This window comes from Advenella sp. (genome assembly GCF_052108595.1).
Lineage (GTDB): Bacteria > Pseudomonadota > Gammaproteobacteria > Burkholderiales > Burkholderiaceae_B > Advenella.
This window is the reverse complement of the sequence record NZ_JBQEAU010000010.1, coordinates 3,256-60,110: the sequence shown is the minus strand read 5'-3', so window position 1 is coordinate 60,110 and position 56,855 is coordinate 3,256. Positions and strand designations below refer to the sequence as shown.

The following is a 56,855-nucleotide window of genomic DNA, read 5'->3' as shown; positions in this document are numbered from 1 at the left end:
ACGATGGCCAGTTCAGGCTTTAGCTGCTGCGCCACCAGATACTGTCCGACAAGTTCGGCTTCACGGTATCCACGTTCGGCAAGGGGGCGCTGCAAGTCTGCAACACCAGGAATCGAGTTGGATTTTGCGTGACGAAGCAACATGAGTCTGAGCATAAACGACCTTTGTATGGCTGGTGCCCCGGCTGGCACACTTTTTTCTGTCCAGTGAAGAATCTATCATATGATACCGCCGTGCGCGGCGGTATGACAAAATCACTGCAAGATCGTTGCGTTAATCAGGCGGCGGAGCCGCCCATCTCGGCCCCTGCTTCTTCGGTGGTCAGCAAGTAACCCTGTCCCCGCAGATTTCGAATAAGAAGCGTGGAGCTTTGTGTACTGGCCCCCAGCTTTCTGCGCAGGCTGCTGATATGCGTGTCTATGCTGCGGTCATAAGACGAAGGGATGCGGCCCAGCGCGAATGCACCGATATTGTGCCGCTGAACCACGCGACCGGCAGAGCGCATCAATACCTCAAGAATGCGTTGTTCCGCGCCGGTCAAAACTATCGCGCTGCCATGCAGCGTGGTCGCACCGGTGGCCGGATTAAGCGAAATCGGACCGGCGACAAGCACACCGCCGGCCTCTGCGGCGGCTGATCCGATCGTGACGGGTTCATCAAACCGTGAGCCGCGATACGAAACACTCCTATAGCATGCGGCGCGATATGAACCGCTATGCTGGTAGTGGTGCAATGGCGGTGGCGGCGGCCGTACCTCATCAGTTCCGTGACGTCTTAACAGGGCATGCATGCGCGCCTTCAATTCGGCCATGCGCAGCGGTTTGGCCAGGCAATCATCGGCACCCGAGTCCAGGCCGATCACGCAATCGGTATCCGGGCCGGTCAGCAAAATCAAAGGATTGTTCGATTGCTGGCGATATCCCTTGAGCCACTCCAAACTGGCAACATCCTGTATATCTGCGTCCAGCACTGCAAGGTGATGGTGGCGCCGCCGCATCAACCTGTCGGCCTGGTAGGCCGAATGCGCCAGTAGAACGCAATATCCCTGGGATTCCAGATATTCACAAAGCATTTTGGACAGCGCCACGTCGTTTTCAATCAAGAGAACTCGCAGCGCATTCGGCTTTTCAGTGCGCATGTTAGGTGTAAGTGCCCCTTCTCTCATCACATATGGCATGCCCGGCAGGCAAAGTGTATGTCAAGAAGTGCAAAGATATCAAAAGTTATGGAAAGAACATTGCTGAAAAACAGCTGACAATATCTAATAGCTAATAATTCTCATTTAGAACTTCATATAGAGAATACGTCTCATTCTATCATTCCAGAGAGGAAATTTTCTGATGTTGCCTGTTACTCCGGTATCAAAACGAGAACCGGCTCGTAATACCCCTGCTCGCCAGATTGCTGCATTATGTGCACTTAATCTGGGCGCTACCCTGTTTCAAGTGGCCTACGCACAGGCGACGAGCGACGACACAGGCGTTGCGTCACTGAATCCCATTGTGGTTACAGCCAGTGGTTTTGAACAGGACATCATTGATGCCCCGGCCTCTATCAGCGTAATTCCACGCGAAAAGCTGGAAAAAGGCGCCTATCGCGACCTGACCGATGCGCTGCGCGACGTTCCTGGTGTCATCATGACGCCCTCGGACAACAACACATCTGACATAACCCTGCGTGGCATGAGCGCCAACTACACCTTGCTTCTGGTCGATGGCAAGCGCATGAGCACCCGCGAAACCCAAACCAATGGCAGTACCGGTACCGACCAGAGCTGGGTTCCGCCGTTGGAGGCCATCGAGCGTATCGAAGTGGTGCGTGGCCCCATGTCCTCGCTTTATGGCTCGGACGCGATGGGCGGTGTGGTGAACGTGATTACGCGCAAGATCCCAAAAAAATGGGGGGGCTCGGTCCGGCTCGATTCCACCCTGCAGCAGCATTCGGCCTCTGGCAACAATTTCCAGGGTAATTTTTATATTGCCGGCCCTATCAAAGAGGACCTGCTCGGCTTCAGTCTTTATGGCATCTACTCGCATCGCAGCGAGGACGACATCGAAGAGGGCTATAACCGCCACACCAATCGCGGTGTGACAGCCAAACTGGCCCTGACGCCCAATCGCGATCACGATATTGTGCTCGAAGCGGGTGCCTCCAGGCAGGATTATCGTTCAACGCCGGGCAAAACACTGGCGGCTGCCGAAGAGGAAAGCCGCCGCCGATTCGACCGCAAGCATTTTTCTTTAACCCATGACGGACGCTGGTCTTTTGGCACCTCGAATACCTATATTCAGCGCGAAGAAACCGAGAATCTGGCTCGGGAGATGACCATCCGCAACACAACAGCCAGCACCAAATGGAGCATGCCGCTGTTTGAGCGTCACATCGCCACGGTCGGCGCCTTCTATAGCCTGGAAGATCTCAAAGACACGACCACCAACAAAATGTCCGACCGGTCTACCGTAGACCGCTGGCAATATGCCTTTTTTGTGGAAGATGAATGGCAGATCACCGACTCGTTTGCCCTGACTGGCGGGCTGCGTATGGACAACGAGAAAACTTCCGGAACCCACTGGAGCCCCAGGCTGTATGGCGTTTGGCATCTGAACGACAACTGGACGGTCAAGGGCGGCGTTTCCACAGGCTTTCGTGCGCCATCTCTACGGCAAACATTGCCAGACTGGGGCGCTTCCAGCCGTGGCGGCAATATGTATGGCAATCCTGACCTGAAACCGGAAAAAACACTGACCAAAGAGATTGGGCTGATCTATAACGATGATAGCGGCCTGATGGCGGGCATCACCCTGTTCGACAACGAGTTCACCGACAAAATCACCCGCGTGCCCTGCCCGGAGTGCGGACCGGTAAATGCACAGGGACGCTCGGCCACCACCTATGTGAACGTGGACGATGCCATCACCCGTGGGGTGGAGGCAACCCTGACAGCACCGCTGAGCGAGAAGTTGTCACTGACTTCCAGCTACACCTATACCTATTCCAAGCAGAAAAGCGGCCAGTACGCCGGCAACCCACTGAACCAAATGCCCGAGCATATGTTCAATCTCGGGCTGGACTGGAAACCGACAGACCAACTCAACGGCTGGATGAAAGTGACTTACCGTGGCAAGGAAAGCGATCCGACCCAGGGCATCTCTGCCAGTGCGACCATGGCGCCGTCCGCGACTTACGTGGACCTGGGCGGCTCTTATGACGTCAATAAAAACGTCACCGTGTATGCAGGCATCTACAACATCTTCGACAAGCAGGTTCGCTATGACGATTATGGTTACGTGGAAGATGGCCGCCGCTACTGGCTTGGCATGAACGTCAAATTCTGATTGACATAACAACCGCGGCGCTGCCGTTGCGGCTCATCATAACAAAGGCATCACAAATGAAAACTACGCGACAATCAAAAAAATGGTTGGCCATGGTGCAAACAGCACTGGCTATTGGTGTGACTTCATTGGCAGGCCAGGCCATGGCTCAGACTGACCCGGTAACGGTGCAACATGCAAAAGGACAGGCCACAGTCAAATTGCAACCGGCAAAAACAGTCGTATTCGATCTGCCTACGCTGGACATCATGCAGGTATTGGGCGTGCAGGCTGCAGGCGTTCCCAAATCCCGCTTCCCGGATTCACTTTCTGCATATAACGCTGACAGCATGCCCAAGGTGGGTACGCTGTTTGAACCCGACCAGGACGCCGTTAACAAGGTATCGCCGGATCTGATCATCGTCGGCGGTCGCTCGCGTGCCAAATTTGATGATATGTCCAAACTTGCACCAACGCTGGACTTGAGCGTGGATACGCAGGCGCCTCTCAAGAGCATCGAACGCAATACACAGACGCTGGCTGCCATTTACAAAAAAGAACCCGAAGCCCAGGCTGCCTTGAAAAAACTCAATAAGGCTGTTGCGGGCCTGCAAGGCAAGGCGGCGACAGCGGGTAACGCCATGCTCATTCTTGCGGTTGGCGAAAAAACAAGCGCATTTGGCCCAGGCTCTCGCTTTGGCATGATCTATGACGTTTTCGGTTTTGCTCCCAACGACGCAGTGAAGAACCTCTCGGCAAAAGATCGTCACCCGGTCAAACTGGACGACATTGCCAATGCCAATCCAGACTGGCTATTCGTGATTGATCGCAATGCGGCCACCGGCAAGCAGAGTAAGCCAGCCCGCGAGGTGCTGGAAAATTCCGTTATTCGTGACACCGCAGCCGCGAAAAACAACCGCATCGTCTATCTGGATCCATACAACTGGTACATCATGGGCAGCGCCGGCCTGACATCCATGCAACAGAATATTGATCAGATTGCTGCAGCATTAAATGCAAAATAATTTATAGAATAAGCAATATTCGAATTTTGATATCCATTCGGGAAGACGATGCACTGGCGTCTCTTCCCGAATTTTTTACCATTATTACAGAAGAGTTCTGCAACTGGCTAGTCGGCTAATTTGCATACGCCGTCATCTGCACTATTGCTCTGCGGCCTGTGCAAATAAAGCGCCAGTCCTCCGCCCCGCGACGACGCCTGCTGCGAAGCGCCACCCCGATCATCTTATGCGGGCAGGCACCCCTCAAGTGCTTGGGGCAGTCACCGTTGCTCACCATCGGCTTTGACAAAATCAATGAATGCACGAAGCGGAGCGGGCACCAGCCTGCGTCCCGGATAGTACAGAAATGGCCCCGAAAAGCTCACCCACCACGACTTGAGTACCGGCACCAGCGCACCACTTTGCAGATGTGGTCGCAACCAGTCTTCGAAAAGAAAAACAATCCCGCTACCGGCGATCGCGGCATCCACGGCCAGATCCGTGCCGCCACCTGCCTGTACGATGAGCGGTCCGGTTGGATCCACCCGCAACTTCTCACCCTCACGTTCGAATTCCCATGGCGGCATTGAACCGCTGGAAAACCGCATGCGCAAGCAAGCGTGGTTAAGCAAATCACGAGGATGCTTCGGGCGGCCACAGCGCTCAAGATAAGCGGGCGCGGCGGCGGCAGCGAAACGCTGAGTTCGCGGCCCGATAGGCACCGCAATCATATCCTGCTCCAGACGCTCCTCATAGCGAATGCCCGCATCGCATCCGGCTGCGATCACATCGACAAAGCTTTCCTCTGAGAATATTTCCAGTTGAATATCCGGATAAGCCGCCAGAAAGCCCGGTACGATATCAGCCAATACCAACCGCGAAGCGCTTACCGGCACATTGAGTCGAAGCGTACCGGCAGGTCGCTCCCGATATACATTGACGACATCCAGCGCCGCTTCCATTTCAGCCAGGACTGGGCCAAGTCGGGCAAGCAGGCTCTGGCCTGCTTCGGTTGGCACCACACTGCGTGTCGTTCGATTAAGCAGTCTGACCCCAAGCTGCGTCTCCAGGCGACGCACCGCTTCGCTGTATGCCGAGGCGCTGGTGCCGCTTTTGCGTGCGCCACTGCGAAACCCCTTGGCCCGCGCCACCGCGACAAATGCATGCAAATCTCCAGGATCAACCTTCATCACGCCTCCGCATTGTGCGAAAATCCGCACACGTCGTATTGATTACACCCGATTATCATAACAATATTAAAAGCTTAATATGCGACGTATCGGCATCGATTATGCTAACTGTCATTAAAGGAACCTTCATGACTTTTCCTGAACAATCAAACACGTCCTCGCTGGGCAAGCTCAAGGTGAACCGGCTTGGCTACGGCGCCATGCAACTGGCCGGGCCCGGCGTATTCGGCCCGCCCAAAGATCACCAGGCAGCCATTGCCGTGTTGCAACACGCCGTGGCAAGCGGCGTCAATCATATAGACACCAGTGACTTCTATGGCCCACACGTCACCAATCAGCTTATTCGCGAAGCATTATCCCCCTATCAGGACGATCTGGTCATTGTGACAAAAGTCGGGGCCGTTCGCGGTGACGATGCCTCATGGAATCCGGCCATATCGCGCGAAGCCCTGACGCAGGCCGTTCATGATAATTTGCGTAATCTCGGTCTGGATATACTGGATGTGGTCAACTTTCGCTGCATGATCTCACCACACGGCCCGGCCGAAGGGTCAATCGAAGCGCCATTAACGGCCCTGGCCGAACTGCAACAGCAAGGACTGGTGCGCCACATAGGCCTGAGTAACGTGACGCCAACCCAGATTGCCGAAGGACGCAAGATGTGCGACATCGTGTGCGTGCAGAATCACTACAACCTGGCGCATCGTGACGACGACGCTCTCATTGACGATCTGGCTCAGGCCAATATTGCCTACGTCCCCTATTTCCCGCTGGGCGGTTTCTCCCCTTTGCAGTCTGCAACGCTTTCTGAGGTCGCGGCGCGCCTGAACGCGACCCCCATGCAGGTGGCGCTCGCCTGGTTGCTGCAACGATCGCCCAATATCCTGCTTATTCCTGGCACCTCATCGATCGCGCATTTACAGGAAAATCTCACCGCCGGCCAGCTTGCTCTTCCGGAAGAGGCAATCAGGGAACTGGGCAAAATAGCGGGCGACTGATAACTGTATGTCGGCAATGAGTGCTTTTCAAAAATACCCATATTGGGTATAATAATGCCCAATATGGGTATTCCAACATCATCGTCTCGACCGTCAGTCAGTCTGGCGAATGCATTGTTTTCCAGCACCAAGCAACAGGTGCTGCGAATCCTGTTTGGCCAGCCGGACCGTAGCTTTTATGCCAATGAAATCATCAACCTGGCCAGCAGCGGCTCCGGTGCCGTACAGCGCGAATTGGCCACACTGGCTGACAGCGGGCTGGTCACGGCCACACGCAGAGGCAATCAGAAACACTATCAGGCAAACCAGCATTCGCCCATTTTTGGCGAACTGCGCGCCATCGTACAAAAAACCATCGGGGTGGCCGAACCCATCCGCAACGCACTCGCTCCGCTGGCGCCACACATTGCGGCAGCATTTATATATGGCTCAATAGCCAAGAAAACCGACACGGCGACCAGCGATGTCGATCTCATGCTGCTTTCCGATTCAATCAGCTATGGCCAGGCCTACGCCGCACTTGAAGAGGCCAGCCACGCAATCGGCCGCCCCGTCAATCCAACGATTCTGACGCAGGCTGAATTTGCAAAAAGAATGGCCGCAAAAGAGTCCTTTCTTACCCGCGTCCTGGCTCAGCCCAAAATCTGGATTATCGGAGACGATGATGCTCTCCCCGTTTAACAAACTTACCGGTCCGGGCAAGGTACTCAAGGCTGAACCGCCAGACCGTCGGGAGTTCGAAGGCCTTAAGCGCTCGGGCCACGCACGCCTGCGCGACGCGCAAAACACATCCCTGTCGATAGAAAGCCGCTTTGACCTGGCCTACAACGCCGCACACTCCCTGTGCCTGGCAGCTTTACGCTGGCATGGCTACAGACCGGAACATCGATATATCGTATTCCAGCTACTACCGCACACATTGGGCTTGGGGCCCGAAGTCTGGCGGGTACTGGACAAGTGTCATGGCATTCGTAACCTGGGTGAATATGAAGGTGATTTGAACATAGACGACCGGATTGTCACCGATCTCATTGCGTCGGCTCACGCGGTAGCAGAAAAAGTGGACGAACTGGCAGCGATCGAATAGCGAAAGCGCGCCTGGATCCGTCCAGAATTATCTGCCATCCACCCATGCAGGAACCGCGCCGCAGCCTGCCCACTGCCGCGACACATATCAGCAAAGCTCTTTCATCATTATTTGCGGATGGCTCGTAGCGGCATTTCAGGTACGCTGCCCAAGCGTGCTGACTTCTCATCCAATACCTCTGCCACAATCTTCAAAAACCGCGTCGTAACAGCCGACTCCACACGCGACTTCACTGTCACCAGATTCAATTGGCTGGTCAGTTTCGGCTGCAGCAATTCAATGAATTTCACACGGTGGCCGGTAAAGACTTTTTCAAACATTTTTGGCGCAAAACCAATGCCAATGCCGCGCTCAATCATCATCAACATGGGCAAGGTCTCATTTCCAGAATAGACAATCTTTGGATTGAAACCCACTGTGCTGCAAGCTTCAAGAATATGCTCGCGTATGCCATTGCTATCGGTGCTCGAGTGCAAAAGGAAGTTCTCCTGCGCCAGATCCACGAGCGTCACGTCCTGCCGGGCTGCTAAGGGATGATCTTGTGCAACCGTGAGCATCAGCGGTTCTGTAATCAGGGTACGCACCACCAGATCCTCTGACTGAAAACGGGTCCTGATAATTCCTACATCAAGCTCATTGCGGCGTATGCCATTCAAAATATAGGAGCTTTCACCTTCCCGAACATTCACCGTGATATTGAGCCGTTCCTGTTGGATGCGCTGCATCACAAGTGGCAGGATGAAAAGACTTGCCGCCGTTGAGCAGCCGATGGATACGTTGCCTTCTGTACCCGCGGCATTATTCTTTACGTCATGCCGCAATGTTTTGAAGGAGGCCAGAATGTCTTTGGCCCTGATATAAAAAAGCCTGCCCGGCTCACTCAATACGAGCCGGTTCTTCTGCCGGTTAAACAGCGCGACGTCCAGAGACTGCTCTAGCTTCTGGATCAATATGCTCAGCGGCGGTTGAGTCATGTTCAAAAGCCTGGCGGCCTTAGACAGGTTGCCGGTTTCTACCACCGTCACAAAACAGCGCAACTGATGCTCGTCCATGATTACCATATTTAAAATAAATGGATGTTAGATAAATTATATATTAGACATATCTAAATGGTGAATTTAAACTACAAATTCCAGTTTATTAAATAATTCGTTCCACAAATGGAGACATAATGAAAATTATGAAATCATTGCTTTGCGCATCGGTGACCCTCGTCGCGCTAACCAGCGTACCGGCCCACGCGGCCGATTCAGACTGGCCAAATGCCAAACCATTTCGCGTCGTTGTTCCTTATCCGGCCGGCGGCTCGGCCGACATTCTTGGGCGCCTGGTTGCCAAGAAACTGTCTGAAAACCTGGGCAACAACGCTGTCGTGGAAAATATCGCAGGTGGTGGCACGATTCCGGCCGCGCTGTCAGTCATGAAGGATAAGGCCGACGGTTACACCTTGTTCGTGGCCAGCGACAACACATTGAATATCAATAACTTTCTATTGAAGGAGCCACGCTATGACGGCGACAAGGACTTCACCAGCGTTACCGTGCTCAATACCTACGCTCACTGGCTTATCGTAAACAAAGACAGCCCGTTCAATTCCATGCAAGAGCTGAAAAAGTTCATGATTGACAATCCGAACAAGGCTTCCATCAGCGTGAACACCATTGGCGGCTCGGCTTATCTGGCGCTGGATAAATGGAAAAAAGAAAACAAGCTTGATTTTGAAATTATTCCATACCGCGGCTCGCCACCGGCTGTCTCCGATCTGATCGGCGGTGTCACTACGGCTCATATCGATGTCGCAGGCTCTTCCATGTCCTATTACGAGGGTGGCAAAGTCAAGCCGCTGGCAGTGCTGCAGTCGCAGCCGTTGAAGAAAATCCCCTCCATTCAGACACAATCCTATGACGATCCCAAAGCGCTGACCGTCAAATCGAATCTTTCGGTAGTAGTAAAAAACGGCACGCCGCCCCAGATTATCGAAAAGCTGTATCAGGCAATAAAAAAAGGCGAGCACGACAAGGACTTTACAGATGCATTGAATCTGTTTGCCTATGAACCCGTATTGACGCCGCCGGCCGAAAGCCGCAAGTTCATTCTCGAAGAAACCCAGCGGTACAAAAAACTGGTCGAAGCCTCCGGCCTGGAAAAACAGTAACAACCTCACGTAACAGGGTAACAGCATGAAAGTGGTCGTAGCATTGGTCCGACACGAGACAAATACTTTTTCGCCGATCCAGACGCAACTGCACTCGTTCTGTCGCGGAACCAAAACAGATGGCCCGGCCTATGGCCAACAGGCAATACAATTGTGTGAGAACACCAATAGCGCGGCCGCCGCCTATATGGATCTGGCCGCCTCACTCGACGCCGAAGTGGCCTTCTCCATCCTTGCCAACTCAGTACCCAGCGGCACCGTACAGAAAGCCGCGTTTGAACATATTGCCGATACCGTCATCGCTACTGTAAAACAAGGTTGTGATGCCGTATTGCTGGATCTGCACGGCGCCATGGTGGCCGAAGGGTACCCCGATGCCGAAGGTGAATTGCTGCGCCGTATCAGGCAGGTGGTGCCGGAACAGGTACCGGTCGTTGTTGCCCTGGACTTTCATGCCAACTTCAGTGAGGCGCTCATTCGTAATGCAACTGTGATTACGGGTTATTGCACCTATCCTCATGTAGACATCTATGAGACCGGCGCAAGAGCCGGGCGCACGCTCAAAAGAATCCTGTCTGAGCAATTGGAAACTACCATTCTCTGGCGCCGTCTGCCAATGCTGACACACATGCTCAAACAAACGCCGTCGGGTCAACCCATGAAAGACATCATGGACCGGGCCATGCAGGCCGAGGCTGATGGCGTCGTGCTGAATGCGTCTGTTTTCGGTGGATTCCCGCTGGCCGATATCCCCCATGTGGGCCTATCAGTGGTGATCGTTGCCGAAAAAAACAAAACTGCTCAGGCGCAGCTGTTGCTCGATGAATTGTGCAATATGGCATGGTCCAGGAAACAGAATTTTGTCTATGACGTAGAGCCCCTGTCAACATCCATTGCCAAGGCAAAGCAGCTGGGAGAAGGCCCGATCATTCTTGTCGATCATGGCGACAACTGTGGTGCAGGCGGTGTCACAGATGTCATGGCCGTTCTGGAAGAAGTCATGAAACAGGAATTGACTGATGTGGTTGCTGGACCGATCTGGGATCCGCAGGCGGTGGATACGCTCATCAAGTCGGGAATTGGGGAAACAGTAACGATCGATCTGGGCGGAAAAACGGATATGCCCGAACTCGAACTCAAAGGTCAGCCACTTCGGATTACCGGCAAAATCGTCAATATTACAGATGGCAATTTTCAGATTACCGGTCCCATGTTTACCGGGATGTGGCTCAGCCTGGGCCGCACCGTGGTTCTGGAGAGCAACGGCGTGACCATATTTGTATCGGAAAAGCCCCAGGAACCCTATGATGTGGGCGTATTTACCCACGCCGGCATTGACCCTTTCAGCAAGAAATATGTGCTGATTAAATCGCGCCAGCATTTCAGAGCAGGATTTGAACAAGACGCCAAACATATCGTCCTGATTGCCGGCCCGGGCGTTTGCAGCTCAGACTATGACATTTTCCCGTTCCGGCATCTGTCCCGCCCCATTTACCCCCTGGACAGCGGGGCCACCTTGGCGCATGCCGAAGGCATACAGTAGTCGTATACCGGCGGTTTTATTACGCATATCAGGCCGTAAAATCGGTGATCGGTCCAGGAACGGCAACTGTCCTTCCTGGCCTATGGGCCGCGACGATGGGGCTTTGTTTGAGGGCCTTAGTTATAGGGCTTTGGTTATGCCAAACGGCATATGCGCCGATAGATCATCAAAGCGCGCCCGGGTGACTTTAATATCATAAGTCATTCGCACTCATTCAGATCAAACCTGACAGTTACTTGACCCGGGATCGGTGACTATCAGATCAAAACCAGCGCACAATGATGCTCATACGAACTGTTTAAGCGATGCCTCAATTTCAACTGCAATTTCCAATAGTTTTTGATCAGAATTGGGTGAGCCCATCAATTGATAACCTATGGGCAAGCCCTCAACCGGCAATGGCATAGATATTGCACACAATCCCAGGTAATTTGCTGGCTGGGTATTCTGAGTCATACCTAGCGCTAGCCGCAATCCTTGTTGCGGATCATCAAGATCCGACACCAACGGAGGAAAATCTGTTGTCGTTGGGCTGACCCAGGCATCGAAGCCGCTAAGCTGTTCAGCAACTGACTCCCTGCTTTTGGTTCTTTTATCCTCTAAAGCAAGAAACTCATACGCTCTGGACTCCAACCCCGACTCTACTCGTTGCGCGATCACCGGATCCATCAGCTGTTTCTGCGCCAGAAAATTATCCTTACCCAACACCGATAGCAAAGCGGCCGGCATGGAAATAGGGAAATAACCGGCACGTTCAGGTGCCTCAGGTACGGTAACGCTTTCCAACAAGCAACCTTCGGACGCTAAATGCTGATTTACTCTCCGGAAGGCCAAATCGATTTCCGGATTAACATTATCACTGAAATGATTTTCGGGTACACCAAGACATAAACGGTTCAATCTGGCACCGGAGCGACGCGGTTTAAACGTATATCCAAATAAAATGGATGAAATCGTATTAAAAGCCAGTAACGCATCCTTTGCCGATCTGGTCAGCAATCCAATAGAGTCAACGCGGGGCTCCAGTGGAAATGCACCATCCACCGGCCATAAACCGGCCGTCGTCTTCAGACCAAAGACACCATTGAAAGCTGCCGGCACCCGAACTGATCCACCAGAGTCAGTCCCGATGGCAAATGCACACAGGCCGGCCGACATTGCCACGCCGGATCCTGAACTGGAGCCACCTGGTGCACGATGATTTTCCATGTCAGATGGATTCCATGGCGTACCTAGCGGTGCCGAATGACCCGTAATCCCCAAACAAAGCTCTACTGCCTTTGCTTGCCCCAAAAACACACAACCTGCCTTACGTAATGCTTGAATAAATGTTCCCTCGTCAGAACCCAGGATGTCCGGCATTTTCATCCGTGTACCCACTTTTGGCCCAGGCATTTTTGCAATAACAAAGACATCCTTGATCGCAATCGGCACCCCCATCAAAGGGCCCAGGTCTGTCCCAGACTGAATCAGGATATCCATCGCTCTTGCTGTTGCAAGCGCGTCATCAAACGCCACCGTTTCGTAGGCGCCCAGTTTGGGATCAAGTTTTTTAATGCGTTCTATATAAGCTTGCGTGACCGCCTCCGATGTGATCTTTCCGGCGCGGAAATTTTTTGCAAAACCTTCCAACCCACTTTCACTAAATGGGTCCAACGGCAAATCGTTCATTACTTCTTCCTCCAAAAAACGATCAAATCATGCGAGTAGAGATCTACAAGCCTAGATATGCTTTTCTTATCAAGGGGTGTCCCGATAATTCTGAAGATTGTCCCTCCAGAACCAAGCGCCCATTTTCCAGAACATACGTACGATGACTAAACTGCAATACCTGTTTAATATTCTGCTCTACCAATAAAACCGGGAACCCCAGATCGGCAATTTGACGAATTGCCTGCATAACCTGTTTCACGTATAACGGCGACAAGCCAAGGCTTGGCTCATCCATGATTAGCAAATCCGGCTCCAGCATCAACGCGCGACCAATAGCGACCATTTGTTGTTGCCCGCCCGACAATGAGCCTGCTGCTACATTGGCGAAATTCTTTACGTCAGGGAACAATGAAAAGACTTTTTCAAGATTCTTTTCCCTATTTTCCCGAAGACGGGGTAGATAACTACCCAGCAAAATATTGTCTTTGACAGTCAGATTTGGAAAAAGCTGACGCCCCATTGGCACATGCGCCAGCCCCCGCTCTGCCATTTGATGAGGCTCGAGTCCAGATATCTCTTCACCTTTGAACGAAATACTTCCCTTCCAGGGCTTGATCATGCCGGAGACTGCTCGAAGGATGGTTGATTTACCGCTACCATTTCCTCCAACCAGTCCTACAAGCTCGCCTTTTTTTACCTCCAGGGAAACATCAAAGACAACTTGAAGTGTGCTATAGCCGAGATCCACGCCTTGAGCTTTCAACACACATTTGTCAACATCATTCTTCTGCATCAGTCCGTCCCCAGATAAGCCTCGATAACTTTCTCATCATTAATTACATCACGAGCAGATCCTTCCGCTATCTTGTTCCCGCCGGCAAGAACGACGACATGATCCGCAAGTTGAATGATCGCCTCCATAATATGTTCGACCATGACGATCGACATACCCGTTGCAGTAAGCGTACGAACAAACGTAATCATCTCTTTTAGTGCTGGCGGATTCAATCCCGCCATAATTTCGTCCAGAAACAGAACTTGAGGCTCAAGCGCCAAAGCTTTGGCCAACTCCAGCCGTCGTAATCTGGCTAAATTCAAATCTGATGACAATTGGTTTGCTCGATCCAGCAAACCGACCTTTTCCAGGGAAGACAAGGCAACCCTTTCTGCATCCTTACGTTTTGGGTTTTTTAGAAATGCTGCAACCAGCACATTTTCCAATACGGTCAAATCCTCATAAGGCCGCTCTGTCTGGAAAGTTCGTCCCATCCCATTTCGTGTTCTTACGTATGGAGGCAGTCTGGTCACATCCTTATCGAGAAAAGTAACTTTCCCCGAAGCAACAGGAGTGAATCCGGTGATCGCATTGAACAACGTCGATTTTCCGGCACCGTTGGGTCCGATTAAACCCAGCACCTGTCCTTTTGTCAGTGATAGCGACACATCATTCACAGCAATAAGACCACCATACTGCACCTTGATATTGTCAGCCTTAAGTACGGTCTGCATATTTCCTCCTCACTAATTTATGCACATACTCTCCGACAATCCCTCTTGGCAGAATAAGAATTACGATCAATATCAGTGCGCCATACAGCAACATATTCGCCTGTGCAAATGTCGTCCGGAATACCTCGCCTGATACAACCAACAGAAACGCTCCGACTGATGGTCCCCAAACTGTGCCTCGCCCGCCAATAATCACGGTCAATGCAATTTGTATGGAAAACAGCAAATTAAAAATAATGTGAGGCTCGATAAACGATAAAAATATGCCATAGATCCCACCGCCCAGCGCCGTGAGCACTCCAGACAGCACAAAGGCCTTCAACTTGATCACGCTGGGATTGATCCCTGCAGCCATTGCTGCTTCTTCATTGTCTCTGACTGCTTTTAATTCGTATCCGAATTTTCGGGTGGAAATAAATATGGTAATAGCGATTGTGATCGCGGCATAAATCAGCGCCAGATAGTACTGTGTCGTTTTATCAAACAGGTCAATTCCCAACGGTTCAGGCAGTGTTTCTATGAATACGCCAGACGCGCCGCCGGTCAACCAACCTTCATTGATCGCCACTAATCTGAGAATTTCAGCGATCGCTATGGTCGATAGGGAAAAGTAGGGACCGCGCAGACCGAATGTGAGCTTTCCCCAAATAAAAGCCATCACAACGGCCACGGCCATAGCGATCAGGATCGACCACCAGGGCGCCAATTCAAACTGTGACGCGCCAATTGCGACGAAATAGGCTCCCAGCCCCACAAAACTTGCATGCCCCAGACTAAGCTGACCGGCCCAACCACCCAATAGATTCCAGGACGTGGCCCAACCGGAAAACAACAATACTGAAATTCCAACCGTAATATATGCTGACGACGCGATTGGATATAACGCAGCAACCACAATCAAGCCAACAAGAAACAGGATTTGTTTGTTCATACTCTTTTCACCGATTTTCCAAAGAGCCCCTCTGGCTTGATCAATAAAACAACGATAAATACCAACAGTCCATATGCGTCGCGATAGGCCGAATCAAGATAAGAGGCCCCCATAACTTCAACAAGACCAAGAAGCAGTCCGCCAATAATGGCTGCCCCAATATTTCCCAACCCGCCTAATACGGTGACCACGAAAGCCTTGAGCGTAAATAACGCCCCTGTAGTAACGGGAGATGCAAAAAGTAATGGAATTAAGCTAACTCCGGCGGTGACCGCGAGTGCCATGCCCAGCCCGAAAACGATGGCCTGAATTTTCTTTGTATTAACACCCACCAGTTCCGCCCCAAGCCTATTTTCAGCAGTCGCCCGGATCGCCCTTCCTACTTCGGTCTTGTTCAACAGCAAATACAGTGCGCTAATGACTGCAAGTGTTGCCAGTCCTGCAAAAAGAAGGACAACAGAAATCTTCATTTCTCCCAGAGAAATCGTGCTGGAAGCGTACGTAACATTCACTGATTTCGGCTCTCCACCAAATATCAGCAGCAAAAGATTGGAAATCACCAAAGAAATGCCCAACGTAGCCAGCATCATGGTCTCTGGTTTGGCGTCTATAACACGCGTCAGTATGGTCTTCTGGATTAGCGCCCCCATTAAAAACCCTAGGGGAATGGCCAGAATCAGGGTTAGATAAGGGTCCCACCCAAATATGCTATTGAAAACAACAGCAAAGTACATACCCAGAACCACAAAGTCGCCGTGAGCGAAATTGATGGTTCGCATTACGCCGAATACCAGCGTAAGACCTACACCAATCAATGCATAAACGGCTCCGATCAGAATCCCGTTGGAAAGATTCTGAAAAAACGAAACATAGTCGATCATAAAAGACCCTTGGCGATCTGATTAATTCAGCAGAAGAAAAGTCGGTAAGTAGAAAATCGAGTATTGCCACATGCCAGGCTGACATGTGGCGTTTATTATTTTTTCTATTTACTCGTTAGAAAATTTTGCTTTTTGGGAAGCGAGATTCTCAGGAAAAACAGTTACATGTTTGCCATCCTGAATTTGAATAATGACGCTTTTGATTGGATTTTGGCCCTGAAAACCGTCGTAATTTTTAAACGTGACATCAGTAACAGGCGTTTTTAAATCCGTTTTTTCCAAAGCCTCACGAACCGCTTCGCGATCAAGCGATTTCGCACGTCGCAACGCATCCGCGGCAACAGTCAGAGCGAGATACCCCTCTGCCTCATAGAAAGATGGCTCTTCTTTCGCCTTTTCCTTTAAGCGCTTATATAGATCCGGAGTACCTTCGTACTTAACATCCGGACTCCAGCTCACTGCCGAAACAATGTTTTCTGATTGCTTGCCTACCTGTTCGATAAAACTAATCATTGACGACGCAGTATCGATCGCGACAACCTTTGCATCGAGTCCAACTTCCTTGATTTGCCGAGCAATGGCGATGCCGTCATCTGCGTAAGAGCTCGTCAGAAGAATATCCGGATTTGCAGCACGGAATTTGTTCAGAATTGGTCGAAAATCAGTCGTGCCCTGATCATAGGCCTGTTTACCAATGACTTCATAGCCTCTTTTTTCGGCCTGGCGCGCACCCTCTTCACTCACTGAAGTAGGCCATGCACCATTGCCATACATAATTGCGATTTTCTTCAGATCTGCATTGCTTTTACGAAGATTATCGAAGTAATCAAAGTACACATTCGCGACAATTGTTGAATTGTGCTTCGCACGAAAGACCCATTTAGAGCCAGGCTTTGTAATTGAGTCATCTGCGCTGCCCAGCACTATCAAGGGGATTTTCTGGCGAGAGGCAACTTTTGATACTGGACCTGTGATGCCCGAAGCATAAGAGCCAATAATCAGCGGTACCTCTTGTTTATTCAAAGACTCCACGGCCGCCAAAGCGCTTTGCGCATCAGAGCGATCGTCCTGTGCAATCAATTCGAGTTTCTCGCCGTTAATACCACCATTGGCATTAACTTCGTCTAAAGCGACCTGCATACCTGTCTTGTATCGTTCGCCAAAAGCCGCGAAGTTACCGGACAAGCTATTGATTACCCCCACCTTAACCTGTGCAATAGCCGGCACGGAAAACGCTGAAGCGCTCAACGCAGCCAGCAAACCTGCTTTTAAGTATTTCGTTCGATTTTTCACTTTTGTCCCCCAATAATCATATAAAAATTATGTATACAGCACGATATTTACGATATGAACTATTTATTTAATTCCCTCCTCTTGTTCCGGCGCCCGAAGACGCAGAGAATTAAATGATTTGTATTGATTCATGAAATTACGAATTGTTATTAGATAGTATATCTGCAATTTCATTCCATTTTCCAAACTTAAATAGGAGCAAATTCCGAATGACGGAACTAGAGTCCAGTTTCTCATCTGCCAATGTTGTCGCGCTCGCCCGGGGGCTTGAGGTTCTAAGATGTTTTTCAGCGCGCGAGCCCAGCCTTTCCAATAGCGAACTGGCAACATATACAGGGTTTCCTAAATCCACGGTATCACGATTAACAAATACATTAGTCGAGCTTGGATACTTGCGACACGACACAAAAAAAAGGCGGTATCTCGTGGGGCCATCAGTGCTCGCCCTGGGTTACGCTGCCTTGTCAAATTTGCGAATCGCAGATATTGCACGCCCTCATATGCAAGCACTGGCAGATGCCACCGGTGCGCTCATTTCACTGGCGACACGGGATCGTCTTTCAATGCTATATCTGGAAGCCTGTTCAAGCGATACCACGATGACGTTAAAAATGGGAAGAGGAGTACGCATGCCAATAATCAACACATCCATTGGCAGAGCATTTCTAGCTGCGTTACCGGAGCAAGAGCGAAACTATTTATTTTCGGCACTGCAATTGAAGAATGATCCCATAATGGACGAAAGACAGCTTGCTTCTTTTAACAGGGAGTTCAAGCGGTTCAATAACGAAGGCTATTGTCTCTCCATTGGGGAATGGAATACCGATGTCAACGCAGCGGCGACCTCCATTTCATGGAATGGCGGAACAGATTTGATTGTGATTTCCATCAGTGGGCCGTCGTTTATGGTTACCAAAAATTTATTAAATGATGAATTAGTTCCTCGACTGATGGGTCTTTCGTTGCATATCGCGAAACAGCTTGCCTGATCGTTCCCGAAGTGGTTCGCTCAATACCGTTTTTTTGGAGGACATGCGAAGGTCCCCCAGAAACCGAAGAGGTTTCCGGAGCAATGTACTTAACAGTTAATTGACCATATCCAAAGCTTGGCCGCCTTTTTCCGATTGCCTGTTGCTGTCACAGCGACAAATCAATCTCCCGGAAAATTCTTATCGCTCGTGTCCTCAGGTACACCGACAACGGCCTTGTTGGTTATGCCAAATGGAATATGCACCGACGGAACAAGCGAGCTGGTCAGCTCCAGATGCGCCGATTGATCATCAAAGAAGATATGTGGTTTAAGGACACCCAGCACGTGTTTTTTCGCAATGCCGCCAAGAAAAAATGCATCATTGGTCATCACGCCCCAGGTTTTCAGCGTATTGAGCGCCCGTTCGTGCGACGGCGCATTTCTGGCGGTAACCAGCGATACTCTTAGCCGGTTCTCGTAGTCGGGGTTCTGCTTTTTGAATTGCTCTTCAATGGATTGAATCTTTGCGATCCGAATCAGAAACTGCTGTAACGGACCGGGGCCGTGCGAATTCATGACGTTTGCCACTTCATGGGCATGAAAATCGCTCAATCCAGAGGTTTGCATAATGCTTTCAGACTCATCGCTGGCCAACACGCCGTCAAAGTCAAATGCGATGCGCAAGGCGTGATCCTGTTCGTCATCGTCAAATTCTGAATCCAGAACATGTCCGGCAGGATAGCCCGCGCGAATGGCCGCGTCTACATCAGACTTGTTGCCGGATAAAAACAACGAGATGTTCAGCGCAGGAATATACTCATAGGGCGAGCGTCCCTGCATGAAAATGGCACGCGTGATACCAAGCCCATAGTGTTCGATCGTCTTCATCACTCGCAATCCCGTATCCGGATCGTTTCGTGACAGCAATATCACTTCGACCAGCGGATCTTCAGGATCGGGCCGCATATGATTAAGCGAAAGCAGCCTTTTTACAAAAGGAAAAGCAATCCCCTTGGGTAGCGGATTATTAAGATTGTGCTCCTGGAATTTGCGATAGGCTTCCTCGCCCTCGCGTTTGAAGACCGAATCAGAATCGCTCAGGTCAAATACGGCGCTGGAGGCCACGCCAATCACCAGGCGATTTTCTAGATCGTAGGGCATGACGTCCTTTGCGTGTCACGTCCCAGGGGAGCAGTATTTATTGGATTGTATAGTACTGTCATTGTCGGTATCTTAGAACCAGAGGCAACGTAATGCCCTGTATTTTATAGAATAACTGGGTTTGTTTCTCTGCTTATGCCCCGGTATTGAAATGGTCGCGAGCCTCAGGCAGCCAACGCGCCTGACTTACACGGCCTCCTTTGCGCGCCAGGTATTTGAGCAGGCGGTTATGTGAAGGAGCCGGATATGACGATTTTTTGTCCTTGGCCGTTTAAAAACCGCATGCCCTGCGGCTCAAAGCAAATATTCTGGTGGCAACGCCAGTGTCGGTTGCGGTTCGACCCGGGAAGATGCCATACGGGGCCGTAGCCAATGCGGCATACAAGCGGTCATCGCATCCAGCTTTGCAGGTGTTGTATCGGTAAAGCATTCAAGATCCAGATCAAACACTCCTTTGAACAGGCGTCGTAAAATAAATAACGAACTGCGTCAGCATCGTGCCCAACGTTAAATATTTAAAGCATCAAAGGCTTTGTCGTGAAAACATACGAAACCAAAGAAGCGTTTAAAAATGAGCTCATCAAGCGTGCCTTTTTATTCGTTTCGGAGTTTGATGATATTGCGGAATCTGAGCGCAATTTATTGAAAGGCGGGGTAGATCGCAGCCCGGCGCAGATGCTTGCTTATCAGCTTGGATGGATGGACCTGTTGCTTGGCTGGGAACGAGACGAACAAAACGGCATAAAGGTGACTACACCAGCGCCAGGTTTCCAGTGGAACAAACTTGGCCGGCTATATGAAACGTTCTATCGGCAATGGGAGGGGGTTTCAATACAGCAATTGCAGGCTGAGTTCACTCAACGCGTCACTGCAATAATCGGTTTGGTGGATTCTTTCACTGACCAGGCGTTCTTCGAATCCGGTCACAGGCAGTGGGCCTCGTCGACCAAGTCAGCCTGGCCCGTATACAAATGGGTGCATATCAATACGGTTGCGCCGTTCACGACGTTTCGCACCAAGATCCGCAAATGGAAACGAGGGTCGCCGCATGCGGGAGAGCCACCATAATAGCCCAGACAAATCCGCGTTGCTCAACACCTGCCCTTGTCTACCCCTGCCTACATTACATCCAGAATTCGCTTGATAAAATCCCGAAGCCTCTTGAAAGCACGCCTGAGCGACCGGCCGCCCTTTCAATCAATCAACGCCCCATTGTCATGAAACGGATAAGGCCCTTCAAACTGCCCGGATGCGGCCAGGTGAGTGACCAGCCTGTTATTGACGTCGTCCCAGGCATGTACCCGAAATCCTGGCGGCTCCAGCATCCATGATGATTCGGCGTCAACATCCAGATCCAGCGTAACTTGATGGGCTGGCGCCGGAGCGGTAGAGGCGATTGTTCCGCCAAAACGGACATCGATTGCCCGGTGCAGGTGCCCGCAAATAATACGTTCGATATTGTCGTACCGGGAAATAATGTCCCGCAAGGCTTGCTCACCTGCCTGCAGCCCGATCTCGTCCATATGTCCGATCAGGGTTCGGAATGGCGGATGGTGCATGGCAATAACCACCGGGCGTCCCTGGCTATCGGCCAAGGTCTCACGCAACCATTGCAGCCGCAAGTCACACAACTGCCCCCCGCTTTGCCCGGGAATCATGGTGTCCAGCGCAATAAGCCGCAGCGGCCCGATATCCACCACATACTGGATGAACTCACCTTGCGCCATGTAGCTATGTTCGGGGAAGGCCGCACGCAAATTGGTCCGATCATCATGGTTGCCCGGCAGCAGGTAAAGTGGCATATCCAGCGGCGCAAGCAGTTGGCGCAAATGCGCGTACTCGGCCGGTCTGCCAAAATCGGTCAGATCGCCTGTAAGCACGACAGCGTCCGGCTTCTGGCGCAGCCTGAGCACAGATTGAACACAGGTGCGCAAATACGGCGCAGTGTCCAGGCGACCGTAGGCCAGTTTGTTGGGTTCCCTAATATGCAGGTCGGTCAGTTGTACAAGAATTGTCATGGTTTCAGTTGTCATAAGCAGGAAGGAAGCGCGCTGTGTCGATATGCAGCCCAATCACTTCGCCCTCCCGAAAAATGGTATCACCCGGTTGTTCAGCCATCAAGACGTGCCGATTTGGCAATTTCAATTGTAATTGCACACGATCGCCCAGGAATACACGACGTTCTATCGTCGCCTGCGGGTGTCCTTGCACAACTGCGCCGATACGAATATCCTCGGGTCGCAGCAAAACGGCCGGATGGGCTTTCAGATGTTCAGGACACCTAAGGGCAGCATCGCCAAATGAAATAACGCCGCTTGTGATGGCATGATCATCACGCTCTACGCGGTTGACCCGGCCAAGAAACTGAGCGACGAAAGGATGCGCGGGTTTTCTGTACAAAGACTCGCCATCGCCCACCTGTACAATCTGGCCGGCGCTCATGATCGCCAGACGATCGGCAATGGCCAGGGCCTCATGCTGATCGTGCGTGACATGCACCGTGGTAATTCCCAGCCGGCGCAGCAGCTGCGCCAATTCATCGCGCAACGTCTCTTTGAGCTTGGCATCCAGCGCGGCCAGCGGCTCATCCAGCAGCAATACCCGCGGCTTGACCGCAACGGCGCGAGCCAGCGCAACGCGCTGCCGCTGACCACCGGACAGTTCTGCGGGCCGTTTCTTTTCCAGGCCATTGAGTCGGACCAGATCGACCAGTTCTGCTATGGTGTGCCGCTGCTCCTGCACCGGCACACCCCGGACCTTCAAGCCATAGGCAATATTAGCTTGCACTGTCATCTGCGGAAACAGCGCATAGCTTTGAAACACCATGCCAATCCCCCGTTTTTCAACAGGTAAATGCGTGACGTCCTGATCTGCAAACACAATCCTGCTGCCTGGGTCGGGGATTTCCAGCCCAGCCAACAGACGCAGCAATGTTGTCTTGCCACAACCAGACGGGCCAAGCAGCGCAATCACCTCGCCCGGCTCGATGGTCAAACTGACCGGTTGCAGGCCGCGAGTGCCGTCCGGATAGGTTTTGGCACAATCAATAATGTTGATGCGGGTTTTTTCAATATTCATAACGATAATAATTCAGTTGCCATAACGTTTTTGCGCCCAGTTGGCCACGCCTTGCAGCAACCAAAGTATGGGCAAAATGACCAGAATAAAAATAAGGGTATAGGCAGAACCTACTTCGATGCGCATGGAGGCATAGCTGTCGGCCAGCCCGACCGGAAGCGTCCTGGTCATGGGGGTATGCAGCATCCAGGTCAGATTAAACTCGCCAATAGAAAGCGTAAAGACCATCAGCATGCCCGCCAGAATTGCCGGAAATACTGCAGGCACCAGGACGCCCAGAAAGCGCTGGGCAAAGGAAGCGCCCAGCGTTCTGGCCGCTTCTTCGATAGCAAGCAGATCCGGTCTTTCAAATGCAGACGAGACCGTGCGCACCATGAAGGGCAGTGTAAACAGAATATGCCCGATCAGAATAAAGCCGAAACTTTGCCGCAACAGATTGATTTCACCGTAGGCCAGAATGAGCGCCAGCGCCGTGGCCAGCCCAGGTACGGCAACCGGCAGCGTCAGAATTTCTTCAAAAACGCGTGCAAAACGCGAGCGACTGCGCGCCAGTGCATAGGCGCAGGGCACACCAAGCAACAGTGTGCAAATCACGCAAACCAGGGCCAATATTACAGACGCGCTCACTGTTGAACCGTACACAGACCAGACTTCCTCAATCCAGCGCAATGTAAGACCGCTTTTGAGACCTGTGCGATAGTTGTTCACCAGCCCGGCCATCACGGAAATGATGACCGGTATGAACATGAACAAACAAACCGCACATGTGATGAAAAACAGAAAAGGCGCAGGTTTTTGAGATTGGGTAGTCATAACAAACTCCTACGCAGCAGGCGAGGACGTACCGGCCGCACGTGCGATAAACAGGACAGCCCAGGTCACGATCCCCAGGGCAATCGAGAGCGAGGCAGCGAGTGCAAAATTGGCATAGTTGGTAAATTCGTTGTAGATAGTAATGGGCAGCACTTCGAATTTACTGGCCAGCGTGAAGGCAGTTCCGAACGCCCCCATCGCGGTGGCGAAGACGATCGCACCACAAGCCACTGTGGTTGGCGCCAGCTGTGGCAACCATACATCCCGCGTGATGTCCCAGCGTGAGGCCCCCAATACCCGGGCGGCCTCCTCCAGTTGCCCATCCATGGCCTCGGCGGCAGCCGTGTATGAGGCAATGGCGCGCGGCAGCGAGAAATACAAGTAACCAAGAAACAGGCCAGCCACGCCGTAAGCAAAAGTGATACGCCCCATTCCCAACATACTGGCAATATCAGCAAACCAGCCTTGTCGTCCGCCCAGCAGGATAATAAAAAAACCGATAATGACACCCGGGAAGGCCAGCGGCGCCGTCAGCAACGAAAGCAGTACCTGGCGACCGGCAAAACGCCGGCGTGCCAGATAAACCCCCACCGCGCCACCAACCACCAGGGTGACAAACGTCGTGGCAAGCGAGAGCAGTACCGTATTGATCATGCTCCACATATACCGGGAATCGGTCAAGACAAGAAAATAGGTCTGCCAGCCCTTCTCTGCAGGAAGCGCGATCAGGCGTGCCACCGGCAGTATCCAGAAGGCAATAAAGAATACGATCACGGGGGCAAGGCACGCGAGCAGTATCGGACTGCGTTGGCGGCGAGCAGAAACACGGGCGGACATAATTTTTCCCTGTCTTGTCTATTTCGCATGTAATGGCGGTAAGTATCGCGCTGAAGACGCAGCCGCCAAACCATTAGCGCACTTGCTTCATGTAGCGCTCGGAAAAATCGCGTTGTACTTCGGCCATCCGTCCGTAATCGATGGCCTTGACGCGCGCATAATCGGCAGCAGGCAAAAACTTGGCTTGCACATCGGCGGGCATGGCACTGGCGCGCACCGGGCGCAGGAACGCTCGCGCCCAGATCGCCTGACCTTCATCAGACATGACAAAATCCAGCGCCTTGCGCGCATTGTCGGCATGTGGCGCATTGGCCACCAGACTCATCACGTAAGGCACCGCGACCGTACCCTCGGCCGGGATCACAAACGCCACGTTGGCGTTATCCTTGTATTTCGCCCGGTAAGCATTGAAGTCATAGTCCAGCAGAATGCCGATTTCGCCAGAGAGCAACCGTGCATAGGAGGTCTGCTTGGGCACAATGGGGTCATTGACCTGCAGGGCTTTGAAATAATCAATACCTGGCTGGAAATTATCCAGCGTTCCGCCCAGCGCTGCATTTGCGGCGACTGCGCCCACATAGCCAACAAAAGCAGAAGATGGATCAAGATATCCGATCAATCCCTTGTATTCCGGCTTGAGCAGGTCCTTCCAGGAACGGGGCACCGGTTTGCCTTCCAGCGCATCAACATTGACCATAAAGCCCATGGTGCCACTGTGTGTCGTGAACCAGTGACCATCGGGGTCTTTCAGATCGGCCGGAATATCTTCCCAATGCGCCGGTTTATATGGGGCCAGCACACCCTCTTTTTTCGCCTGAACGGCAAATGAAATACCCAGATATGTGATGTCTGCAACAGGATTGGCTTTTTCCGCCACCATCTGGGCTAGCGATTGTCCGGAGTTTTTATTGTCCGGCGGAATGGTGACCCCGGTCTTGTCCTTGATGGCTTTGAGCTGGGTACCCCAGTCGGCCCATTCCGTAGGACAGTTATAGCAGATGGCGCTTTGTGCAGATGCAGTAGTGGCGGCCGCCAGTCCAAGGCTTAGCAGACCGGCTTGAGCGAAACGTTTCAGAATGCGTGACATCCTAATCTCCAGAATAAAATAGGCAGTGATATGTCAGGAATTGGCGCAGTGATGTATTGGGGCCTGCGCACAGGACTCGCCCCGATGAAACTCGTAGTCAAGCGTGATGCTGTCGCCGGCGGCGGGCACCCTGCCCTCTTCAATAGATCTGACAAGCAACTGCACGCCCTCATGTCCCATCTCGGCATTGGGCTGGGCGATAGTCGATAAGGCAGGGGTCAGGTCCTGGCCAAGACCAATCCCATCGAAGCCGGTCACGCTGATATCCTGTGGTACCCGCAATCGGCATTGATGTGCCGCGCGCATGGCGCGCACTGCCAACAGATCGTTGGAGCAAATCAATGCGGTAGGACGAGAGTCTGTATTTAATACGCTTGAAATTTTCTCGATGGCAGTTTCAACAAACGGCACTTCAATCAACGCCGCTGGTTTGACGCGTGCTTTTTTCATGCCTGCCACGAAACCTGCATAGCGCTGCTGCGCCCGGTCAGACGCCTGCAACTGGCCACACACCATGGCGATTCTCGTATGGCCGAGCTGCACCAGGTCCTGTACCAGATCATGCACGGCGAGCTCGCCTTCAACCGACACACAGGGATGATCGGGATGACGGTTGTAAACCAGCACATAGCGCGTCTCTTGCGCTCGCAAATTGCGCACGGCTTGTGACGTTTGTGCATCGGATACCACCAGGAGCACGCCGTCCACACCGAAAGCCTGCAACTGCGCGACCGCTTCGATTTCATTTGCGATTTTGTATTCTGTGGTCGCCGGCATGATGGCATAGCCATGGGTGGCCGTTGCCTGCGTAATACCCTGCAGGCATTCAGCAAACACAGGGTTGGTCAGGGTTGGCAAAACGACACCGATCACGCGACTGCGTTGCGTTCGCAACGTACGTGCCGACGCATTCGGACGATAACCTTGCTCCAGTGCAACTGCCAGAATCTGCTGGCGCGTTCGTTCGTTTACCAATTGCGGCGCGTTAAAGACGCGCGAGACCGTCGCAGGCGAGACACCCGCCTGGGTGGCGATATCAAGAATCGAAATCCGGTCGCTGCGGTTTTTCATGGCATTGAAAACGTTTTATGAAAACGATTTCATTTTAGGTTTGCACTGTTACACCGATGTGACAATCGTGCACTGCGGCATGCATTGGGGACAGTGAAGACCATCTGATCGTTGTCCTGCTCAGCGCTTCGTAGATTCCGATATTGTGTACGGTCACACGGTACCAATAAACTCTGGAATATTCAAAACAGTAATGGCAAGGCCAAAACCTATCAGGTCAGACAGGTCTTGGCTGCGCTCGACAAAACCAAAAACACGCAATCAACTTTGAACGATGACAATGAATGTTAAACACTACACATACCGGGTAAGCTGGTCTCCCGAAGATCAGGAGCATATCGGCCTGTGCGCCGAACTCCCCTCGTTGTCATGGCTGGCTAGTGATCCGGCCCAGGCTTTGGCTGGCATTATGCAAGTCGTGGCCGAGGCGGTTCAGGATATGCAGCGCAACGGCGAAGTCGTCCCTTCGCCAATTGCAGATAAACGGTATAGTGGACAATTCCGGGTGCGGGTGCCACCCTTGGTACATCGCAACCTTGCAATTGCCGCAGCAGAGCAAGGAGTAAGTATGAATCGATTCGTAAGCGCCAAACTGGCAGGCTAGCCCAATCGTGAACAGTCGCCCTAAGAGGCACTCATCGGGCTCATGTATTGAGCAGCCTGCAGTTGCGGGAACATCGTTGATAGCGACCTCGACCTGACTACATCGCGAGCAATCGCGTTGATACAGCCAGGCCGATTACCTCCGTCCTAACACACCAGCAATTACTTCTTCAAACAATCAGTCATGCACCGCGTGTTCTTGGTGTCTGGTCGATCATCGACATAGAAATTATCGCGATTGGGCATCTTGACGGCTGCCAGTGACTTGGCATCCAGTGTTGCGTCAGCAGGCACGATGTTGTTTTTGCTTAACAAATAGGCTGTCACGCTGTACACGTCTTCGTTGCTCAGCGATTGCGGACTCTGGAACGGCATGGAGCGTCGCACGTAATCGAATATCGTCGTGGCATAGGGCCAGTAACTGCCGATGGTCTTGACCGGTTTATCGCTGGCCAGGCTACCCTGCCCTCCCACCAGTTTTGGCCCCAGGCCGCCTTCCAGATTAACGCCATGACAGCTCATGCACTGGGTTTTATACACTTTGTCTCCCAGCGCAACGGTTCCCTGCCCATCAGGCAGTCCGGTTCCGTCCGGCAAGATATCGATAGTCCAGCCAGCGATCTGCTCATGCCCTGCCGGCGAACCCAGCCCCTTGAAATCATGGGCTTGCTGGGCATATATGACAGATGACATTGCCATAAAACAGGCGCCTAGCATGAATTGTTTAAACCCGTCCATTGGTCACCTCTCCGGTCGTGGCGATTTTCCATGGCTGAATCGCATTGTTATGATAAAAAGAGACCTTGCCGCGTGCTTCAATCAGCTGGTCAAGCGTTGGCTGTACATAGCCGGTTTCATCGACAGCCCGGCTCATAATGACCTGTTCCTCGCCATTCCAATCAAACAAGAAGCGAAATGCCGTCAGGGCTTTACTTATAACTGGCTCCTGCAATGTGGCCGGCTGCCAGGTATTGCCGCCGTCTGTCGAAATATCAACGGCCGTGATTTTGCCGTGTCCGCTCCAGGCAATGCCGCGAATTTCTTGCGTTCCCTTGCGCGTGAGTTTATGCGTGCCCGATGGCTGGGTAATAAGGGACTTGCACTCCATCACAAATGAAAATTTGCGTGCACGCCCGTCAGCCATCAGGTCTGTGTACTTGCCCGTTTCCTCTCTTGTGTACCCCGGCTGGTCGGTCACATGCAGCCGGCGCAACCACTTGATGCTCATATTGCCTTCAAACCCCGGAACGAAAAGCCGGATCGGATAACCTTGTTCCGGCCGTAAACGCTCGCCGTTCTGGCTATAGGCAACCAGCACGTCGTCAAGACACTTTTCAATTGGAATACTGCGTGTCATGGCCGCACCGTCGGCCCCCTCGGCCACAATCCATTTCGCTTCTTTTTTCAGGCCCGCATGTTCCAGCAGCGTTCTCAAGGGAACGCCCGTCCACTGCGCACAACTGACCAGTCCTGCTACCTCGGCGGCTGTCTTTCCATAAGGTGGCAAAAAGGACGGATTGCCCGAGCATTCCAGAAAATAAATAGGTGAAACACTGGGAAATTGCCTGATCTCATCCATCGTGAATACCAAGGGCCGATCAACCAGCCCATGCAGTATCAGGCGATGTTCGGCAGGATCTATCTGCGGAACGCCGGCATGATGCCGTTCGTAAAACAGGCCATTGGGTGTGATCGCGCCATCGAGTTCCTGCAACGGCGAGGTGCTGTAGGCAGACATCGGCTCTTTGAGACCGGGGTACATATTTCTGATTGCCTTTTTTTCAAAGGCAGACGGCTTGCCATAAGGGCTTGCCGTCGGGCTGCCCAGGGAGCGGGTCCACTTGGGCACGTTCGGCGGCAAATTGGCTGCAGCATCAGCCGCTGCCTCTTTGGCCGTATCGGCTGCAAGCGCTTCGCGCGCCACGCCGGCCGTAGCCACTGCCGTCACTACAGCGCTGCTGTGCAAAAGAAAATTACGTCGACCGGCCCGGGTCCCTGCTGGCACAGGCGTCACCTGCGACGCCGCAGGCTCGGCAACTGCCGGTGTTGATGCATCATTGTCGTTCATATTATCTCCCCACATTGCCAATGTCATAAAACACACCGACCGACCGATCGGTTTTATGCATGATAACGATATCTACCTTGCTTGGCAAGCGCAACTTGCTGCTAAAATTGGCTCATTAACATCACATGACGCGCCACCATGGCCACAACCGAAGTCATCGCTACGGACCCGTCCGGGCAAACCCTGCAACAGCGCATCCTGAAAACAGCAGCGCAACTTTTTGCTGCCCACGGTTTTCATGCCGTTGGCATGCAGGCGCTGTGCGACGCGCTGCAAATCAGTCGCGGCGCGTTCTACCATCACTTCCGTAGCAAGGACGATGTCCTGGACGATATCTGCACCCGTTATATGACAGAGTTGGTGCACATGGGCCGGCAAACATTAAGGGAAGAAACGGATCCCGAGCGCTGTCTGCAGCGCCTCGGGCAGGATTTGCTGCAGGTGATTGCAGCAAATCTTCCGGAACTGACGGTGTGCTTTCGCGAAATTCAGAGCCTGGGCAGCGAGCGCCGCCAAAAGGTAATCGACCTGCACCGCAAATACGAATCTCTCTGGAAGGAAACAGTCGAACGCGGCGCGCAGACAGGGGCCCTGCTGCCCTACTCGCGGGTGCGCATGAAAGCCGTGCTGGGAATGTATTATTACAGTTATATCTGGCTCAACCCCGCACGGGCTGATGAACTGGCCGGCGCAATTGCGTCCTTCAACGACATCGCGTTAAAAGGTCTGCGAAAGTAATCCGGCCACGCGTCGCAGGCACGTTTGTCCAAGATGCCCATTGTTTCACTAAAGACTTCTGAAGTACTCAGTTCGTACGCACACAGGAAAAAGGTTAAGGTCAGCGCTCGTTGCAGCTTCCTGCCTGCAAACGTTTTCGCCGCTGTTTATTCGACAGCGGTGAACTGCGGTCACCTGCACGACTCTCGTTTTTACTATACTGAACGTACCGCATTTTGTTCGTACCCGGCAAGCATTCGCCAGCCGGTTCATTTACCAATGACAGGAGTTTTTGCATGACGAAGATACTTGTACTTTACTACTCCATGTATGGCCATATCGAGACTATGGCAAACAGCGTTGCAGACGGTGCCCGCCTTGTACAGGGCACCGAGGTCACTATCAGGCGCGTGCCCGAAACGATGAATGAAGAGGCCTTTGGCAACGCGGGTGGCAAAGCGGACCAGGTTGCGCCTGTCGCGTCTGTCCAGGAACTGGCCGACTACGACGCCATTATTATTGGTACGCCAACCCGTTTTGGCAATATGGCAGGCCAGATGCGTACGTTTCTGGATCAAACCGGCGGCCTGTGGGCCAAAGGCGCCCTTGCCGGAAAAATTGCAAGTGTCTTTACCTCTACCGGCACCGGCGGCGGCCAGGAAATGACCATCACCTCTACCTGGACCACCCTTGCCCACCATGGCATGATTATCGTACCGATCGGCTACACGAGCCAGGCCCTGTTCGACATATCGCAAGTCGGGGGCGGAACCCCTTATGGCGCCTCTACCATTGCCGGCGGAGATGGTTCGCGCCAGCCTGACGAGCGTGAGCTTGGTATCGCCAGGCATCAAGGTGAGTACGTGGCAAAAGTAGCGGTTAAATTGAAGGGATGATGAACAAGCGCCGGCGCTGGTCTGATGGGCGAGCCCGGCTTTGTCATGAGACCGGACAGACCTGCCTTTATCTCAGGACGACGTTTTCAGCATTTCCATCCGCTCCAATGCCCGCTGCGTCACCTCAGGATTGACCAACGGCGTTGGCAATTTCCCAGCAAGTAGATCCAGCGTCTGGTTTACTGACAACTCGCTGATGCGGCGCATGCTTTCAAGGGTAATGCCCGCGATGTGGCTACTTAGAATGACATTTGTCATCGCACGAAGTGGTGAGTCGTCAGGTAGCGGCTGCAATTCAAAAACATCCAGTGCAGCGCTTATTTTCTGCTGCGCCAGCACATCAACGAGATCGGCCTGGTTGATCACCGCACCACGCGCCACATTGATGATACTGGCGCCCTGCTTCATCAGGCCCAGTGTTCGCTGGTTTGCCAGGCCTCTGGTTTCTGCGGTCAGCGGACAGGCAAGCACCACGAAGTCGGCCGTTCGAAAACTATCGTCAATGGATGCTGCGCCGATGTAGTCGGGCATTTTGCTCGGATCGCGGCGATTGCCGATGACGGACATGCCGAACCCACAATGACAGATGCGGGCCAGCGCCTGGCCAATGGCACCGACGCCAATAATACCGACCGTTTTTCCATGAAGTTCAATGGCACCATCGGACAGCGCACGCGATGCACTCCATCCGTCGCTGCGAAGCAACGCATCTACCGTATGCAGGCGACGTGAAAGCAGAAGCATTTGACCCACCACATACTCCGCCACGGCAACGGCATTTGCACCGGGTGCATTGCTCACCGGGATTGCCCTGGCGGTCGCTTGCGCAACCGGAACGATATCGACCCCGGCACCGTGCCTGACAATACCGCGAAGACGATCAGCATGCGCCAGAACCGCAGCAGCAACGGGCGAACGCACAATCAGCACGTCGGCGTCACGTATCTCTTTGGCAAGCACCTGCGGATCCAGCGACGAAGCAACGCGCACTTGCGCATGTTCACGCAGGCGTTCAGTTTCGCTGGAATCAATCGGGTTGGTCAGCAGCACAATCGCACTCACGGGCGCTCCCTGGTTTGGGTTGATACGTCAATGGAACAACGTCTAGGCATCGACTGTGCGCGCGACAAGTGGCGCGCACTTCAAAAGCTTTTTTGCAAATGCGAAGTGTACCGTGGAATGGTGCAAAGCGCGCCATCAGGGAAAACCCACAGCAACCGATCTAGACCCATGACAATTGAAATATCGCCACACCTGATAAACGGTGTTGCACGCCCCCGGTCCATGCTCGGCATCGTTATTTCACATGAAAATTTTTTTGAAAGAGCTTTTCATTCCCACCAAATTGTTTTAGTATTCCCAAAACTTCCTATTTTTAAGAACAGTCATCCTAATAATTGGGATTTATAAATTAATACCCTCCAGTTTATAAACCGGAGTCAAAGGAGCCCAAGTTGAATATCACAGATGTCCAGACGCTGTCCTGCGACGCCGGTTGGCGCAATTACTATTTCGTCAAGATCTCGACCGACACCGGTATTTGCGGATGGGCGGAGTTTGACGAAGGCTTCGGTTCCCCCGGCGTTACCGCGGTCATTCAGAAGCTGAGCGAAATGCTTATCGGCAATCCGGTACCCAGCCAGGAACGGTTTTACGCCGAAGCCTACAGCCGAACCCGACCCGCAGCCGGCGGAGTGGTTGCCGAAGGCATTGGCGCCCTGGAAAATGCGTTGCTGGACGTGCGCGCCAAATCACTTGGCGTGCCCTGCTATGAATTGCTGGGCGGAAAGGTACGCGATAAGCTGCGCGTTTACTGGTCTCATTGCCCAGCCTGGCGCATCAATCATCCAAAGTTTTTTGGACCTGCCGTAACAGATCTGGACGGCGTCAAGGCCATGGGGGCCGAGGCGCGTGAGCGCGGTTTTACTGCACTCAAATCCAACACGTTCATTTTTGATGATGGTCCGGCCTACGCCTGGCGCCCGGGTTTTGCCGCTCCGTTCCATCCTGAATTGAATGCCGATCGCCGGATCATCCGAAACCTGCGCGATTGCCTGGAGGCATTGCGTGACGGTGCCGGACAGGACATGGAGATCCTGCTGGATCTGAATTTCAATTTCAAGACAGAGGGTTACCTGAAGATTCTGCGCGCAATTGCCGATCATGACATTTTCTGGGTGGAAATTGACAGCTATAGTCCCGATGCGCTTGCCTATATACGGAATCACAGCCCGCATCCGGTCAGTTCGTGCGAGACCCTGTTCGGCGCCCGGGAGTTCCTGCCTTATTTTCAGAAAAATGCCGTTGACGTTGCGATTGTCGATGTCGTCTGGAATGGTGCATGGCAGTCGATGAAGATCGCCAACCTGGCCGATATCCACGAAGTGAATGTCGCTCCGCATAATTTTTACGGCCATCTGTGCACCATGATGAACGCCCATTTTGCAAGCGCAGTGCCTAATTTTCGCATCATGGAGACGGACATCGACCGGCTTTCCTGGGACAGGGAATTGTTCACCTACGTTCCTGAGTATATCGACGGGCACCTGATCGTTCCGGACCGCCCGGGCTGGGGAACAGAACCCGTCGAAGAAGCCATCAGGGCGCACCCGCCAAAACCAGGTGGCGGATTGATCCAGCCGCGCCAGTCCCGATAGTTTGCCAACGACCATTTTTTCAACAACGCAGTGACTTCGCATCATTTACCAAGGAGACAACCACATGATCAACGATTGGAATTCAACACTGAGCAATCTTCGCAAGGGTGGCGCCGCTTTTGCCAAACATAACCCTGCGGTGGTAACGGCCTATCGTGGCCTGAACGAGGCGCTTGGACAAGCCAGGCACCTGGACGACAAGACGCGTGAATTGATTGCGCTGGCTGTGGCCGTCACCACGCGATGCGACGGCTGCATTTCGTCGCACGCTGCCGCAGCCCAGAAGGCGGGCGCAACCGTGGAAGAAGTCAGCGAGGCCCTTGGCACCGCGGTGGCGCTTAACGCCGGTGCAGCCTATGTGTATTCAGTACGTGCAATTGAAGCATTTGAGCAAATGGACAAATGAAGTCTCTGCCGGTGAAAAGGAATTTTTACCGGGCGCAGTTTGCGGGGGCGTGGCAACAATAATTCCAAGCCACGGGTAACAGTTATCACTTTCAGATCAGGAAGTACCCAAAGGAGAAACAAAATGAGCAGACAAACAGAACAAGCAGTTCGGTTGGGAACATCAATAGCGCTGGCCGCTGCGTGCATACTGGCATCTGCCAGTGCTTATGCCGCCTGGCCCGCCGATAAGCCAATACGCCTGATTGTGCCCTATGCCCCAGGCGGCGCCACCGATATTCTGGGTCGCGCGGTTGGAAACCAAATGGCCAAGGAGCTGAAACAAACAATTGTTGTGGAAAATAAGCCTGGCGCCGGCAGTATGCTGGGCTCGCAACAAGTGGTGCGTTCAGAGCCTGACGGTTACACGATTTTGCTGGGAAGTATTTCAAATGTACTGAACATGTATTTCTACAAGGACCCGCTTTATGATCTGCGCAAAGATCTCAAGCCGGTCGCGCAAATTGTATCCGTGCCCAATTTTCTGGCCGTGGGCAAATCGGTACCGGCAAAGAATGTTGCCGAACTGATCGCGCTTGCCAAGCAGAAACCCGGGGAACTCAGTTGCGCAACCTCTGGGGTCGGCTCCTCGCCCTACCTGTCGTGCGAACTGTTCAAGGTCATGGCTGGCATTGAGCTTATCAACACGCCGTTCAAGGGTGGTGCGCCCGCCATTCAATCGACAATCGGCAATCAGACGACCATGGTGTTTGCCAACGAAGCCTGGCCTTACATAGATTCGGGCCAGTTGCGTGGCCTGGGCGTTACCACTGCGCAGCGGTCGCCCTATTCCAGGGATATCCCCGCCATATCAGAAACATTGCCTAAATATGACGTTACCGCCTGGTACGGGTTCTGGGTGCCTTCCAAGACACCAGACAAGATCACCAATGCGCTAAGCAAGGCAGCCGCAGACGCGCTGCAAAGCCAGGAAGTATTGAATACCCTGAAGCAACTGGGCGCAACGCCAAAGCCGTCGGATCCGCAGCAATTTGCAGATTACGTCAATAGCGAAATTGATCGCTGGGCCGCGATCACCAAAGAGATGAATATTCAGGCTAAATGACACAGCAAGACATGGCAATACGCATACAACAGGAACCGTGATGCGACGACTAGGTGATGTACTGAAATATTGGGCAGAACATACCCCGAACAACCCGGCGATTTCGGATGAGATCCGCTCTCTCAGTTATGGGCAGTTGAACCAGGCTGTGGCCGATTGCCGGCGCTTTCTGGCCAGTTGCGGCCTTCGGCCGGGCGATCGCCTCGCGTTGATCGGGGAAAACAGCACTGTGCTGGCAACACTCATTCTTGCCGCCGGGCTTGATGATATCTGGGTTGTCCTGGAAAATGCCCGCCGTGCCCCGCTTGAAACCGATGCCGTATGCAGCCATGCCGAGCCTCGACGTATTCTTTACCTGACCGAGAACTCGCCTTCGGCCAGCGAGCATGCCAACCGTCACGAAGCGCAACCGGTAACGATGCCGTTTGGGACACTGGCAATGGGCCCGCTAATGGATACATTGCCAGAGCCGTGTTACGCATCGGCGCAGGACCAGGTGGCTGCGCTGATCTACACCACTGGTAGCACCGGCACCCCCAAGGGCGTGATGCTCACACACGGCAACTTGCTTTATATTGGTTCACTGATGCAGCAGCAGCGGCACCTGATACCCGAGGATCGGGTGTACGGCATTTTACCCATTACACATGTCATGGGCCTGTCTTCGGGTCTGCTTGGCACCCTGGCCTCTGGCGCCCATGTGCAACTGGTGCCGCGTTTTACCATTGCCCATTGCTTGAACAGTCTGAACCGGGAAGGTATCTCTGTTTTGCAGGGTGCCCCCGCCATGTTTTCCCGCCTGGCCAAATCGGAACAAATAGGGGATTTAAAGTCTACGACGCTCAGAGTCATTGCGGCAGGAGGCGCTCCGCTGGATCCCACCCTCAAGCGACAGGCGGAGCAGACTTTCGGTCTGACACTGCATAATGGTTACGGCCTGACCGAAGGGTCGGCTATCTGCTGGACCCGGCTGGAATCTGCGAATCCTGATTGTGCCGTGGGACCGCCCAACCCTGGCGTAGAGATTGCAATCCTGGATTCTGAAAATAGACCAGTCAAGCAGGGAGAACAAGGCTCATTGTGGGTCAAAGGTCCCAATATCATGAAAGGCTATTTTCGGGATCCACAACGAACTGCGGCAGTCCTGACATCCGATGGCTGGTTCAACACAGAGGATCTGGCCAGACAATTGCCCGATGGGCGCATCAATATTGAAGGACGCACCAAGGATCTGATTATCCGTTCCGGCTTCAATGTTTCGCCACTTGAGGTTGAAACCGCATTGAATGCCCATGAACAGATTCAGCATTCGGCAGTGCTGGGACACACCATCTGTGGCAACGAGCAGATCGTGGCAATGATCGAACTATACCCGGGCGCCTGCTTGAAAGAGGAAGACGTACGCCTGTTCTTGCAGGATCGCCTCTCTCCATACAAGCGGCCTGGAAGAATCTTTTTTGTCGACAATCTGCCCATTGCCCCCAATGGCAAGGTACTCAAACACCAACTGAAACAAACCCTGAAGGAGCTGACATGACCGATGCCGTGACCTATGAATCCCGTGATGGTATTGCCATTATCACCATCAATCGCGAAGACCGCATGAATGCCATCGGCCCTGAGGTGGAAGCCGGCCTGGCCCTGGCGTGGAAACGCCTGAATGACAGCGCGCAAGATCGCGTCGGCATTCTTACCGGTGCTGGCACCAAGGCGTTCTCTGCCGGCAAGGACATGGCCTCTGCGGCACCGCCCGATTACCGCAGCTTCACGCCCAATGTCGGCGTTCTGCTGGAAAAGCCGCTCATCGCGGCGATCAGCGGCTGGTGCATTGGCGGTTCCATTGTCCTGACGCTGATGTGCGATCTGTGCGTGGCCACCGAAGACGCCAAATTCATGTATCCGGAAGCCAAGCTGGGCTTTGCCGGCGGGATGATTGCATCGGCAGCAGCCAGAATTCCGCATAAGGTGGCAATGGAATTAATGTTGCTTGGCGAACCAATTACCGCCCAGCGCGCTTATGATGTTGGTATGGTTAACCGTGTGGTACCGGCAGGTCAGCATATGGTCGAAGCCATGAAACTGGCGCGCCGCCTGGCCGCCAATGCCCCATTGGTGATGACTATGCTCAAGCGCCTGGCCGCCCAGACCACGCCCATGAGTCCGGTAGAAATCGCCGGCCATGCCTGGCGGGAGAACCAGCGGGTGTTCGAGAGTGCCGACTTTGCCGAAGGTTTGGCAAGCTTTATCGAAAAACGCCCGCCGGCTTTCAAAGGACAGTAAAACCGTGCATGATTCTATAAACAGGGAGCGTTCACGCCGCCTGCAAAGTAACGTAAATTATTGAAACAAACCAAGAGACAAATGACAATGAATACGCCGAACCTGAACCGCCTGAGCGATTTTATTCAAGCAGCCACCAGACTCATGGACGGTCATGATGACAATCAGCAACCACCGGCTGGCATGAAGTCCTTGCTGGCAGATCTCGTTGCCCAGGACGACTGGCTGCCCGAATTCTGCACCGTGCCGCACCCCACTTTTTACCAGCAGTTTCTCCTGCACTGTGATCCCCTGGAGCGCTTCTCACTGGTCAGTTTTGTATGGGGTCCCGGACAACAGACACCGGTTCACGACCATATGGTGTGGGGATATATTGGCATGTTGCGCGGTGCAGAACTGAGTCAGCGCTATCGCACCAATCCGGATGGCTCGCTCACTGCAGACGGAGAGCCAGACCGGCTCGAACCCGGCATGGTCGACGCGCTGCTGCCGGCAGAAGGCGATATACATCAGGTGTTCAATGCATACGACGATAAGCCTTCTATCAGTATTCATCTTTATGGCGGCAACATCGGCGCGGTCAGCCGGCATGTTTTCGACCTTGCAAGCGGTCAGCCAAAAACGTTTATCTCCGGCTACTCTTCTGACCTGATTCCCAATGTCTGGGATCGTTCTGCGAGCCGAAAAACCTGATGTCGCCGGTATGACGAACGCGTTCTTTCCCCCTCCTCTGATGTATTCTGTCGCCTTATCACTTAGCGTACAGGGAAGGATATATAACGTCATGGATAAAACACTCATCAAAGGCCTGAAGGTGCTGGAAGTCGTTACTGGCTCTACCGAGAGAATCCGGACCATCGAGGAACTGGCCGATAAAGTCGGTCTGACACGCAGCAATACGCACCGCACTTTGCAGACACTTATTCATGCAGGTTTTGTGGCACGCGATGACCAGGACAACTACATAGGGGGTATCCGGCTGTTTGAACTGGCAGCGAACCAGCTGGCGCAGCTGGATCTGCGGCGCATCGCCTCTGGCGCCATGTACGTGCTGGCAGAAAGCACCGGAGAAACCATCCACCTGTCTGTACTGGACGGGTTCGATGTCGTGTATGTAGACAAGATAGACAGCCCGCAGCCAATTCGCGCTTACTCCATGATTGGCGGACGGGCTCCCGCCTATGCTGTCGCCACAGGCAAGGCCATTCTGGCTTATCAGACAGACAGTTTTCTGGACAGCCACGCCGGGCAATTGCAAAAGCATACAGCCGCAACCATGGCAGACCTGGATACACTGCGGCGCGCGCTGGCCCGGACAGTCAAACAGGGCTATGCCGTCAATCGCGGCGAGTGGCGCGACGGCGTTGGGGGAATCGCGGTCCCCATTTTTAACGGACTGGGACAAATTATGGGAGCTGTTGGCATTTCGGCGCCCCTGGATCGCCTGACACCCGCTCGCATACGCCAACTGGTTCCCGAAGTCATCCAGTGCGCCGGCGCAATTTCGCAACAGCTGGGCTACACCGCAAAAACAGCCAAGCCCGATACGTAGACCGCGTGAGTATCTCAACTGAAATGGAATGTGCTGTATGAGACATAAATAAGCCACACTTTGCATAGCGACGATCAGCCGCCAGCCATGGCGACTCGCGCTGCGTACAGGCAAAACAGGCTGTGTGCTTGAAGCCATCAGCTCAGCAGAAGCACTTGCTGAGCAACCAGTCATTCACCCAATTGGAGGAAATACCGAATGTTCAACGCCATATTGATTGAAAAAGATGATGCCGGATACCGTGCCGCAGCAACGTCCGTGGACGAGGCGCAGTTGCCCCAAGGAGACGTTCTTGTCGATGTGCAATATTCAACCATCAATTACAAGGACGGACTGGCTATTACAGGAAAATCACCAGTGGTCCGGCAGTTTCCCATGGTACCGGGCATTGACTTTTGCGGTACCGTCAGGCAAAGCCAGCACCCGGATTTTAAGACGGGGGACGCCGTGATCCTCAATGGCTGGGGCGTAGGCGAAACCCATTGGGGAGGCCTGGCTCAGCAGGCCAGCGTCAATGGAAAATGGCTGATCCGCCTGCCCTCGGGCATGAAACCCGAGCAGGCGATGTCCATCGGCACTGCCGGCTACACTGCCATGCTTTGTGTCATGGCGCTGCAACGCAACGGCCTGACGCCCGAATCGGGTGACATCCTTGTGACCGGTGCGGCAGGCGGCGTCGGCAGCGTAGCCGTCGCGCTGCTTTCCTCTCTGGGATTCCGCGTGATCGCATCCACCGGCAGGCAGCAAGAGGAAGAGTATTTGAGAAAGTTGGGTGCCGCCGAAATTATTGATCGCCATACCCTGAGCGAGCCCGGCAAACCGCTGGGCAAGGAACGCTGGGCAGGCGCCGTGGACAGCGTGGGCAGTCACACGCTGGCCAATGTTTGCGCAGGCATCAAGTATCGCGGCGCGATTGCCGCGTGTGGTCTGGCGCAAGGTCTGGATTTTCCTGCGTCCGTCGCGCCATTCATTCTGCGCGGCATTACGCTGGTCGGGATCGACAGCGTACACTGCCCGGTCAAGGAACGCCAGCAGGCCTGGGACAGGCTGAGCAAGGAACTGGATCCGGCCAAGCTGGCATTGATTGGCTCCCGGACGGTCGGTTTAAATGAAGTCATTCCCCTGGCCGGCCAGATTCTGGAAGGACAAGTGCGCGGGCGAATTGTTGTGGATGTGAATCGTTAGACAACGTTCACAATCGAGTTCAGTCGTTGGACAGATGGCCAGGTCGCGAACCTTCTCGCAGCCTGGCCATCTTTTTTCAATAACACATACGTAATGAACGCCAATCAGCCACGCGCCTTGCGCACCGCCTGGGCCAATTCACTGCACAGACCCAGCACATCGACCCGGGCCTGCTCACCACTGTTTGCCTCTGCAATCTTCTGCACCAACGCCGAGCCGACAACAACGCCATCGGCCACTCTGGCAATATTGGCCGCCTGTTCCGGAGTACGAATCCCGAAACCCACGCTTACCGGTAGATCGGTATGTCTGCGAATCCGTGTGACGGCTTGCTGAACATGCTCTATGGTCGCTGAACCGGCGCCGGTGGTGCCCGCAACAGAAACGTAATAGACAAAGCCGCCGGCATTGCCCAGGATCTGCTGCAAACGCGCGTCATCGCTGGTGGGTGTGGTCAAGCGTACAAAATCAATGCCGGCAGCCTGCGCCGGAAGACAAAGATCACGATCGTGTTCGGCTGGCAGATCTACCACAATCAGCCCATCCACCCCAGCCTTGCCTGCGTCGGCAATAAACCGATCCACGCCATAGCGATGAATAGGGTTGAAATACCCCATCAGCACAATTGGCGTTTCGTTGTCGTGCTGCCGAAACTCGCCGATCATTTTCAGGGTGGCGGCAACATTCTGACCCTGTGCCAGTGCGCGAAGGCTGGAAAGCTGAATGGCAGGACCGTCGGCCATCGGATCGGTAAACGGCATGCCCAGTTCGATAATATCGGCGCCCGCTTGTGGCAATCCGTTAAGAATGGCTGCGGCGGTATCATAGTCGGGATCACCGGCAGTCAGAAACGTGACCAGGGCCGCGCGATTCTCGTTCTTAAGTTGTGCAAAACGCTGTTGCAGGCGACTCATGCTTGTTGCTCCTTCTCTTTGCTATGTTGCATCACAGTTTGCATATCCTTGTCTCCGCGCCCGGACAGGTTCACGACCATCAGGTGATCCCTGGGCAGCAATGGCGCCTGCTTGAACGCTTCGGCCAGCGCATGAGCGCTTTCCAGCGCGGGAATAATACCTTCCAGGCGGCAACATTGATGCAGGGCGTCAAGCGCTTCATCGTCTGTTATTGCCGTATATTGCACACGTCCAATGCTGTGCAGCCAGGCATGCTCAGGACCGATGCCAGGATAATCCAGGCCGGCAGATATTGAATGAGCATCAATAATCTGCCCATCGTCATCCTGCAGCAAGAACGTGCGATTGCCGTGTAATACGCCAGGTACGCCCCCGTTCAGACTCGCCGCATGCTTGCCGCTTTCAATTCCATGGCCGGCCGCTTCTACGCCGATAATCTTCACATCCTTGTCATCCAGGAAATCATGGAACAGCCCAATGGCGTTGGAACCGCCCCCTACGCAGGCGACAAGCGAATCGGGCAGGCGGCCTTCCTGAGCCAACATCTGCTCACGGGTTTCCCGGCCGATCACTGCCTGGAAATCCCGGACCATAGTGGGATAGGGATGAGGGCCGGCCACCGTACCAATCAGATAATAAGTAGTGTCGACATTGGTGACCCAATCACGCAAGGCCTCGTTCATGGCGTCCTTTAACGTGCCAGTGCCTGCTGTGACAGGCAACACCTGCGCCCCCAGCAATTTCATACGAAATACGTTGGCCTGCTGGCGATCAATATCGGTGCTACCCATGTAAATGACGCATTGCAAACCAAAGCGGGCGGCAACAGTCGCTGTTGCGACCCCATGCATTCCGGCCCCGGTCTCGGCAATAATTCGTTTCTTGCCCATGCGTCGCGCCAGCAGAATCTGGCCGATACAGTTATTGATTTTGTGAGCCCCGGTATGATTGAGCTCCTCACGCTTGAGATAAATTTTTGCCCCGCCCAGGTGTTCGGTCAGCCGCTCTGCATAATAGAGCGGGTTGGGTCGTCCCACATAATCCCGCTGGAAATAGGCCAATTCCTTTTGAAAGCGCTCATCGGTCTTGGCTTTTTCGTATTCGGCAGCCAGTTCGTGAATCAGCGGCATCAGTGTTTCGGCCACGTATTGCCCGCCAAAGTCGCCAAACATCCCCGCCGCGCCTGTATCTGTATTCAATGAAACCATGGGTGTCCATTCTCCTGTCATTTGCTTTCCGCCAGTGTCGATCGGAAAGCCTGTTTCCATGAATACAGCATAAGCCAGCCGCCGTTATAAAAAAAGCGATAAAATAGCCCTGATATGTCAAATAAACTCACACATTATGCCCAGAGATATCCCACCCCTTAACGCCTTGCTTGCATTCGAAGCTGCAGCGCGCCTGCTCAGCGTGAGCAAAGCGGGAAATGAGCTGCACGTCACGCATGGGGCAATCAGCCGGCAGATCCGGGTACTTGAGTCTTCCCTTGGCATTGCGCTCATCGAGAAAGACGGACGTGGTATAAAACTCACAGATTCCGGCCTATTGCTGCGTGACGCCAGCGCCGCGGCCTTTGACCGGGTACGCAGCGCCTGCGCCGAGCTCCGCCATCGTAGCGGTAACCTGCCGTTTGTGCTTGCCTGTCCGGGCAGCCTGTTGGCGCGCTGGTTCATCCCCAGGCTGGAAAAACTCAATCAGGACCTGCCCCAATTGCGATTGCAATTGACTGCGGGAGAAGGAGAACTGGACCCACGCAATCCCAATGTCGACGCAACCCTTTGCTTTGCAGCCCCTCCCTGGCCTGATGACATGCTCGTGCATGACCTGGGCGCGGAATATATCGGCGCCGTGATCAGTCCGAGATATGTCAACTATGGTTCCCTGGTTGACGCCCCGGTAAGCGCGCTATTGAACGAGCCGCTTATGTATCCGGCGTCCCGGCCGCAGGCTTGGGTCCAATGGGCGCAGGCAAACCAATTACCCGCCGACAATCTGCAGTTGGGTACCGCATTCGAGCATCTTTATTACCTTCTGGAAGCGGCTACGGCAGGCCTGGGCGTGGCTATCGCCCCCAAACAGGTCGTCGCCGATGACCTGGCCGCCCGGCGGCTGGAAGCGCCCTGGGGCTTTGTGCAAACGAGCGCACGCTTAAGTCTTTGGGTGCCGCGAGCCCGTGCGGATCAGCGCTCTGCCCTGCTGGCAGATTGGCTGGGCAAGGCGCTGGATTTCGCAGGCCAGCCCAAATCCTAGTATTTATACATTTGTGATAAATCGCCTGCTGCCCTAGAATATACGCAAGGCTGGCCGTTCATACCACTTACGCCCCGCCTGTCCGTCATACACGCTCACAGCATTGCAAGCACGCCACCGTGAACAGATGCGGGCGGTGTATAGATGACTGGCGTAGCTTGCATGGTCCAGGCAGCGATTATGTTACTTCCTGCCAAGAGTGCCAATAGGAAAACCATGATTTATCGCGTGCTTGCCGACCTGGTTCTGGTTGCGCATTTTGCCTTTATTCTGTTTGCCATATTCGGCGGGCTGCTTGTTTTGCTGCGCTTTCACATTATCTGGCTGCATGTACCGGCGCTGGTCTGGGGCGCCGCCATTGTCGGGCTGGGCGCCATCTGCCCGTTGACACCACTGGAAAATACATTACGGGACATGGCAGGACAACAAGCCTATACCGGCGGTTTTCTGGAGCATTATCTGTTACTGGCCATTTACCCGCCAGGGCTTACCCGGGAAGTACAGGTACTGTTGGCGGCCGGCCTGGTTATCCTGAATGTCATTATTTATATCCTGGTGTGGCGACGCTATGGCAGACAGAAAACGGCCGACAGAAACCACTGAAGAGCACCCGCGGGCGCTCCATGCACTATACCAACACGGATTCGGGCTGAACACCAGACGGCATCCGTTACAGTGATCGACAGCTCTGATGCACCGCTCTACTGGGGATGGCCGGTGCTGGTCAATACAACCAGCTCGGGTCAGCATCGGCAGTGCCAGGGCTTACTTTCCGGAGGTCAGCTTGGCATGGCTGGTCATCAGGTTTCGATAGTCTGGAATGTGGTTGGAGAAAAGGGTTCCCAGGCCTTCTATATCATTTCGCCAGTCGCGGTGCAGCTCGGCTGCCAGCCCGAACCAGGTCATGAGCTGAGCGCCCGCTGCCGACATGCGATTCCATGCGGAATGGCGTGTGATCTCATTGAATGTGCCTGAAGCGTCTGTTACCACAAACACCTCATACCCGGCCTCAATGGCTGACAAGGCAGGAAACGCGACGCACACCTCGGTTACCACACCTGCAATAATCAGCTGCTTTTTGCCAGTCGCTTCAATCGCCTTGACGAAATCTTCATTGTCCCAGGCATTGATCTGGCCCGGACGTGCGATATAAGACGCATCGGGAAAGGCCTCTTTCAACTCGGGTACCAGGGGACCATTGGGGCCTTCCTCGAAACTGGTCGTAAGAATAGTCGGCAACTTAAAATAGTTGGCCAGATCGGCCAAGGCCAACACGTTGTTTTTGAATTTGTCCGGATCAATGTCCCGCACCAGGGAAAGCAGGCCGGTTTGGTGATCGACCAGAAGCACTGCAGCCTGATCCTTGTCCAGACGCTTGTATGTTGTTGATTGAGTGGATGAAGCGCTCATTGTTTATTCTCCTGAATAATAAAAAAATACTGCAACACACATGTTTCGCGATGGGCAGGGCGCCCATCGCTTTAAAAATACAGCAAGACCGCTATGGTGCTGATACTTCAGTCATCTGGCCAAAACGACCGCTATTGAAGTCGCTGATGGCCTGGGCAATCTGGTCCTGGCTATTCATGACAAACGGGCCATAGCCCACAATCGGCTCATCAATCGGCTCGCCACTGAGCAACAAGACAACGGCATCGTTGTTTGCCTCGATAGCCATATGGCGATCGGCTTGGTCCAGCACTACCAGTTGCGCTTCGCGCGCCACCGTATCGCCGTTGACCAGCACGGTTCCACGCAACACCACCAACGCAGTGCTCCAGCCTTCAGGGACCTCAAACTCGGTAATGCCGCCTTGCCTGATGCGCATATCCCAGACATGCATTGGCGTAAACGTGCGTGCAGGTCCTTTCTCTTGCCCATATTCACCTGCAATCACGCGTACCGAGCCAGCGTCATTCGGCAGCGCGACCACGGGTATATCTCTATCGAGCACCGCCTGATAACCCGGCGCGGCCATTTTGTCTTTGGCCGGCAAATTGACCCACAGCTGCACCATTTCCATCGCGCCACCCTGGGTGGTGAATGCCTCTGAGTGAAACTCCTCATGCAATATGCCGGCGCCCGCCGTCATCCATTGCACATCGCCGGGGCCAATCGTGCCGCCCTGCCCGGTTGAATCGCGATGGCTAACTTCGCCCTTATAGACGATCGTAACCGTCTCGAAACCCCGATGCGGATGCTGGCCCACCCCCCGTTTTTGCCTGGCTGGCTCAAAATCGGCCGGACCGGCATAGTCCAGCAGCAAAAAGGGGCTCAGTTGTTTGCCATGGCTTTGATACGAAAACATGGACCTGACGGGAAAACCATCTCCTACCCAATGAGGGCGGGGTGCGCTATAGATTCCAAGTACTTTTTTCATTTCGTCATCTCCTTGTAGTGACAGTACAGATAGCATAAACTTGGAACGAATTTTCCGGTAGATCTAAAAATTGGAGACATCGTTCCAGCAATGGAACGATAAATAGGATGCAAGACCTCAATAATCTTTATTACTTCGTGCAGATTGTCGATCACAAGGGCTTGGCGCCTGCCGGCAGAGCGCTTGGCATCCCCAAATCCACACTCAGCCGCAAGCTCAGAATGCTGGAAGAACAATTGGGCGTACGTCTGATACATCGTTCCACCCGCCAATTCGGCGTGACCGACGTCGGTCTGGCATATTACGAACACTGCAAAGCCATGCTGATCGAGGCCGACGCCGCCCAGGCGATCATCGATATGACCCGGGCCGAGCCGCGGGGCGTCATACGCATCAGTTGTCCCATCGCCCTGCTTCAAACAAATGTGGGGTGCATGCTTGCCGACTTCATGATGCTGTACCCGCAAGTTACCATACAGATCGACGCCACCAATCGGCGGGTTGACCCTGTGGCAGAGGCCATTGATATTGCCCTTCGTGTACGCCCGCCACCGATACAGGACAGCAATCTGATCATGCGCACTCTGTCTGACCGTAGTCAGTGCCTGGTCGCCAGCCCTGCGCTGGTGGAACGCCATGGCCTTCCTGCCGCGCCGGCCGACCTGGCGGACTGGCCCAGCCTTGGCTTGGGTCAGCCGCAACAGCAATATGCCTGGACATTATTCGGGCCAGACTCTGCCCAGGCCGTGATTCATCACTTTCCCCGCCTGATCACAACCGACATGATCGGCCTGCGTATTGCAGCCCTGGCGAGCGTCGGCATCGTGCAGTTGCCAACCCTGATGGTCTGTGATCAGCTCGCACAAGGCACACTGGTCAGGCCGCTTCCCGATTGGAGACCCCGGCGCGAAATCATCCATGCGGTGTTTTCATCGCGACGCGGCCAGATGCCAGCCGTGCGGGCGTTGATTGACTACCTGGTCCAGCGCTTTGATGCACTGGAGGAGGATTGAAACGCCACCGGCACGTGGGCTTGATATGATAGCGGTCAGTCCACTTTATATTACACAGGAAATATGACATGAATAACAAGGCGCTTGTCCTTTTTTCCGGTGGCCAGGATTCCACCACCTGTCTGGCCTGGGCGCTGGACCGGTACCAATATGTAGAAACCATTGGCTTTTCCTATGGGCAACGGCACGCCATTGAATTGACGTGCCGCGATCAGGTCATCGAACAGTTGCGCGTGCACTTTCCCGCCTGGAGCGCCAGGCTTGGCAATGATCATATGCTTGATCTTTCAGTACTGGGGCAAATCAGCGATACTGCACTGACGCAGGACAAAGCCATTGAGTTCGAACAAAGCGGCCTGCCCAACACCTTTGTACCCGGGCGCAACCTGCTGTTCTTCAACTTTGCCGCTGCGCTGGCGTACCGGCGCGGGCTGGAAGTACTGGTTGGCGGCATGTGCGAAACCGACTATTCTGGCTATCCCGATTGCCGCGACAATACGCTCAAATCGCTGCAGGTCTCACTCAGTCTGGGCCTGGATCGACCCATGGTGATTGAAACCCCGTTGATGTGGATCGATAAGGAAAAAACCTGGGACATGGCAAGAACACTGGGCGGACAACCGCTGGTGCAGCTCATTGAAGAGCACACTCATACCTGTTATCTGGGAGACCGGCAACATCGCCATCCATGGGGTTACGGCTGCAATCAATGCCCGGCCTGTGACCTGCGACGCAAGGGTTATGAACTGTACAAAAGCGCCCACGAAAACCATTGAACCACGCCACCCACAGGGCGGCTGCTACACTATTGCGTGATGGCCCGCTCTTTTTTCCTTGAATTGCGAAGGTGATACGCCCGTAAGCTGCTTGAACTGCCGACTGAATGCGCTATGGTCTGTATAACCACAACGAGCGGAGATCTCGGTAATTGTCATGTTCTGATCAAGCAGGCGCAGCGCATGCTCCAAGCGGGTTTTCTGAATGAACTGCAGGGGGGTCATATGGAATATTTTCTTGAAGTTTCGCTCCAGCTGCGACATCGATAGCCCTGAAATATCGGCCAGCGTCTCCATGCGGATCACCTGATCAAAATGCGTACGCACATAACTTTCTACTTTCTCCAGTCTTTCATTGGTGCCAGGCTGGTTCAGTTCGTCCGACTGGATATCGACAGACACGCCGGCCATCGCGATAATGTCGCCGCAAGCACCGTATATCGGCATTTTGTGCGTCAGGCACCAGCCAAGCTCACCTGAACTGTAAAAGTGCAGCTCAAGCTTGTCGGCAATGCTATTGCCGGTATGCAGCACACGATAATCCTGCTCCGTATACTCATTACCCTGTCGCGTATTGAACACGTCCCGCGACGGCTTGCCGAGCACATCTGCCACACACTCAAGACCGCAACGCTTGGCCAATGTCTGGTTGACCAGGACATACTCTGCGCGCGTGTTCTTGATAAAAAACACGACATTGGGTAAAGCATCGAAAATCGGCGCAAGAATCGACAGATGACTCAATAGCGCTTCCAGGTTCTGCGGCCGAAAGTTCTCAGCCACCGCATTGACCAGCTCCGCAATGGGTGCAGCTTCAGGCGGTCTGCCTGAAAGAAGCGGATCGCGTCTCGATAAGGAAAGTTCATTTGCCATTTGCATTTTTCATTTTTCATTCTGCCCGCGTTGCAGCCACAAGCGGACTTGGGAAAATCCTGATCATTCCCGCAAGCGGTGCATATTGCCGATATTACCACCGCCCTGCAAACCCGGCTATGCAGTTTTCGACATAGAAATGGAGAAAACGGTCAAGACATGGACTGCTATTTCCATCAAGCTAATCAGGACTCGATGCACATTCATCCCTTTCCTGTTTTAGCGAAGACACCATTTATGCATGATCGATATAAAAAACTGCACGTCATCGACTCCCATACTGAAGGAGAGCCGACCCGATTGGTCTACGAAGGATTTCCCAGCCTGGGCGGCGGCTCCATGGCCGATAAGCTGGATATCTTCAAAGAAAAATACGACATGCTACGCCGGGCGATTATCCTGGAGCCGCGTGGCAACGACATACTGGTCGGCGCATTGCTGTGTGAACCGATAGATCCGCAAGCGACTGCCGGGGTTATTTTCTTCAATAACAGCGGGTATCTGGGCATGTGCGGACATGGCACCATTGGTCTGATCGCATCGCTCGCCTATCTGGGACGTATTCAGGCCGGGGAGCATACGATCGAGACACCGGTAGGCAATGTTCATTGCACCCTGCATGAGGACGGCAGTGTATCAGTGCGCAATGTGCGATCCTGGCGGTATCGCAAGGACGTCACAGTGCAGGTGCCCGAAATCGGTCCGGTCACAGGCGATATAGCCTGGGGCGGCAACTGGTTTTTCCTGGTGAACCAGGCGCTTGCTGATATTCATATTGACAATGTCGATCAGTTGACTCACATCAGTTGGGCCATTCGACAGGCACTTACCGCCGCTGGCATTACCGGAGAAAGTGGCGGTGATATTGATCATATCGAACTGTTCGGGCAGTCCGCCTCGGCCGATAGCCAGAGTTTTGTCCTGTGTCCGGGCAAGGCCTATGATCGCTCACCTTGCGGAACGGGAACAAGCGCCAAACTGGCGTGCCTGGCTGCAGACAGGTTGCTTGAACCCGGGCAAAGCTGGCGCCAGGCCAGTGTGATCGGCAGCCATTTTACTGCCTATTATCGCCCGGAGGTCAGTGGCGACGGGATCGTGCCTGTGATCCGCGGCAATGCCTATATGTGCGCCGAGAACTGCCTGATTCTTGATGACCGTGATCCTTTCAAATGGGGGATCGCTGCACAATGAACAGCACCGCTTTGTTTCCCGCTGCAGCCTCACCACGCTCCTGGTATTTTCAGACGTGACAAGCGCGCCCTCTTGCGCTCGCGTAATTGTCATTGGCGCAGGCATCATCGGCCTGAGCATTGCGGTCAGCCTGCAACGCGCAGGCGTGCAAGTGGTCTTGCTGGAGACGAACACGGCCGGTGGTGGCGCCTCTTGCGGCAATGCAGGGCATATTGCCATTGAGCAGGTTTTCCCCATTGCCGATCTGGCTATTGTCCGGCAATTGCCACGCATGCTGCTGGACCCCATGGGTCCGTTGCGACTGGACTGGCGCTATCTTGCGCAGGTCATGCCGTGGCTGTTCAAATTGCTGGCCAATATGCGCCCCGCCCGCGCAGAGCAAATCCATCAGGCCTTGCTGGCGCTTAACCAACAGAGCCTGAACGCGTGGCAGACGTTCTCCGAGGAATGGGGCTTGTCGCAATGGATCCGACTACAGGGATCGTTGTTGCTGGCAGAAAACCCGGCAAGCGTCTCCGGATTACAACAGCATGGCGCACGCCTGAATGCCATGGGCATTGCCAATAACTGGCTGGATACGAACGCATTGCGCGAACGGGAGCCCGCACTGGCAGCCAATCAGCTGGGCGCGCTTTTCTATCCTCAGACCGGTCATGTGACAAACCTGAATGCCATGACCGGACATTTAAAGACCGCATTCACGCAAATGGGCGGCCAGCTATACGAAGGTTGCAAGGTTTTGCAGGCAGGCGTTCGGGACGATCACACTGTGCTATTGCATACGTCATCGGGCCAGTGGTGCGCAAAGCATGTTGTCGTTTGTGCAGGCGCCCATTCCAGACCGCTGGTGCGCCAGCTTACAGGCGTTGATGTGCCACTGGACACCGAGCGCGGCTATCACCTGATGCTGCCGAACGAAACAGCACGACTGTCTGTCCCGGTATCGAGCATCGACCGGCGCTTCATCATGACGCCAATGCAGGAGGGGTTGAGGCTGGCCGGAACAGTGGAATTTGCCGGTTTGCAGGCACCGCCCAACATGCAGCGCGCGCAGCAATTGCTGCAACTGGCGCAGCCGATGATGAACGCCCCCCTGGATAATTCGGATGCGACATCCTGGATGGGCTTTCGTCCCTCCATTGCCGACTCGCTGCCGGTCATCGATCGACAGGGGCCGGTGCTGCTGGCGTTTGGTCATCAACACCTGGGACTGACCCAGGCTGCCGTTACCGCTGAACTGATCCAGGCACTGTACTTCAATACCGAGCCGGGCATTGACATACGCCCCTATCGCTTACACCGTTTTAGCTGCGCAGAAACTTCGTTTTAGCTGCGCAAAAACTCCGTTTTCACGCATCTCATCAAAAAGGAGCAACACAATGAATCTGAATGGCATTCTGGTACCCATGGTTACACCGTTTGACTCGAATAACAAAGTCGATACAGCCCGTCTGCATGAACTGGCGCTGGCCTATATCGACAAAGGAGTGACCGGCCTGGTGGCCTGCGGCACCACCGGGGAATATTACACTTTTTCGGAAGAAGAACGCGCCACGGTCCTGCAGACAATCGCCCAGGCAGGCAAAGGCAAGGCGACGCTGATCGCCGGAATCAGCGACTTGTCCGCCGACGTTGCGGTACGCCGTGCACACGAAGCCAAGCGTCTGGGCTACGACGGCCTGATGCTGTCGGTCCCGCCCTATAGCCTGCCCAGCCAGGAGGGAATCATTGCATTTTTTGAATATGTCGCGTCAGCCACTGACTTGCCTATCATCATGTACAACTTCCCCGCGCGCGTCGGCGTCGAAATCGAGTTCGATACGGTAGCACGCCTGGCGCGCCATCCCAACATCAAGGCAATCAAGGAAAGCAGTGGCAATTTCAGTCAGGCATTACGCATGATTCAGGCCAACTTCGATAATTTCCAGGTGATTTGCGGTTGTGATGATCAGCCAGTCGACTATTTTTTCTGGGGCGCCAGCAGCTGGATTGCAGGTGCCGCGAATGTTTTCCCGGACGAGCAAATTGCCTTGTTCAACGCAGCCGCCAGCAAGGATTGGGACATGGCAAAAAAAATCATGACCGATATGTATCCGGCCATCCACTCCATGGAGTCTGGCAACTACAACCAGAAGGCAAAAATCGGCTGCCTGCGCGGCACGTTCGATGCAGGCAATGTCCGTCTGCCGCTGGCCAATCTGTCCGACAACGAGAAGCAGGAATTTCTTGCGCTGCTCAAATAAACCGGAGTTTGAGATGACATTGACCAAAGACACCATTTTTGAACAGGCGGGCCGGGCAGAACTCTGGGCCGGCCACCTGATCCCGAATCACAGTAGCACAGGCGGCAAACTGGAGAACCGCAGCCCGATCGACAACTCGGTGATCGGCCATATTGCCGACGGTGAGGGTCGCGACATAGATGCAGCTGTCACCGCTGCGCGCGCTTCGTTTGTGTCAGGTGAGTGGTCGGAACTTGCGCCGGCAGAACGAAAGCAAATTCTGTTGCGCTGGGCCGCCCTGCTCCAGGCCAACCTGGAAGAACTGGCGGCACTCGACTGTATCGATGCAGGCAAGCCGATTACTGAATGCATCAACACCGATATGCCGGCCACCATCGAGACGTTTTACTGGTACGCAGAAGTCATCGACAAACTGTTCGACAAGGTGGCGCCTACTGGAAAAGAAGCGTTGGGCCTGGTTGTCAGGGAGCCCATGGGCGTCGTTGGGGTTGTCCTGCCATGGAATTTTCCTGCCCAGATGTTCGCTTGGAAAGTGGCGCCCGCACTGGCGGCCGGCAATTCAGTTGTGGTCAAGCCTGCAGAACTGACCTCGCTCAGCGCCTATCGCATGGTGCAGCTGGCGCATCAGGCGGGCGTGCCGCCGGGTGCGCTCACACTGGTTTGCGGCCTGGGGGAAAAGGTAGGCGAAGCACTAGGTCGACATGATGACGTCGACATGGTCTCCTTTACCGGTTCCACCGAAGTGGGTCGTTATTTTCTGCAGTATTCAGCCCAAAGCAATTTGAAGGAAATCGTGCTCGAGTGCGGAGGAAAAAGCCCGCAAATCGTTTTCGAAGATGCCGATCTGGATGCCGCCGTACCATCCATCCTGGCTGCTGCGTTCTGGAACATGAGCGAAAATTGCAGCTGCGGATCCCGGCTGATTGTGCACGCATCCATCAAAGAGGCACTTCTGGCCAGACTCAAGGCAGGGCTGGCCGACTGGCAAGTGGGCGATCCACGCGATGAGACAGTCGCCATCGGTCCAATGATCGAACAGGCCCATTTCGACAAGGTCAAAACCTATCTGGAGAAAACGCTGGCCCAGGGAGGCACGCTGGTCGCAGGCGGCAATATTCACGAAGGCCTGGGAAGCGGATGGTATATCGAACCGACCATCTTCGACAATATCACACCTGAAATGACCATTTTCCAGGAAGAAGTATTTGGCCCATTGCTGGCAGTGACCAGTTTCAACACGGACCAGCAGGCCATTGATCTTGCCAACAACTCCAACTACGGATTGGCCGCATCCTTTTACACACGCAGCCTGAGACGAGCCCATCATGTTGCCCGAGCCGTCAAGGCCGGTACGGTGTCGGTTAACGGCTTCTCGGAAGGCAGCATTGCAACGCCTTTTGGCGGCTACAAGCAGTCCGGTTTCGGTGGTCGGGACAAGGGTGTAGAGGCGCTTGACCAGTATTTGCAAACCAAAACCATCTGGTATGTGAACTGACTGCATGACAAGGCAAACCGGTACGTCCGGTCTGCCTTTTTTTTACCCGCTTGATTACAAAAACTACGCTGGCAGAACATGCCACGACCGCTTGCAAAGGAGAAGTCAATCATGGAGCAACTCGTCAATACCCTGGTCGGGTATATCTGGGGGGACACCCTCGTGTATCTTGCATTGGGTGTGGGTCTTTACTTTACCATCATCACCCGCGCCGTTCAGTTCAGATATTTTTTCGAAATGATTCGGCTGTTGCGCGAACGCAAGGAATCTGCCGATGGCATCTCTTCCTTTCAGGCATTTTGCATGGCGCTATCGGGCCGCGTGGGTGTGGGCAATATCGCAGGGGTGGCTACTGCCATTGCGGCAGGCGGGCCGGGCGCCGTTTTCTGGATGATCGTGATGGCATTACTGGGCGGCGCCAGTGCATTTATTGAATCAACCCTGGCGCAAGTGTACAAGGAGCGGGCAGACGACCAGTATCGCGGCGGCTCGCCCTACTATATCGAAAAAGGCCTGGGCCTGAAGGCCTTCGCAGTCGTGGCAGCAACGGTCATTTGCCTTTCCTATGGCGTGCTGGTGCCTGGGATACAGGCCAACACCATTGCCGAATCCTTTTCGACCGCCTTCGGACTGCCTTCGTACATCACTGGCCTCATTGTGACTGCGTTACTCGGCCTGATCATCTTCGGAGGCATCAAGCGCATTGCCCGGGTCGCCGATAAGGTCGTGCCGGTCATGGCTATTGCCTATGTCATATTGATGGTGATCATTCTGGGGGCGAACGTCGAAAAAATTCCTGCACTGCTGCAACTTATTGTCGCCAGCGCTTTTGGCGCCGATGCCGTTTTCGGTGGCATTGTCGGAACCGCCATTGCATGGGGAGTACGCCGCGCGGTATTTTCCAATGTCGCCGGGGCAGGTGAAGCCACCTTCAGCTCGGCTGCTGCGGAAGTCTCGCATCCGGCCAAACAGGGACTGGTACAGGGCTTCTCGGTCTATATCGACACTGTCCTCGTATGCACCGCTACGGCATTGATGATCCTGATGACCGAGTCATACAACGTTATCCCGCCTGGCGCGGCGTCGCCGCTGGTAGAACATGTACCAGGACTGGTTGCCGGCACTGCGTATACCCAGACGGCAGTGTCCACCCTTTTTGCCGACTATGGCAGTGGCTTTGTCGCCGTTGCGATCTTCCTCTTTGCCTTTACCACGCTGATGGCTTACTACTACATCGCTGAAACCACCATGGTGTATCTGGACAGTAAATTGCGCTATCCCATACTGAAATTCGTATTGAAAATTGTGTTTCTCGTTGTCGTCTATCTGGGCAGCGTCGAGTCGGTCAGCCTGATGTGGGGCCTGGGTGATATCGGCTTTGGCAGTATGTGCTACCTGAACTTTGTAGCCATTGTGCTGTTGAGCAAACCGGCGATCAAGGTGCTCAAGGATTATGACCGTCAGAAAAAAGCCGGTCTGGACCCCGTGTTTGATCCCCGGATAGCAGGCGTAGACAATGCAGACTTCTGGATTGAGTATAGCGAGAAAGCCAATAAAACCCGCTAATTAGTGCGGCATGGCGGCCGCAGCGGCGCACGCTGCTGTCCGCCACAGCAACAGGGGTAAATCTGTGATGAAATACAGGAAAACAGGCCCGCCACGCCTGCTTTTGCAGCGAATCAAACCGTTACATCTCCTCATTATTCCAAATGAAATAGCCGATTGAATGGTGTTAGTATAAAAAGTCGATTTGGTGCTGCAGGAGCCTGTCGTTCACCACAAACCTGTCGCAACGGGCATTTACAGGTAGCTTTTTGCCTGTCGCCGTTAAAGAAAGGAGTTTCATATATGAGTAACACATTTTTGAGAAGCAAAACTGCCGCCGCTTTATTCGCAGTCAGCGCCAGCCTTGGCTCTGCCATGTTTCTCGCCAATAGCGCCACGGCCCAGACAACGAATCAGGGTACCGGCCAGACCATGGAACAACCATCAGGACAGGCAGCACCGTCCGCAGGTGGCCAGGGCATGCCCCAGGCTGCCATGCCATCGAGTGGTGGAGAAATCCCGCAAGATCAACTGGTCAAGCTTGATTTGAACAAGGATGGCGCTGTTGGCAGAGAAGAATACAATCAGGCAATGGCCGCCGCATTCAAAAATCTGGACAAGAACAGCGACAACGCGCTGACAGCAGAAGAAGTCGGAACTATTCTGACGACAGAGCAGTTTGCCGCCGTTGATGCCAACAAGGATGGCAAGATCAGTAGTGACGAGATGATCACACAGGTCACCAGTGACTTTGATGCTGCTGACACCAATAAAGACGGTCAGCTCAAATAACAGACGCCCGGACAAGCCGGGCTTTACTCATAATGGCCACGGCTGACAACACTGACGCAGCCAAACGAATCACACCGTGCTGACACCACGGTGTGTTTTTTTGGGCCGGGTATAAGCAGGCGCAGGTGACGGTGACGGCGGCCCCGCCACTCATATCGTTGCTAAGCAGGCCTGCAAGGCAGCACATAACCGAGCACCTGCAACGGCGCCCGCAGACGGGTGCCCTGGCGCTTGTCTTTAAAGAATCATCAAATTACTGTAATATGGTTTACCGTTGTTTTCTCTGGCAATTATCACAATGATAATAACGTTGGCATTCATTGTCATCGCCGTTTTTATCTGGGGCACGCTGGCGTTATGGGTGCAGTTCACCCGTCAGAAAGTGCGGCGCAGATTGCTGATCGCTCTGTGGGCGCTGGTCAGCGCCCTCTTTGTGGCCGCCCTGCTCAATCCGACCATTGAACCCCTGCAAACCATCGCCGGCATCACCTATACCCTGTCGATACTGGCGCTGGTGTACTGGTGGCGAACTATTCGTGCCGCCAACGATCGCAACTGGATACCCGATGTATCTCGCCAGGCGCACGGCTCACTGGCTGGCAATACCATGACGATTGAAAACGTACGCAATTTCATCTGGCATTCGCCCGAGCTCTTTACGGAACAATGGGAGACCAGGCAGTATGATTTGAGCAAACTGACGTCGGTAGATCTTGTCCTTTCCTACTGGAGCGGCCCCGCCATTGCACATGCACTGGTTTCTTTCGGTTTCAACGATGATGAGCATCTGGTTTTTTCAGTCGAGATCCGCCGTAAAGTTGGCGATGCCTTCTCCGAGCTGGGCGGTTTTTTCAAAATGTACGAATTGAGCATTGTCGCAGCCGATGAAAAGGATGTGCTTTTCGTGCGCAGCAATATCCGTCAGGAAGACGGTTATTTATATCGTGTGCATATGGCGCCGGCGGCACGGCAATCGCTGCTGTTGGCATATCTGGACGAAGCCAACCGGCTGGTTCACACGCCACGTTTTTACCATACCATCACGGCAAATTGTACGACGCTGATATTCCGGATGATGGATCGTATTGTGCCCGGGCTACCACTGAACTGGCGACTGCTGGCTTCCGGCTACCTGCCGGAGTATTTGTACAAGGTCGGCGCTTTGCGAGGTGCCGATTCAATCAAGGAATATCGCAACCGCGCACGCTATACAGATCGGGCGCGCGCCAACCCGGATGGCAGCAACTACTCGCGTGTCATCCGCGATGGCGTGCCAGGCATCTGAATCACGGCGTGAGCCGCACAGCCATGATGAATCATAAGGACAGCCGGTAGGATCG

At 53.7% G+C, this 56,855-nt stretch carries 56 protein-coding genes and 1 pseudogene; 33 read left to right on the top strand and 24 right to left on the bottom strand.

Annotation, left to right across the window (positions count from 1 at the left end):
* Window positions 1-277: 277 nt before the first annotated feature.
* Window positions 278-1,138 carry a response regulator transcription factor gene (locus ACTIKR_RS03350; protein ID WP_442327160.1) on the bottom strand — a complete coding sequence of 287 codons (861 nt, stop codon included), beginning with the start codon at window positions 1,136-1,138 and terminating at the stop codon, window positions 278-280.
* A 202-nt stretch (window positions 1,139-1,340) separates the two neighbouring features.
* On the opposite strand from ACTIKR_RS03350, the gene ACTIKR_RS03345 reads away from it, so the two are divergent.
* The gene (locus ACTIKR_RS03345) at window positions 1,341-3,335 is read left to right on the top strand and encodes a ligand-gated channel protein (RefSeq protein WP_442327159.1); all 1,995 of its coding nucleotides are present in this window, start codon (window positions 1,341-1,343) and stop codon (window positions 3,333-3,335) included.
* 56 nt (window positions 3,336-3,391) lie between these two features.
* A complete protein-coding gene (locus ACTIKR_RS03340) occupies window positions 3,392-4,339 on the top strand; it encodes a siderophore ABC transporter substrate-binding protein (RefSeq protein ID WP_442327158.1) in 948 nt (315 codons plus the stop codon).
* A gap of 260 nt (window positions 4,340-4,599) precedes the next feature.
* Here ACTIKR_RS03340 and ACTIKR_RS03335 read toward each other — a convergent pair whose 3' ends face one another.
* Window positions 4,600-5,508: a LysR family transcriptional regulator gene (locus tag ACTIKR_RS03335; RefSeq protein WP_442327157.1), complete on the bottom strand. Its 909-nt coding sequence runs from the start codon at window positions 5,506-5,508 to the stop codon at window positions 4,600-4,602.
* Between the two features lie 128 nt (window positions 5,509-5,636).
* On the opposite strand from ACTIKR_RS03335, the gene ACTIKR_RS03330 reads away from it, so the two are divergent.
* The 3 genes from ACTIKR_RS03330 (at window position 5,637) to ACTIKR_RS03320 (ending at window position 7,593) form a co-directional block, all read left to right on the top strand.
* Window positions 5,637-6,506 (top strand): aldo/keto reductase family oxidoreductase, encoded by an 870-nt coding sequence (locus tag ACTIKR_RS03330; RefSeq protein WP_442327156.1) that lies wholly within the window; start codon window positions 5,637-5,639, stop codon window positions 6,504-6,506.
* Window positions 6,507-6,620: 114 nt separating this feature from the next.
* Window positions 6,621-7,187 carry a nucleotidyltransferase domain-containing protein gene (locus ACTIKR_RS03325; RefSeq protein ID WP_442327155.1) on the top strand — a complete coding sequence of 189 codons (567 nt, stop codon included), beginning with the start codon at window positions 6,621-6,623 and terminating at the stop codon, window positions 7,185-7,187.
* Window positions 7,168-7,593, top strand: a complete 426-nt coding sequence (locus tag ACTIKR_RS03320; RefSeq protein ID WP_442327154.1) for a hypothetical protein — start codon at window positions 7,168-7,170, stop codon at window positions 7,591-7,593. The genes ACTIKR_RS03325 and ACTIKR_RS03320 overlap by 20 nt, the downstream gene beginning before the upstream one ends.
* A gap of 107 nt (window positions 7,594-7,700) precedes the next feature.
* Here the strand turns inward: ACTIKR_RS03320 and ACTIKR_RS03315 are convergent, their stop codons facing one another.
* The gene (locus tag ACTIKR_RS03315) at window positions 7,701-8,645 is read right to left on the bottom strand and encodes a LysR family transcriptional regulator (protein WP_442327153.1); all 945 of its coding nucleotides are present in this window, start codon (window positions 8,643-8,645) and stop codon (window positions 7,701-7,703) included.
* A gap of 119 nt (window positions 8,646-8,764) precedes the next feature.
* On the opposite strand from ACTIKR_RS03315, the gene ACTIKR_RS03310 reads away from it, so the two are divergent.
* Both ACTIKR_RS03310 and ACTIKR_RS03305 read left to right on the top strand, forming a co-directional pair.
* Entirely contained in the window at window positions 8,765-9,748 is a 984-nt protein-coding gene (locus ACTIKR_RS03310) for a Bug family tripartite tricarboxylate transporter substrate binding protein (protein WP_442327152.1), read from the top strand.
* A 25-nt stretch (window positions 9,749-9,773) separates the two neighbouring features.
* A complete protein-coding gene (locus tag ACTIKR_RS03305; protein WP_442327151.1) occupies window positions 9,774-11,291 on the top strand; it encodes a M81 family metallopeptidase in 1,518 nt (505 codons plus the stop codon).
* Between the two features lie 285 nt (window positions 11,292-11,576).
* Here ACTIKR_RS03305 and ACTIKR_RS03300 read toward each other — a convergent pair whose 3' ends face one another.
* The 6 genes from ACTIKR_RS03300 to ACTIKR_RS03275 form a co-directional block, all read right to left on the bottom strand.
* Window positions 11,577-12,962 (bottom strand): amidase, encoded by a 1,386-nt coding sequence (locus ACTIKR_RS03300; protein ID WP_442327150.1) that lies wholly within the window; start codon window positions 12,960-12,962, stop codon window positions 11,577-11,579.
* 43 nt (window positions 12,963-13,005) lie between these two features.
* The gene (locus tag ACTIKR_RS03295; protein WP_193089500.1) at window positions 13,006-13,737 is read right to left on the bottom strand and encodes an ABC transporter ATP-binding protein; all 732 of its coding nucleotides are present in this window, start codon (window positions 13,735-13,737) and stop codon (window positions 13,006-13,008) included.
* Complete coding sequence (locus ACTIKR_RS03290; protein WP_442327149.1) at window positions 13,737-14,453, bottom strand: ABC transporter ATP-binding protein; 717 nt, start codon at window positions 14,451-14,453, stop codon at window positions 13,737-13,739. The genes ACTIKR_RS03295 and ACTIKR_RS03290 overlap by 1 nt, the downstream gene beginning before the upstream one ends.
* Complete coding sequence (locus ACTIKR_RS03285) at window positions 14,437-15,384, bottom strand: branched-chain amino acid ABC transporter permease (protein ID WP_442327148.1); 948 nt, start codon at window positions 15,382-15,384, stop codon at window positions 14,437-14,439. Before ACTIKR_RS03285 ends, ACTIKR_RS03290 begins: the two co-directional genes overlap by 17 nt.
* A complete protein-coding gene (locus ACTIKR_RS03280; RefSeq protein WP_193089497.1) occupies window positions 15,381-16,265 on the bottom strand; it encodes a branched-chain amino acid ABC transporter permease in 885 nt (294 codons plus the stop codon). The genes ACTIKR_RS03285 and ACTIKR_RS03280 overlap by 4 nt, the downstream gene beginning before the upstream one ends.
* A gap of 108 nt (window positions 16,266-16,373) precedes the next feature.
* Window positions 16,374-17,558, bottom strand: a complete 1,185-nt coding sequence (locus tag ACTIKR_RS03275) for an ABC transporter substrate-binding protein (RefSeq protein ID WP_442327147.1) — start codon at window positions 17,556-17,558, stop codon at window positions 16,374-16,376.
* A 209-nt stretch (window positions 17,559-17,767) separates the two neighbouring features.
* Here ACTIKR_RS03275 and ACTIKR_RS03270 point away from each other — a divergent pair, with 209 nt between their 5' ends.
* Window positions 17,768-18,547, top strand: a complete 780-nt coding sequence (locus ACTIKR_RS03270; protein ID WP_193089496.1) for an IclR family transcriptional regulator — start codon at window positions 17,768-17,770, stop codon at window positions 18,545-18,547.
* Between the two features lie 161 nt (window positions 18,548-18,708).
* Here the strand turns inward: ACTIKR_RS03270 and ACTIKR_RS03265 are convergent, their stop codons facing one another.
* Window positions 18,709-19,689, bottom strand: coding sequence for a 5'-nucleotidase (locus ACTIKR_RS03265; RefSeq protein WP_442327146.1), 981 nt, complete (start codon window positions 19,687-19,689; stop codon window positions 18,709-18,711).
* A gap of 334 nt (window positions 19,690-20,023) precedes the next feature.
* On the opposite strand from ACTIKR_RS03265, the pseudogene ACTIKR_RS03260 reads away from it, so the two are divergent.
* A pseudogene (locus tag ACTIKR_RS03260) lies at window positions 20,024-20,200 on the top strand (hypothetical protein); the annotation flags it as partial.
* Window positions 20,201-20,226: 26 nt separating this feature from the next.
* Entirely contained in the window at window positions 20,227-20,757 is a 531-nt protein-coding gene (locus ACTIKR_RS03255; RefSeq protein ID WP_442327145.1) for a ClbS/DfsB family four-helix bundle protein, read from the top strand.
* A 125-nt stretch (window positions 20,758-20,882) separates the two neighbouring features.
* Here ACTIKR_RS03255 and ACTIKR_RS03250 read toward each other — a convergent pair whose 3' ends face one another.
* The 6 genes from ACTIKR_RS03250 to ACTIKR_RS03225 form a co-directional block, all read right to left on the bottom strand.
* The gene (locus ACTIKR_RS03250; RefSeq protein WP_442327144.1) at window positions 20,883-21,707 is read right to left on the bottom strand and encodes a phosphodiesterase; all 825 of its coding nucleotides are present in this window, start codon (window positions 21,705-21,707) and stop codon (window positions 20,883-20,885) included.
* A gap of 4 nt (window positions 21,708-21,711) precedes the next feature.
* Window positions 21,712-22,767 carry an ABC transporter ATP-binding protein gene (locus tag ACTIKR_RS03245; RefSeq protein ID WP_442327143.1) on the bottom strand — a complete coding sequence of 352 codons (1,056 nt, stop codon included), beginning with the start codon at window positions 22,765-22,767 and terminating at the stop codon, window positions 21,712-21,714.
* Window positions 22,768-22,779: 12 nt separating this feature from the next.
* Window positions 22,780-23,580, bottom strand: coding sequence for an ABC transporter permease (locus tag ACTIKR_RS03240; protein WP_442327142.1), 801 nt, complete (start codon window positions 23,578-23,580; stop codon window positions 22,780-22,782).
* A 9-nt stretch (window positions 23,581-23,589) separates the two neighbouring features.
* Window positions 23,590-24,417 (bottom strand): ABC transporter permease, encoded by an 828-nt coding sequence (locus tag ACTIKR_RS03235; protein ID WP_442327141.1) that lies wholly within the window; start codon window positions 24,415-24,417, stop codon window positions 23,590-23,592.
* Between the two features lie 73 nt (window positions 24,418-24,490).
* Window positions 24,491-25,504, bottom strand: a complete 1,014-nt coding sequence (locus ACTIKR_RS03230; RefSeq protein WP_442327140.1) for an ABC transporter substrate-binding protein — start codon at window positions 25,502-25,504, stop codon at window positions 24,491-24,493.
* Window positions 25,505-25,537: 33 nt separating this feature from the next.
* The gene (locus ACTIKR_RS03225) at window positions 25,538-26,554 is read right to left on the bottom strand and encodes a LacI family DNA-binding transcriptional regulator (RefSeq protein WP_442327162.1); all 1,017 of its coding nucleotides are present in this window, start codon (window positions 26,552-26,554) and stop codon (window positions 25,538-25,540) included.
* Window positions 26,555-26,855: 301 nt separating this feature from the next.
* On the opposite strand from ACTIKR_RS03225, the gene ACTIKR_RS03220 reads away from it, so the two are divergent.
* Window positions 26,856-27,179: a type II toxin-antitoxin system HicB family antitoxin gene (locus ACTIKR_RS03220; RefSeq protein WP_442327139.1), complete on the top strand. Its 324-nt coding sequence runs from the start codon at window positions 26,856-26,858 to the stop codon at window positions 27,177-27,179.
* A 161-nt stretch (window positions 27,180-27,340) separates the two neighbouring features.
* Here the strand turns inward: ACTIKR_RS03220 and ACTIKR_RS03215 are convergent, their stop codons facing one another.
* Window positions 27,341-27,916 (bottom strand): c-type cytochrome, encoded by a 576-nt coding sequence (locus ACTIKR_RS03215; RefSeq protein WP_442327138.1) that lies wholly within the window; start codon window positions 27,914-27,916, stop codon window positions 27,341-27,343.
* Window positions 27,903-29,246: a sulfite dehydrogenase gene (gene soxC, locus ACTIKR_RS03210; RefSeq protein ID WP_442327137.1), complete on the bottom strand. Its 1,344-nt coding sequence runs from the start codon at window positions 29,244-29,246 to the stop codon at window positions 27,903-27,905. Before soxC ends, ACTIKR_RS03215 begins: the two co-directional genes overlap by 14 nt.
* Before the next feature lie 138 nt (window positions 29,247-29,384).
* On the opposite strand from soxC, the gene ACTIKR_RS03205 reads away from it, so the two are divergent.
* Both ACTIKR_RS03205 and wrbA read left to right on the top strand, forming a co-directional pair.
* On the top strand, window positions 29,385-29,984 hold the full coding sequence (locus ACTIKR_RS03205) for a TetR/AcrR family transcriptional regulator (protein WP_442327136.1): 600 nt from the start codon (window positions 29,385-29,387) through the stop codon (window positions 29,982-29,984).
* A gap of 275 nt (window positions 29,985-30,259) precedes the next feature.
* Complete coding sequence (gene wrbA / locus ACTIKR_RS03200; RefSeq protein ID WP_193089480.1) at window positions 30,260-30,859, top strand: NAD(P)H:quinone oxidoreductase; 600 nt, start codon at window positions 30,260-30,262, stop codon at window positions 30,857-30,859.
* Between the two features lie 72 nt (window positions 30,860-30,931).
* On the opposite strand, the gene ACTIKR_RS03195 is transcribed toward wrbA, so the two are convergent.
* Complete coding sequence (locus tag ACTIKR_RS03195) at window positions 30,932-31,921, bottom strand: NAD(P)-dependent oxidoreductase (RefSeq protein WP_442327135.1); 990 nt, start codon at window positions 31,919-31,921, stop codon at window positions 30,932-30,934.
* Window positions 31,922-31,951: 30 nt separating this feature from the next.
* Between ACTIKR_RS03195 and ACTIKR_RS03190 the strand changes: the two genes are divergently transcribed.
* The 9 genes from ACTIKR_RS03190 (at window position 31,952) to acuI (ending at window position 40,043) form a co-directional block, all read left to right on the top strand.
* Window positions 31,952-32,269: a hypothetical protein gene (locus tag ACTIKR_RS03190; RefSeq protein WP_442327134.1), complete on the top strand. Its 318-nt coding sequence runs from the start codon at window positions 31,952-31,954 to the stop codon at window positions 32,267-32,269.
* 44 nt (window positions 32,270-32,313) lie between these two features.
* The gene (locus ACTIKR_RS03185; protein ID WP_442327133.1) at window positions 32,314-33,516 is read left to right on the top strand and encodes a mandelate racemase/muconate lactonizing enzyme family protein; all 1,203 of its coding nucleotides are present in this window, start codon (window positions 32,314-32,316) and stop codon (window positions 33,514-33,516) included.
* Window positions 33,517-33,580: 64 nt separating this feature from the next.
* Entirely contained in the window at window positions 33,581-33,922 is a 342-nt protein-coding gene (locus ACTIKR_RS03180; RefSeq protein ID WP_193089477.1) for a carboxymuconolactone decarboxylase family protein, read from the top strand.
* Between the two features lie 123 nt (window positions 33,923-34,045).
* Window positions 34,046-35,026: a tripartite tricarboxylate transporter substrate binding protein gene (locus ACTIKR_RS03175; RefSeq protein ID WP_442327132.1), complete on the top strand. Its 981-nt coding sequence runs from the start codon at window positions 34,046-34,048 to the stop codon at window positions 35,024-35,026.
* Window positions 35,027-35,066: 40 nt separating this feature from the next.
* Window positions 35,067-36,563, top strand: a complete 1,497-nt coding sequence (locus ACTIKR_RS03170) for a class I adenylate-forming enzyme family protein (RefSeq protein ID WP_442327131.1) — start codon at window positions 35,067-35,069, stop codon at window positions 36,561-36,563.
* Window positions 36,560-37,306: an enoyl-CoA hydratase/isomerase family protein gene (locus tag ACTIKR_RS03165; protein WP_442327130.1), complete on the top strand. Its 747-nt coding sequence runs from the start codon at window positions 36,560-36,562 to the stop codon at window positions 37,304-37,306. Before ACTIKR_RS03170 ends, ACTIKR_RS03165 begins: the two co-directional genes overlap by 4 nt.
* Window positions 37,307-37,387: 81 nt before the next feature.
* Entirely contained in the window at window positions 37,388-37,999 is a 612-nt protein-coding gene (locus ACTIKR_RS03160; protein WP_193089473.1) for a cysteine dioxygenase, read from the top strand.
* A 91-nt stretch (window positions 38,000-38,090) separates the two neighbouring features.
* Window positions 38,091-38,858: an IclR family transcriptional regulator gene (locus ACTIKR_RS03155; protein WP_442327129.1), complete on the top strand. Its 768-nt coding sequence runs from the start codon at window positions 38,091-38,093 to the stop codon at window positions 38,856-38,858.
* A gap of 198 nt (window positions 38,859-39,056) precedes the next feature.
* Window positions 39,057-40,043: an acrylyl-CoA reductase (NADPH) gene (gene acuI / locus ACTIKR_RS03150; RefSeq protein ID WP_442327128.1), complete on the top strand. Its 987-nt coding sequence runs from the start codon at window positions 39,057-39,059 to the stop codon at window positions 40,041-40,043.
* 104 nt (window positions 40,044-40,147) lie between these two features.
* On the opposite strand, the gene trpA is transcribed toward acuI, so the two are convergent.
* Entirely contained in the window at window positions 40,148-40,957 is an 810-nt protein-coding gene (gene trpA / locus ACTIKR_RS03145; RefSeq protein WP_442327127.1) for a tryptophan synthase subunit alpha, read from the bottom strand.
* Window positions 40,954-42,165 (bottom strand): tryptophan synthase subunit beta, encoded by a 1,212-nt coding sequence (gene trpB / locus ACTIKR_RS03140; protein WP_442327161.1) that lies wholly within the window; start codon window positions 42,163-42,165, stop codon window positions 40,954-40,956. Before trpB ends, trpA begins: the two co-directional genes overlap by 4 nt.
* 136 nt (window positions 42,166-42,301) lie before the next feature.
* Between trpB and ACTIKR_RS03135 the strand changes: the two genes are divergently transcribed.
* Together ACTIKR_RS03135 and ACTIKR_RS03130 are read left to right on the top strand one after the other, a co-directional pair.
* Window positions 42,302-43,207 (top strand): LysR family transcriptional regulator, encoded by a 906-nt coding sequence (locus ACTIKR_RS03135; RefSeq protein WP_442327126.1) that lies wholly within the window; start codon window positions 42,302-42,304, stop codon window positions 43,205-43,207.
* Window positions 43,208-43,423: 216 nt separating this feature from the next.
* Window positions 43,424-43,810, top strand: a complete 387-nt coding sequence (locus ACTIKR_RS03130; RefSeq protein ID WP_442327125.1) for a DUF2784 domain-containing protein — start codon at window positions 43,424-43,426, stop codon at window positions 43,808-43,810.
* Window positions 43,811-43,972: 162 nt separating this feature from the next.
* Here the strand turns inward: ACTIKR_RS03130 and ycaC are convergent, their stop codons facing one another.
* A complete protein-coding gene (gene ycaC, locus ACTIKR_RS03125) occupies window positions 43,973-44,617 on the bottom strand; it encodes an isochorismate family cysteine hydrolase YcaC (protein ID WP_442327124.1) in 645 nt (214 codons plus the stop codon).
* Between the two features lie 91 nt (window positions 44,618-44,708).
* Window positions 44,709-45,587 (bottom strand): pirin family protein, encoded by an 879-nt coding sequence (locus ACTIKR_RS03120; protein ID WP_442327123.1) that lies wholly within the window; start codon window positions 45,585-45,587, stop codon window positions 44,709-44,711.
* A gap of 107 nt (window positions 45,588-45,694) precedes the next feature.
* Between ACTIKR_RS03120 and ACTIKR_RS03115 the strand changes: the two genes are divergently transcribed.
* Complete coding sequence (locus ACTIKR_RS03115) at window positions 45,695-46,600, top strand: LysR family transcriptional regulator (protein ID WP_442327122.1); 906 nt, start codon at window positions 45,695-45,697, stop codon at window positions 46,598-46,600.
* Window positions 46,601-46,668: 68 nt separating this feature from the next.
* Window positions 46,669-47,376, top strand: a complete 708-nt coding sequence (gene queC, locus ACTIKR_RS03110) for a 7-cyano-7-deazaguanine synthase QueC (protein WP_442327121.1) — start codon at window positions 46,669-46,671, stop codon at window positions 47,374-47,376.
* Between the two features lie 24 nt (window positions 47,377-47,400).
* Here queC and ACTIKR_RS03105 read toward each other — a convergent pair whose 3' ends face one another.
* On the bottom strand, window positions 47,401-48,249 hold the full coding sequence (locus ACTIKR_RS03105) for a helix-turn-helix domain-containing protein (RefSeq protein ID WP_442327120.1): 849 nt from the start codon (window positions 48,247-48,249) through the stop codon (window positions 47,401-47,403).
* Window positions 48,250-48,486: 237 nt separating this feature from the next.
* On the opposite strand from ACTIKR_RS03105, the gene ACTIKR_RS03100 reads away from it, so the two are divergent.
* The 7 genes from ACTIKR_RS03100 (at window position 48,487) to ACTIKR_RS03070 (ending at window position 56,800) form a co-directional block, all read left to right on the top strand.
* Window positions 48,487-49,440, top strand: a complete 954-nt coding sequence (locus ACTIKR_RS03100) for a 4-hydroxyproline epimerase (RefSeq protein ID WP_442327119.1) — start codon at window positions 48,487-48,489, stop codon at window positions 49,438-49,440.
* A complete protein-coding gene (locus ACTIKR_RS03095) occupies window positions 49,400-50,770 on the top strand; it encodes an NAD(P)/FAD-dependent oxidoreductase (protein ID WP_442327118.1) in 1,371 nt (456 codons plus the stop codon). Before ACTIKR_RS03100 ends, ACTIKR_RS03095 begins: the two co-directional genes overlap by 41 nt.
* Before the next feature lie 49 nt (window positions 50,771-50,819).
* Window positions 50,820-51,683 carry a 4-hydroxy-tetrahydrodipicolinate synthase gene (gene dapA, locus ACTIKR_RS03090; protein ID WP_442327117.1) on the top strand — a complete coding sequence of 288 codons (864 nt, stop codon included), beginning with the start codon at window positions 50,820-50,822 and terminating at the stop codon, window positions 51,681-51,683.
* A 13-nt stretch (window positions 51,684-51,696) separates the two neighbouring features.
* Window positions 51,697-53,178: an aldehyde dehydrogenase gene (locus ACTIKR_RS03085; protein WP_442327116.1), complete on the top strand. Its 1,482-nt coding sequence runs from the start codon at window positions 51,697-51,699 to the stop codon at window positions 53,176-53,178.
* Window positions 53,179-53,289: 111 nt separating this feature from the next.
* Window positions 53,290-54,744, top strand: coding sequence for an alanine/glycine:cation symporter family protein (locus ACTIKR_RS03080; RefSeq protein WP_193089460.1), 1,455 nt, complete (start codon window positions 53,290-53,292; stop codon window positions 54,742-54,744).
* A 282-nt stretch (window positions 54,745-55,026) separates the two neighbouring features.
* Window positions 55,027-55,515, top strand: a complete 489-nt coding sequence (locus ACTIKR_RS03075) for an EF-hand domain-containing protein (RefSeq protein WP_442327115.1) — start codon at window positions 55,027-55,029, stop codon at window positions 55,513-55,515.
* A 298-nt stretch (window positions 55,516-55,813) separates the two neighbouring features.
* Complete coding sequence (locus ACTIKR_RS03070; protein WP_442327114.1) at window positions 55,814-56,800, top strand: Lnb N-terminal periplasmic domain-containing protein; 987 nt, start codon at window positions 55,814-55,816, stop codon at window positions 56,798-56,800.
* Window positions 56,801-56,855: the final 55 nt, after the last annotated feature.

Coding starts and splice junctions, on each gene's coding strand:
- ACTIKR_RS03320 (WP_442327154.1), top strand. CDS start 7,168: ATGATGCTCTCCCCGTTTAACAAACTTACCGGTCCGGGCAAGGTACTC.
- ACTIKR_RS03080 (WP_193089460.1), top strand. CDS start 53,290: ATGGAGCAACTCGTCAATACCCTGGTCGGGTATATCTGGGGGGACACC.
- ACTIKR_RS03135 (WP_442327126.1), top strand. CDS start 42,302: ATGCCCAGAGATATCCCACCCCTTAACGCCTTGCTTGCATTCGAAGCT.
- ACTIKR_RS03350 (WP_442327160.1), bottom strand. CDS start 1,138: ATGCGCACTGAAAAGCCGAATGCGCTGCGAGTTCTCTTGATTGAAAAC.
- ACTIKR_RS03330 (WP_442327156.1), top strand. CDS start 5,637: ATGACTTTTCCTGAACAATCAAACACGTCCTCGCTGGGCAAGCTCAAG.
- ACTIKR_RS03130 (WP_442327125.1), top strand. CDS start 43,424: ATGATTTATCGCGTGCTTGCCGACCTGGTTCTGGTTGCGCATTTTGCC.
- ACTIKR_RS03235 (WP_442327141.1), bottom strand. CDS start 24,417: ATGTCCGCCCGTGTTTCTGCTCGCCGCCAACGCAGTCCGATACTGCTC.
- ACTIKR_RS03190 (WP_442327134.1), top strand. CDS start 31,952: ATGGAACAACGTCTAGGCATCGACTGTGCGCGCGACAAGTGGCGCGCA.
- ACTIKR_RS03085 (WP_442327116.1), top strand. CDS start 51,697: ATGACATTGACCAAAGACACCATTTTTGAACAGGCGGGCCGGGCAGAA.
- ACTIKR_RS03285 (WP_442327148.1), bottom strand. CDS start 15,384: ATGAACAAACAAATCCTGTTTCTTGTTGGCTTGATTGTGGTTGCTGCG.
- ACTIKR_RS03270 (WP_193089496.1), top strand. CDS start 17,768: ATGACGGAACTAGAGTCCAGTTTCTCATCTGCCAATGTTGTCGCGCTC.
- ACTIKR_RS03070 (WP_442327114.1), top strand. CDS start 55,814: ATGATAATAACGTTGGCATTCATTGTCATCGCCGTTTTTATCTGGGGC.
- ACTIKR_RS03205 (WP_442327136.1), top strand. CDS start 29,385: ATGGCCACAACCGAAGTCATCGCTACGGACCCGTCCGGGCAAACCCTG.
- ACTIKR_RS03240 (WP_442327142.1), bottom strand. CDS start 23,580: ATGACTACCCAATCTCAAAAACCTGCGCCTTTTCTGTTTTTCATCACA.
- dapA (WP_442327117.1), top strand. CDS start 50,820: ATGAATCTGAATGGCATTCTGGTACCCATGGTTACACCGTTTGACTCG.
- ACTIKR_RS03315 (WP_442327153.1), bottom strand. CDS start 8,645: ATGGACGAGCATCAGTTGCGCTGTTTTGTGACGGTGGTAGAAACCGGC.
- ACTIKR_RS03280 (WP_193089497.1), bottom strand. CDS start 16,265: ATGATCGACTATGTTTCGTTTTTTCAGAATCTTTCCAACGGGATTCTG.
- wrbA (WP_193089480.1), top strand. CDS start 30,260: ATGACGAAGATACTTGTACTTTACTACTCCATGTATGGCCATATCGAG.
- ACTIKR_RS03345 (WP_442327159.1), top strand. CDS start 1,341: ATGTTGCCTGTTACTCCGGTATCAAAACGAGAACCGGCTCGTAATACC.
- ACTIKR_RS03290 (WP_442327149.1), bottom strand. CDS start 14,453: ATGCAGACCGTACTTAAGGCTGACAATATCAAGGTGCAGTATGGTGGT.
- trpB (WP_442327161.1), bottom strand. CDS start 42,165: ATGGTTTCATTGAATACAGATACAGGCGCGGCGGGGATGTTTGGCGAC.
- queC (WP_442327121.1), top strand. CDS start 46,669: ATGAATAACAAGGCGCTTGTCCTTTTTTCCGGTGGCCAGGATTCCACC.
- acuI (WP_442327128.1), top strand. CDS start 39,057: ATGTTCAACGCCATATTGATTGAAAAAGATGATGCCGGATACCGTGCC.
- ACTIKR_RS03155 (WP_442327129.1), top strand. CDS start 38,091: ATGGATAAAACACTCATCAAAGGCCTGAAGGTGCTGGAAGTCGTTACT.
- ACTIKR_RS03175 (WP_442327132.1), top strand. CDS start 34,046: ATGAGCAGACAAACAGAACAAGCAGTTCGGTTGGGAACATCAATAGCG.
- ACTIKR_RS03165 (WP_442327130.1), top strand. CDS start 36,560: ATGACCGATGCCGTGACCTATGAATCCCGTGATGGTATTGCCATTATC.
- ACTIKR_RS03310 (WP_442327152.1), top strand. CDS start 8,765: ATGAAAATTATGAAATCATTGCTTTGCGCATCGGTGACCCTCGTCGCG.
- ACTIKR_RS03170 (WP_442327131.1), top strand. CDS start 35,067: ATGCGACGACTAGGTGATGTACTGAAATATTGGGCAGAACATACCCCG.
- ACTIKR_RS03095 (WP_442327118.1), top strand. CDS start 49,400: ATGACCGTGATCCTTTCAAATGGGGGATCGCTGCACAATGAACAGCAC.
- ACTIKR_RS03300 (WP_442327150.1), bottom strand. CDS start 12,962: ATGAACGATTTGCCGTTGGACCCATTTAGTGAAAGTGGGTTGGAAGGT.
- ACTIKR_RS03265 (WP_442327146.1), bottom strand. CDS start 19,689: ATGCCCTACGATCTAGAAAATCGCCTGGTGATTGGCGTGGCCTCCAGC.
- ACTIKR_RS03220 (WP_442327139.1), top strand. CDS start 26,856: ATGAATGTTAAACACTACACATACCGGGTAAGCTGGTCTCCCGAAGAT.
- soxC (WP_442327137.1), bottom strand. CDS start 29,246: ATGAACGACAATGATGCATCAACACCGGCAGTTGCCGAGCCTGCGGCG.
- ACTIKR_RS03250 (WP_442327144.1), bottom strand. CDS start 21,707: ATGACAATTCTTGTACAACTGACCGACCTGCATATTAGGGAACCCAAC.
- ACTIKR_RS03115 (WP_442327122.1), top strand. CDS start 45,695: ATGCAAGACCTCAATAATCTTTATTACTTCGTGCAGATTGTCGATCAC.
- ACTIKR_RS03340 (WP_442327158.1), top strand. CDS start 3,392: ATGAAAACTACGCGACAATCAAAAAAATGGTTGGCCATGGTGCAAACA.
- ACTIKR_RS03305 (WP_442327151.1), top strand. CDS start 9,774: ATGAAAGTGGTCGTAGCATTGGTCCGACACGAGACAAATACTTTTTCG.
- ACTIKR_RS03075 (WP_442327115.1), top strand. CDS start 55,027: ATGAGTAACACATTTTTGAGAAGCAAAACTGCCGCCGCTTTATTCGCA.
- ACTIKR_RS03105 (WP_442327120.1), bottom strand. CDS start 48,249: ATGGCAAATGAACTTTCCTTATCGAGACGCGATCCGCTTCTTTCAGGC.
- ACTIKR_RS03180 (WP_193089477.1), top strand. CDS start 33,581: ATGATCAACGATTGGAATTCAACACTGAGCAATCTTCGCAAGGGTGGC.
- trpA (WP_442327127.1), bottom strand. CDS start 40,957: ATGAGTCGCCTGCAACAGCGTTTTGCACAACTTAAGAACGAGAATCGC.
- ACTIKR_RS03245 (WP_442327143.1), bottom strand. CDS start 22,767: ATGAATATTGAAAAAACCCGCATCAACATTATTGATTGTGCCAAAACC.
- ycaC (WP_442327124.1), bottom strand. CDS start 44,617: ATGAGCGCTTCATCCACTCAATCAACAACATACAAGCGTCTGGACAAG.
- ACTIKR_RS03335 (WP_442327157.1), bottom strand. CDS start 5,508: ATGAAGGTTGATCCTGGAGATTTGCATGCATTTGTCGCGGTGGCGCGG.
- ACTIKR_RS03215 (WP_442327138.1), bottom strand. CDS start 27,916: ATGGACGGGTTTAAACAATTCATGCTAGGCGCCTGTTTTATGGCAATG.
- ACTIKR_RS03295 (WP_193089500.1), bottom strand. CDS start 13,737: ATGCAGAAGAATGATGTTGACAAATGTGTGTTGAAAGCTCAAGGCGTG.
- ACTIKR_RS03160 (WP_193089473.1), top strand. CDS start 37,388: ATGACAATGAATACGCCGAACCTGAACCGCCTGAGCGATTTTATTCAA.
- ACTIKR_RS03230 (WP_442327140.1), bottom strand. CDS start 25,504: ATGTCACGCATTCTGAAACGTTTCGCTCAAGCCGGTCTGCTAAGCCTT.
- ACTIKR_RS03100 (WP_442327119.1), top strand. CDS start 48,487: ATGCATGATCGATATAAAAAACTGCACGTCATCGACTCCCATACTGAA.
- ACTIKR_RS03120 (WP_442327123.1), bottom strand. CDS start 45,587: ATGAAAAAAGTACTTGGAATCTATAGCGCACCCCGCCCTCATTGGGTA.